At 72.0% G+C, this 55704-nt stretch carries 58 protein-coding genes, 2 pseudogenes and 1 riboswitch (2 of these 61 running past the window's edge); of the genes and pseudogenes, 31 read left to right on the top strand and 29 right to left on the bottom strand.

The features are described 5' to 3' along the window. The 5 genes from N912_RS61470 to N912_RS48720 form a co-directional block, all read right to left on the bottom strand. Window positions 1-813, bottom strand: the 5' portion of a protein-coding gene (locus N912_RS61470; RefSeq protein WP_064745126.1) for an ABC transporter ATP-binding protein. The gene continues 324 nt to the left of window position 1, outside the view; only the first 813 of its 1137 coding nucleotides appear in the window; it begins with the start codon at window positions 811-813; its stop codon lies off the left edge, out of view. Further along, entirely contained in the window at window positions 813-1613 is an 801-nt protein-coding gene (locus N912_RS48725; RefSeq protein ID WP_051579903.1) for an ABC transporter ATP-binding protein, read from the bottom strand. Before N912_RS48725 ends, N912_RS61470 begins: the two co-directional genes overlap by 1 nt. Next, window positions 1610-3520: an ABC transporter permease gene (locus N912_RS0101115; RefSeq protein ID WP_028920971.1), complete on the bottom strand. Its 1911-nt coding sequence runs from the start codon at window positions 3518-3520 to the stop codon at window positions 1610-1612. The genes N912_RS48725 and N912_RS0101115 overlap by 4 nt, the downstream gene beginning before the upstream one ends. Window positions 3521-3535: 15 nt before the next feature. Next, entirely contained in the window at window positions 3536-4675 is a 1140-nt protein-coding gene (locus N912_RS0101110) for an ABC transporter substrate-binding protein (RefSeq protein WP_028920970.1), read from the bottom strand. A gap of 312 nt (window positions 4676-4987) precedes the next feature. Further along, window positions 4988-5560 carry a TetR/AcrR family transcriptional regulator gene (locus N912_RS48720; RefSeq protein ID WP_245645144.1) on the bottom strand — a complete coding sequence of 191 codons (573 nt, stop codon included), beginning with the start codon at window positions 5558-5560 and terminating at the stop codon, window positions 4988-4990. 80 nt (window positions 5561-5640) lie between these two features. Here N912_RS48720 and N912_RS48715 point away from each other — a divergent pair, with 80 nt between their 5' ends. The 6 genes from N912_RS48715 (at window position 5641) to N912_RS0101075 (ending at window position 11564) form a co-directional block, all read left to right on the top strand. Beyond that, entirely contained in the window at window positions 5641-6012 is a 372-nt protein-coding gene (locus tag N912_RS48715; RefSeq protein WP_037062603.1) for an ester cyclase, read from the top strand. Between the two features lie 93 nt (window positions 6013-6105). Continuing rightward, window positions 6106-6438: a metalloregulator ArsR/SmtB family transcription factor gene (locus N912_RS0101095; protein ID WP_028920969.1), complete on the top strand. Its 333-nt coding sequence runs from the start codon at window positions 6106-6108 to the stop codon at window positions 6436-6438. After that, window positions 6438-7865, top strand: coding sequence for an ABC transporter substrate-binding protein (locus N912_RS0101090; protein WP_028920968.1), 1428 nt, complete (start codon window positions 6438-6440; stop codon window positions 7863-7865). Before N912_RS0101095 ends, N912_RS0101090 begins: the two co-directional genes overlap by 1 nt. A gap of 102 nt (window positions 7866-7967) precedes the next feature. Further along, entirely contained in the window at window positions 7968-9518 is a 1551-nt protein-coding gene (locus tag N912_RS0101085) for an amidase (RefSeq protein ID WP_028920967.1), read from the top strand. A 392-nt stretch (window positions 9519-9910) separates the two neighbouring features. Beyond that, on the top strand, window positions 9911-10519 hold the full coding sequence (locus tag N912_RS0101080; RefSeq protein WP_028920966.1) for a superoxide dismutase family protein: 609 nt from the start codon (window positions 9911-9913) through the stop codon (window positions 10517-10519). A gap of 187 nt (window positions 10520-10706) precedes the next feature. Beyond that, window positions 10707-11564 (top strand): IniB N-terminal domain-containing protein, encoded by an 858-nt coding sequence (locus N912_RS0101075; protein ID WP_028920965.1) that lies wholly within the window; start codon window positions 10707-10709, stop codon window positions 11562-11564. A 6-nt stretch (window positions 11565-11570) separates the two neighbouring features. Here N912_RS0101075 and N912_RS0101070 read toward each other — a convergent pair whose 3' ends face one another. After that, window positions 11571-12440, bottom strand: coding sequence for an alpha/beta fold hydrolase (locus N912_RS0101070; RefSeq protein ID WP_028920964.1), 870 nt, complete (start codon window positions 12438-12440; stop codon window positions 11571-11573). 166 nt (window positions 12441-12606) lie between these two features. On the opposite strand from N912_RS0101070, the gene N912_RS48710 reads away from it, so the two are divergent. Then, entirely contained in the window at window positions 12607-14214 is a 1608-nt protein-coding gene (locus tag N912_RS48710; RefSeq protein ID WP_051579426.1) for an APC family permease, read from the top strand. A gap of 4 nt (window positions 14215-14218) precedes the next feature. Here N912_RS48710 and N912_RS0101060 read toward each other — a convergent pair whose 3' ends face one another. Next, the gene (locus tag N912_RS0101060; protein WP_028920963.1) at window positions 14219-14470 is read right to left on the bottom strand and encodes a CBU_0592 family membrane protein; all 252 of its coding nucleotides are present in this window, start codon (window positions 14468-14470) and stop codon (window positions 14219-14221) included. Between the two features lie 7 nt (window positions 14471-14477). After that, window positions 14478-14548, bottom strand: a riboswitch (guanidine-III (ykkC-III) riboswitch). A 43-nt stretch (window positions 14549-14591) separates the two neighbouring features. Here N912_RS0101060 and N912_RS0101055 point away from each other — a divergent pair. Then, entirely contained in the window at window positions 14592-15071 is a 480-nt protein-coding gene (locus N912_RS0101055; protein WP_028920962.1) for an NUDIX hydrolase, read from the top strand. On the opposite strand, the gene N912_RS0101050 is transcribed toward N912_RS0101055, so the two are convergent. Next, on the bottom strand, window positions 15059-16228 hold the full coding sequence (locus tag N912_RS0101050; protein ID WP_037062602.1) for an FAD-dependent oxidoreductase: 1170 nt from the start codon (window positions 16226-16228) through the stop codon (window positions 15059-15061). The two genes, N912_RS0101055 and N912_RS0101050, sit on opposite strands and share 13 nt — an antisense overlap. Beyond that, window positions 16229-17335, bottom strand: coding sequence for a cupin domain-containing protein (locus tag N912_RS0101045; protein WP_051579425.1), 1107 nt, complete (start codon window positions 17333-17335; stop codon window positions 16229-16231). A gap of 47 nt (window positions 17336-17382) precedes the next feature. On the opposite strand from N912_RS0101045, the gene N912_RS48705 reads away from it, so the two are divergent. Then, the gene (locus tag N912_RS48705) at window positions 17383-18195 is read left to right on the top strand and encodes an IclR family transcriptional regulator (protein WP_064745125.1); all 813 of its coding nucleotides are present in this window, start codon (window positions 17383-17385) and stop codon (window positions 18193-18195) included. Here the strand turns inward: N912_RS48705 and N912_RS0101035 are convergent. Beyond that, window positions 18117-19235 carry an alpha/beta hydrolase gene (locus tag N912_RS0101035; RefSeq protein WP_211261104.1) on the bottom strand — a complete coding sequence of 373 codons (1119 nt, stop codon included), beginning with the start codon at window positions 19233-19235 and terminating at the stop codon, window positions 18117-18119. The genes N912_RS48705 and N912_RS0101035 overlap by 79 nt on opposite strands. Before the next feature lie 6 nt (window positions 19236-19241). Continuing rightward, window positions 19242-19805 carry a VOC family protein gene (locus tag N912_RS0101030; protein WP_028920958.1) on the bottom strand — a complete coding sequence of 188 codons (564 nt, stop codon included), beginning with the start codon at window positions 19803-19805 and terminating at the stop codon, window positions 19242-19244. Window positions 19806-19906: 101 nt separating this feature from the next. Between N912_RS0101030 and N912_RS0101025 the strand changes: the two genes are divergently transcribed. From N912_RS0101025 to N912_RS0100970, 12 genes are all read left to right on the top strand, one after another. Beyond that, entirely contained in the window at window positions 19907-20707 is an 801-nt protein-coding gene (locus N912_RS0101025) for an IclR family transcriptional regulator (RefSeq protein WP_084210511.1), read from the top strand. 101 nt (window positions 20708-20808) lie between these two features. Further along, entirely contained in the window at window positions 20809-21984 is a 1176-nt protein-coding gene (locus N912_RS0101020) for an ABC transporter substrate-binding protein (protein ID WP_028920956.1), read from the top strand. Continuing rightward, window positions 21981-22856: a branched-chain amino acid ABC transporter permease gene (locus tag N912_RS48700; protein ID WP_037062601.1), complete on the top strand. Its 876-nt coding sequence runs from the start codon at window positions 21981-21983 to the stop codon at window positions 22854-22856. The genes N912_RS0101020 and N912_RS48700 overlap by 4 nt, the downstream gene beginning before the upstream one ends. Next, window positions 22853-23773 (top strand): branched-chain amino acid ABC transporter permease, encoded by a 921-nt coding sequence (locus N912_RS0101010; protein ID WP_028920955.1) that lies wholly within the window; start codon window positions 22853-22855, stop codon window positions 23771-23773. Before N912_RS48700 ends, N912_RS0101010 begins: the two co-directional genes overlap by 4 nt. After that, window positions 23770-24552 (top strand): ABC transporter ATP-binding protein, encoded by a 783-nt coding sequence (locus tag N912_RS0101005; protein WP_028920954.1) that lies wholly within the window; start codon window positions 23770-23772, stop codon window positions 24550-24552. Before N912_RS0101010 ends, N912_RS0101005 begins: the two co-directional genes overlap by 4 nt. After that, window positions 24549-25325, top strand: coding sequence for an ABC transporter ATP-binding protein (locus N912_RS48695; protein WP_051579424.1), 777 nt, complete (start codon window positions 24549-24551; stop codon window positions 25323-25325). The genes N912_RS0101005 and N912_RS48695 overlap by 4 nt, the downstream gene beginning before the upstream one ends. A 14-nt stretch (window positions 25326-25339) precedes the next feature. After that, a complete protein-coding gene (locus N912_RS0100995) occupies window positions 25340-26704 on the top strand; it encodes a Rieske 2Fe-2S domain-containing protein (protein WP_028920953.1) in 1365 nt (454 codons plus the stop codon). Beyond that, window positions 26701-27240 (top strand): 3-phenylpropionate/cinnamic acid dioxygenase subunit beta, encoded by a 540-nt coding sequence (locus N912_RS0100990; RefSeq protein ID WP_028920952.1) that lies wholly within the window; start codon window positions 26701-26703, stop codon window positions 27238-27240. Before N912_RS0100995 ends, N912_RS0100990 begins: the two co-directional genes overlap by 4 nt. After that, window positions 27237-27461 carry a hypothetical protein gene (locus N912_RS48690; protein ID WP_037062600.1) on the top strand — a complete coding sequence of 75 codons (225 nt, stop codon included), beginning with the start codon at window positions 27237-27239 and terminating at the stop codon, window positions 27459-27461. The genes N912_RS0100990 and N912_RS48690 overlap by 4 nt, the downstream gene beginning before the upstream one ends. After that, the gene (gene hcaB, locus N912_RS0100980) at window positions 27454-28239 is read left to right on the top strand and encodes a 3-(cis-5,6-dihydroxycyclohexa-1,3-dien-1-yl)propanoate dehydrogenase (protein WP_028920951.1); all 786 of its coding nucleotides are present in this window, start codon (window positions 27454-27456) and stop codon (window positions 28237-28239) included. Before N912_RS48690 ends, hcaB begins: the two co-directional genes overlap by 8 nt. Beyond that, a complete protein-coding gene (gene phtC / locus N912_RS0100975; RefSeq protein ID WP_028920950.1) occupies window positions 28236-28955 on the top strand; it encodes a 3,4-dihydroxyphthalate decarboxylase in 720 nt (239 codons plus the stop codon). The genes hcaB and phtC overlap by 4 nt, the downstream gene beginning before the upstream one ends. A gap of 48 nt (window positions 28956-29003) precedes the next feature. Then, complete coding sequence (locus tag N912_RS0100970; protein WP_028920949.1) at window positions 29004-29522, top strand: AAA family ATPase; 519 nt, start codon at window positions 29004-29006, stop codon at window positions 29520-29522. Here N912_RS0100970 and N912_RS0100965 read toward each other — a convergent pair. Further along, window positions 29500-30618, bottom strand: coding sequence for an NDMA-dependent alcohol dehydrogenase (locus tag N912_RS0100965; RefSeq protein WP_028920948.1), 1119 nt, complete (start codon window positions 30616-30618; stop codon window positions 29500-29502). The two genes, N912_RS0100970 and N912_RS0100965, sit on opposite strands and share 23 nt — an antisense overlap. A 116-nt stretch (window positions 30619-30734) precedes the next feature. Here N912_RS0100965 and N912_RS66380 point away from each other — a divergent pair, with 116 nt between their 5' ends. The 3 genes from N912_RS66380 to N912_RS48685 all read left to right on the top strand — a co-directional run bounded on the left by N912_RS66380 (window position 30735) and on the right by N912_RS48685 (window position 33314). Next, window positions 30735-31823, top strand: coding sequence for a sensor histidine kinase (locus N912_RS66380; RefSeq protein ID WP_037062596.1), 1089 nt, complete (start codon window positions 30735-30737; stop codon window positions 31821-31823). Further along, window positions 31820-32497, top strand: a complete 678-nt coding sequence (locus tag N912_RS0100955; RefSeq protein WP_028920946.1) for a response regulator — start codon at window positions 31820-31822, stop codon at window positions 32495-32497. Before N912_RS66380 ends, N912_RS0100955 begins: the two co-directional genes overlap by 4 nt. Window positions 32498-32627: 130 nt before the next feature. Next, window positions 32628-33314 (top strand): DUF2306 domain-containing protein, encoded by a 687-nt coding sequence (locus N912_RS48685; protein ID WP_064745124.1) that lies wholly within the window; start codon window positions 32628-32630, stop codon window positions 33312-33314. Here N912_RS48685 and N912_RS48680 read toward each other — a convergent pair. After that, entirely contained in the window at window positions 33311-34531 is a 1221-nt protein-coding gene (locus N912_RS48680) for a sensor histidine kinase (protein WP_064745123.1), read from the bottom strand. The genes N912_RS48685 and N912_RS48680 overlap by 4 nt on opposite strands. Continuing rightward, entirely contained in the window at window positions 34516-35184 is a 669-nt protein-coding gene (locus N912_RS0100940) for a response regulator transcription factor (protein WP_028920945.1), read from the bottom strand. The genes N912_RS48680 and N912_RS0100940 overlap by 16 nt, the downstream gene beginning before the upstream one ends. A gap of 117 nt (window positions 35185-35301) precedes the next feature. On the opposite strand from N912_RS0100940, the gene N912_RS0100935 reads away from it, so the two are divergent. Next, a complete protein-coding gene (locus tag N912_RS0100935) occupies window positions 35302-36504 on the top strand; it encodes a serine hydrolase domain-containing protein (protein WP_028920944.1) in 1203 nt (400 codons plus the stop codon). Between the two features lie 3 nt (window positions 36505-36507). Here N912_RS0100935 and N912_RS0100930 read toward each other — a convergent pair whose 3' ends face one another. Continuing rightward, window positions 36508-38340, bottom strand: coding sequence for an AMP-dependent synthetase/ligase (locus N912_RS0100930; RefSeq protein WP_028920943.1), 1833 nt, complete (start codon window positions 38338-38340; stop codon window positions 36508-36510). 5 nt (window positions 38341-38345) lie between these two features. Then, complete coding sequence (locus N912_RS0100925; RefSeq protein ID WP_028920942.1) at window positions 38346-39215, bottom strand: haloalkane dehalogenase; 870 nt, start codon at window positions 39213-39215, stop codon at window positions 38346-38348. 305 nt (window positions 39216-39520) lie between these two features. Here N912_RS0100925 and N912_RS48675 point away from each other — a divergent pair, with 305 nt between their 5' ends. Then, on the top strand, window positions 39521-40168 hold the full coding sequence (locus N912_RS48675) for a TetR/AcrR family transcriptional regulator (protein ID WP_084210508.1): 648 nt from the start codon (window positions 39521-39523) through the stop codon (window positions 40166-40168). Between the two features lie 368 nt (window positions 40169-40536). Here N912_RS48675 and N912_RS0100915 read toward each other — a convergent pair whose 3' ends face one another. The 3 genes from N912_RS0100915 to N912_RS48670 all read right to left on the bottom strand — a co-directional run bounded on the left by N912_RS0100915 (window position 40537) and on the right by N912_RS48670 (window position 44454). After that, a complete protein-coding gene (locus tag N912_RS0100915; RefSeq protein WP_028920941.1) occupies window positions 40537-41760 on the bottom strand; it encodes an acyl-CoA dehydrogenase family protein in 1224 nt (407 codons plus the stop codon). A gap of 6 nt (window positions 41761-41766) precedes the next feature. Continuing rightward, the gene (locus N912_RS0100910) at window positions 41767-42966 is read right to left on the bottom strand and encodes a lipid-transfer protein (protein ID WP_211261103.1); all 1200 of its coding nucleotides are present in this window, start codon (window positions 42964-42966) and stop codon (window positions 41767-41769) included. Window positions 42967-43227: 261 nt separating this feature from the next. Further along, window positions 43228-44454 carry an MFS transporter gene (locus N912_RS48670; protein WP_037062594.1) on the bottom strand — a complete coding sequence of 409 codons (1227 nt, stop codon included), beginning with the start codon at window positions 44452-44454 and terminating at the stop codon, window positions 43228-43230. A 70-nt stretch (window positions 44455-44524) separates the two neighbouring features. Here N912_RS48670 and N912_RS61725 point away from each other — a divergent pair. After that, a pseudogene (locus tag N912_RS61725) lies at window positions 44525-45301 on the top strand (GlxA family transcriptional regulator); the annotation flags it as partial. Between the two features lie 111 nt (window positions 45302-45412). Here the strand turns inward: N912_RS61725 and N912_RS66920 are convergent. The 7 genes and pseudogenes from N912_RS66920 to N912_RS59850 all read right to left on the bottom strand — a co-directional run. Beyond that, window positions 45413-45898: pseudogene (locus tag N912_RS66920) on the bottom strand (ABC transporter permease); the annotation flags it as partial. Window positions 45899-46179: 281 nt separating this feature from the next. Further along, complete coding sequence (locus tag N912_RS0100885) at window positions 46180-47232, bottom strand: ABC transporter ATP-binding protein (protein ID WP_037062591.1); 1053 nt, start codon at window positions 47230-47232, stop codon at window positions 46180-46182. Window positions 47233-47243: 11 nt separating this feature from the next. Continuing rightward, the gene (locus N912_RS0100880) at window positions 47244-48323 is read right to left on the bottom strand and encodes an ABC transporter substrate-binding protein (RefSeq protein WP_028920935.1); all 1080 of its coding nucleotides are present in this window, start codon (window positions 48321-48323) and stop codon (window positions 47244-47246) included. Next, window positions 48320-49297, bottom strand: coding sequence for an Lrp/AsnC family transcriptional regulator (locus tag N912_RS0100875; RefSeq protein WP_028920934.1), 978 nt, complete (start codon window positions 49295-49297; stop codon window positions 48320-48322). Before N912_RS0100875 ends, N912_RS0100880 begins: the two co-directional genes overlap by 4 nt. A 206-nt stretch (window positions 49298-49503) precedes the next feature. Further along, entirely contained in the window at window positions 49504-50679 is a 1176-nt protein-coding gene (locus N912_RS0100870; protein ID WP_051579420.1) for a glycosyltransferase, read from the bottom strand. A gap of 318 nt (window positions 50680-50997) precedes the next feature. Continuing rightward, window positions 50998-51705, bottom strand: coding sequence for a SigB/SigF/SigG family RNA polymerase sigma factor (locus tag N912_RS0100865; protein ID WP_084210709.1), 708 nt, complete (start codon window positions 51703-51705; stop codon window positions 50998-51000). 128 nt (window positions 51706-51833) lie between these two features. After that, entirely contained in the window at window positions 51834-52280 is a 447-nt protein-coding gene (locus tag N912_RS59850; RefSeq protein WP_245645143.1) for an ATP-binding protein, read from the bottom strand. A 284-nt stretch (window positions 52281-52564) separates the two neighbouring features. Here N912_RS59850 and N912_RS0100855 point away from each other — a divergent pair, with 284 nt between their 5' ends. Then, on the top strand, window positions 52565-53095 hold the full coding sequence (locus N912_RS0100855; protein ID WP_156993094.1) for a DUF6292 family protein: 531 nt from the start codon (window positions 52565-52567) through the stop codon (window positions 53093-53095). Here the strand turns inward: N912_RS0100855 and N912_RS65465 are convergent. Both N912_RS65465 and N912_RS48660 read right to left on the bottom strand, forming a co-directional pair. Continuing rightward, window positions 53092-53247: a DUF6131 family protein gene (locus N912_RS65465; protein WP_245645142.1), complete on the bottom strand. Its 156-nt coding sequence runs from the start codon at window positions 53245-53247 to the stop codon at window positions 53092-53094. The genes N912_RS0100855 and N912_RS65465 overlap by 4 nt on opposite strands. Before the next feature lie 46 nt (window positions 53248-53293). Continuing rightward, window positions 53294-54145 (bottom strand): DMT family transporter, encoded by an 852-nt coding sequence (locus N912_RS48660; protein ID WP_037062589.1) that lies wholly within the window; start codon window positions 54143-54145, stop codon window positions 53294-53296. Window positions 54146-54313: 168 nt separating this feature from the next. Between N912_RS48660 and N912_RS0100840 the strand changes: the two genes are divergently transcribed. The 3 genes from N912_RS0100840 to N912_RS0100830 are packed head-to-tail and all read left to right on the top strand — an operon-like array spanning window position 54314 to window position 55704. Beyond that, a complete protein-coding gene (locus N912_RS0100840; RefSeq protein WP_028920930.1) occupies window positions 54314-54709 on the top strand; it encodes an ArsR/SmtB family transcription factor in 396 nt (131 codons plus the stop codon). Continuing rightward, on the top strand, window positions 54642-55124 hold the full coding sequence (locus tag N912_RS0100835; protein WP_028920929.1) for an SRPBCC domain-containing protein: 483 nt from the start codon (window positions 54642-54644) through the stop codon (window positions 55122-55124). The genes N912_RS0100840 and N912_RS0100835 overlap by 68 nt, the downstream gene beginning before the upstream one ends. Next, entirely contained in the window at window positions 55111-55704 is a 594-nt protein-coding gene (locus N912_RS0100830; protein WP_028920928.1) for a TIGR03086 family metal-binding protein, read from the top strand. Before N912_RS0100835 ends, N912_RS0100830 begins: the two co-directional genes overlap by 14 nt. Continuing rightward, window positions 55649-55704, bottom strand: the final stretch of a protein-coding gene (locus tag N912_RS48655; RefSeq protein WP_051579418.1) for an AAA family ATPase. The gene runs 2542 nt beyond the window's last position; the window shows 56 of its 2598 coding nt (coding positions 2543-2598); the start codon falls outside the window, past its right edge; its stop codon occupies window positions 55649-55651. The genes N912_RS0100830 and N912_RS48655 overlap by 56 nt on opposite strands.

The following is a 55704-nucleotide window of genomic DNA, read 5'->3' as shown; positions in this document are numbered from 1 at the left end:
CTCGGCGTACTCCTCGAGGTCGGCGAACCCCGGCGGCAGCGAGAGGGCCGATGTGCTCATGTCGTCACGCTCCTTCCCGTGTGTGGTGTGTTCGTCGGAGCCGATGCCCAGCAGCGCCTTGGCCCGCACCGGGTCCCGGCGGAACTCCGCCACCGAGGACTCGTGCACGACGGCGCCCTTCTCCAGCACGCAGATCCGGCTCGCGGCGCCGAAGGCGGTACGCAGGTCCTGCTCGACCAGCAACGCCGACAGTCCGGTGGCGCTCAAGGCGGTCAGCGTGTCCGCGATGTGGGCGGTGACCGTCGGCGCCAGGCCGTCCGAGGGTTCGTCCATCAGGATCAGCCGGGGGTTCCCCAGCAGCGCCCGCCCGATCGCGAGCATCTGCTGCTCGCCCCCGGACAGCTGGTCGCCGCGGTTGCCGGCGCGCTCCTTCAGGCGAGGGAGCAGGTCGTAGACCTTGTCGACGGTCCACCGCTCGACGCCCGGCCACTGCCGGCGCCGCACCGAGATGCGCAGGCACTCCTCGACGGTGAGGTCCGGGAAGATCCGCCTGCCCTGCGGCACCAGCCCGACGCCCGCGCCGGCGATCTTCTCGACGGGCAGCCGGTCGATCCGCGTCCCGCCCAGCACGATCTCGCCGGCGGACGGCCGGATGAACCCCATGATCGTGCTGATCAGCGTGGTCTTCCCGACCCCGTTGCGGCCGAGCAGCGCGACGACCTCGCCCCGGTTCACGGTGAGCTCGGCCCCGTTGAGCACGGTGGACCCGTCATAGCCCGAGGACACGTCCCGGACCTGCAGCAAGGGTTCCATCAGGCGGCTCCGGCGCGGCTGGTCGACGGCTCGGTGAACAGGTCCTCGCCGGCGCCGTCGCCCAGGTAGGCGGCCTGCACGTCCCGCCGCTGCCGGATCTCCTCGGGCCGGCCGTCCGCGAGCAGCGAGCCCAGGTGCAGCACCGTGAGGTGGGTGGCGAGCCGGAAGACGACGTTCATGTCGTGCTCCACGATCAGGATCGTCATGTCCTCGGGCAGCGACCCGATCAACGCGACGAACCGGTCGCTCTCCGAGGGCGACATCCCCGCGGTGGGCTCGTCCAGCAGGAGCAGCCGAGGCCGGGTGGCCAGCGCGAGCGCGACCTCCAGCTGGCGGCGTTCACCGTGCGAGAGGCTGTGCACCGGGGTGTCCCGCCGGCGGTCCAGGCCGACGGCCCGCAGCTGCTCGCCGACCGCCGTGTCGATGTCGGCGAACCGGTCGGCGGGGCGCGCGAGCCGGGCGCTCAGGCCGAGCCGGCGCTGGACCGCGAGCGCGACGTTGTCGGCCGCGGTCCCGGACGCGAACAGGCTGGAGTGCTGGAAGGTGGCGGTGAGCCCCCGGGCCACCCGCGCGTGCCTGGGCAGCCGCGTGATGTCCTCGCCGAGGAACGAGATGGCGCCCGCCGTCACCGGCAGCGAGCCGGCCACCATGGCGAACAGCGTCGACTTGCCCGCCCCGTTGGGACCGATCAGGGCGTGCCGGGCGCCGGCCCGCACGGCCAGCGAGACGCCGGCGTTGGCGGTGATGGCGCCGTAGCGTTTGGTCAGCCCGTGGAGCTCCAGGACGGGTGCCGCGCTCACGCCGGCACCTCCACCCTCGGCCGGGCAGGGGCCGACGGGCTCGGCCCGCGCCGGCGCAGCCGGTCCGCCAGCGAGGCGCACCCGCCCGGCAGCACGTAGACCAGGGCCACGAAGGTGAGCCCGAGCAGCAGCTGGGAGTAGCCCTGCAGCTGGTTCGCCAGCACGCTGTTCACGTAGACCACCACCGCCGCGCCCAGGAAACCGCCCCAGACCGATCCGGCGCCACCGATGACCACCGCGATCAGCAGGTAGGTCATCGTGTTGAAACCGAGCAGCTCCGGTGACGCGAACGGGAACTGCACCACCGCCAGCGACCCGGCCATCCCGGCGATCCCGGCGGCCAGGACGAAGGCGCCGTAGCGGTAGCGCATGACCGGGTAGCCGAGCGCGGCCATCCGGTCCTCGTTGTCGCGCAGGCCGCGCAGCGCCCGGCCGAACGGCGAGACCGAGATCCGCCAGACCGCGAGGAACAGCACCGCCGCGATGACGACGACGTACCAGTAGCTGACGACCACGGGCGGCAGGCCGTCGAGCAACCCGAGGTCGGGAACGTCGATGGGGGTGCCGACCAACCCGTTGGTCGCCCCGGTGAGCCCGCCGCCGTTCGCCGCGACCTCCTCGAAGAGCTGCCCGATCGCCAGCGTGATCATGACGAAGTAGACGGCACGGCTGCGCACGGCTATCCAGCCCGTGGCGGCGGCCGCGGCGGCGGCGCCGAGCCCGGCGAACAGCAGCAGCGGCAGCGCCTTGTCCGTCAGCTCGGCCCCGAGCTTCACCGAGAGGTACGCGCCGACCCCGTAGAACGCGGCGTGGCCGAGCGAGCCCATGCCACCCAGGCCGACCAGCAGGTCCAGGCTGACCGCCAGCAGGCCGAAGCTGATGATCTCGCTGGCCCGCAGCAGGGCGAACGTGGAACCGATGAACGGGAACAGCAGCAGGGCCACCGCCACCGCCACCAGCGCGGCGCCGCCCGCGCGACCGTGACCGCCGCTCCACGGCAGGTTCAACCGAGCCTTCGAGGTCGGCTCGGTGCGCATCTCGCTGACCGGCACGCCGAAGATCCCCCTCGGCCGCACGGCGAGGACGACCAGCATCAGCCCGAACAGCAGGTACGGCGACACCACGGGGCCGAGCAGGGTCCCCACCGACTGCACCTCGCCCACCAGCAGGGCGCCCACCGCGGCGCCGCGAATGGAGCCGAGCCCGCCGATCACCACCACCGCCAGCGCCTGGAGCAACACCTGGTTGTCGACGCCGGGGGCGGTCGCGAAGAACGGAAAGCTGATCGCCCCGGCGAACCCCGCGAGCGCGGCGCCTGCGGCGAACGTGACGTAGGTGATGCGGCGGGCGTTGATCCCCATCGCCCGCACCATGCCCCGATCCGACACGGTCGAGCGGACCAGCGCGCCCAGCTTGGTTCGCTCGATGACCACGTACGTCCCGACCGCGATGCACAGGCCGACCACGATCAGGCCCAGGTTGTACACCGGGTAGGACCCGCCGGGGAGCGAGACGCTGCCGCTCCAGGCGGCCGGTGGGTAGATCGTGTTGGTGTACTTGCCGAAGGTCTCCTGCAGCGTGAACGCCACCAGCAGGGCGATCCCCAGCGTGAGCAGGGCCTGGTCGAAGAACCCCCGGCCGAGCAGCGGTTCGATCAACCGCATGAGCAGCGTTCCGAGCAGGGCCGTCAACGCCGTGGCGGCCACGACCGCGAGCAGGAAGCGACCCACCGTGCCGTTCTCGAGCTGGCTGCTGGTCAGCCCGTAGGTGACGTACGAACCTATGAGGAACAGCGCCCCGTGAGCCAGGTTCACGATTCGCATCAGGCCGAAAATCAGCGAGAACCCGACCGCCAGGCTGAACAGGAGCCCGGCCAGCGCCAGGCCGTTCAGAAAGGTGATGAACATTTCACCGACTCCCGTTCAGACGTCCGATTCCACGTTGACGAAACCGACCTTGCCCAGGTCCCCGACGACCTTGTTGACAAAGCGGCCGCCCTCCTTGACGACCCTGAGCAAATAGATCGTCTGATAGGGATCGTGATGGTTCGGGTCGAACGTCCAGGGGCCACGAACACTGTTTCTCACCTCGCCGAGGTTCTTGAGCGCGTCGATGAGGGCCTTGTCGGTGACCGGCCCCCTGATCCCGCTCACCGCCTGGTCGAGCACCACCATCGCGTCGTACTGGTTCATCGAGGCGATGCTCGGCACCGCGTGGTAGGCGTCCTCGTACGCCGTGACGAACGCCCTGTTGGCCGGCGTGTCCAGCTCGGCGGACCAGGTCTGAGCCACCTGCACACCCTCGGCGGCCGCTCCCGCGGAGGCCAGCACGTGTGGGTCGGACAGGTCGCCCGCCCCGTACAGGCCGAGCCGGTCGGCGAAGCCGAAGCGCCTGTACTGCTGGATGAAACCGAGGGCTTCCGAGCCGGCGTAGAAGGCGAACACGTCATCGGCGCCCGCCTGGACCGCGGCCTGCAGGGCGGGCTGGAAGTTCGAGGTCTCGCCCAGCACCGTGAAGTGCCGGCCGACGACCTTTCCGCCGCCCTCGACGAAGCCCCGCCGGAAGCCTTCGACGGTCTCGGCGCCACCGGCGAATCCGGGCGCGATCAGGAAGAACTTCTTGTCCACCAGGTCGGGTTTCGCGGCGAGCGACCTCCCGAGCGCGTAGCTGGGCTGCGCATTCCCGAAGCCGACCCGCCAGACGTAGTCCGAACCCCGCGAACCCGTGAGCGCCCCGGCGCCGGCGACGGTGATCACCGTGGGGGTCCTGGTGACCTCGGCCATGGGGCGGACCGCCAGCCCCGAGGCCGAGCTGACGATGCCGGTCAGCACGCTGATCCGGTCCGCCTGCAGCACCTTCTGGGCCGCGGTGACCGCCGTCTGCGGCGTGGCACCCTCGTCGGCCAGCACCGTCTCGACCTCCCGGCCGCCGAGCCTGCCGCCGTGCCGGCTCAGGTACAGGTCGTAGGAGCGCTTCATGTCCTGGCCGAAGGAGGCAAAGACCCCGGACTGGGGGGCGAACAGCCCGATCTTGACCTTGCCGTCATCCACGCCGGACCGCACGAGCGCGCCACAGCCGGAAACGACCAACGCAAGCGCACCCGCCAGCAGAATTCCCAGCACACGCCGCGAAAAAGGTCGACAAGTGGTGGGAAAACCAAACACTGCCTGCTCCTTTGCGGCGAGAACCGGATTACCAAAACCCGGCGACCTCTCACACCGTGCGATGTGACCTGGCGCTCATCGCAGCAGTATCCCCAGCGTCCGCATGCAGATCCAATGCCTGTTCACATGGCCGCCATACCTGTTCGGACATGCCATTAGCGGCTACCGGTTCGCGCCCACGTTATCGGTGGGCATTCGCTACAGGCGCACTCAACATTCACCACCGGTGGCGAGCAGCCTGGCCGCCTCGGCGCGCAGCTCCGCCTCGGCCCGGGGACGGACCTGCTGCTGGACGATGCTGCCCAGCAGCCAGGACAGCAGGGCGCGCGCGGCGGCCTCGCGGTCGGCCACCTGGCCGGCGAGCAGCTCGGCCAGCAGCGCGCGCATCTTGTCGAGCTGCGCCTCGGCGGCCCCGGTGGAGCCGCGCCGGCCGGCGGCCACCCAGTACTCGAACCACAGGTACGCCGCGTGTGGCCGCTCGGCGAAGGTGGCCAGGTACGCCCACAGCACCGCCCAGAGCCGCTCGCCGGGATCCTCGTGCCGGCCCGCGACCTCGCGCAGCGAGACCAGCATGGCGTCCACGTGCGCGGCCATGGCCCGGTCGATGATCTCGTCGATGTCCTCGAAGTAGTAGTGGATCGCGCTCTTGGTCAGCGGGCTGGCGTCCGCGACCGCGCGCGCCGTGCACCCGGCCAGCCCGTCGCGCGCGAGCACCTCCCGGGCCGCCTCGATGATCCGCCGGCGCTTGTCCCGCTGCTTCGGAGAGGGCTCGTCGATCGCCACCGCTCCCACCCTAGTGCGATCAGGACATCTGTCCTAATATTTCAGGACACGTGTCCTAGCAAGCACCCCGAGGAGGCGCCATGTCCACCGAGGCCAACAAGACCCTGGTCCGCGAGATGATCGAGCAGGTGTGGAACGCCGGGAGCATCGAGCGGCTGCCCGAGTTCTGGGTCGACGACACCCGCCCCGAGGCCGAGGGGCTGCACAGCATGCTCACCGGAGCCTTCCCCGACCTGCGGATCACCATCGACGACCTGATCGCGGAGGCCGACCGGGTGGTCGCCCGGCTCAGCTTCGCCGGCACCCACCTCGGGGCCTTCCGGGACATCCCGCCGACCGGGCGGCCGGTGCGCTTCGGAGCGATCCGCATCTACCGGATCGCCGGCGGCAAGGTCGCCGAGACCTGGGCGCACCAGGACTCGCTCGGCCTGCTCGGACAGCTGCGTTCCTGACCCGATCATCAGCGGGACCCGCGACCCCTTGACACATGGGGTGGAATACCCTCTGAAGAGATCGAATCCGGTGGCCGGAAGGAGCTCGGCGAAGTGGACGTTGACCACGCATTCGACGCCCTCGCGGACCCGGTCCGGCGCGAGATCCTGGCGTTGCTCTCGCACCGCGAGGAGCTCAGCGCGGGCGAGCTCTCCGAGCAGGTCAGCCGGGTCGGCCGCACGGCGGTGTCCAGCCACCTGCGCAAGCTGCTCAACGCCGGCCTGATCACCGAGCGCCGCACCGGCCGGTTCCGGTACTACTCGCTGAACCCGAACGGGACGGCCCGCGACGTGCTCACCCTGCTCCAGGCGTTGTTCCAGGACTCGCTGGCCCAGGCGAAACGGACGGCGGAGGCCGGGGCGGCCGCGCGCAGCCACGCCGGGTAATGGGCACGCTGGCGTTGACCGCGGAGGAGCGGATCAACGTTCCACCGGCCGCGGTCTTCGACCTGTTCGGTACCGGCAACGCCGGCTGGGTGTTCGACGCCGCCTGCGACCGGGTCGAGGTCGGCGCGGTGATCACGCTGCGCGCCCCGCTCGACGGTGCCGCCGCGGCGCCGGTGGACATCCTCGGGCGCATCTCCAAGGTCCGCCGCCCCGGCCGCATCGAGATCACCCACGACCAGCCGTGGCGGGGCCGGCTGCGGCTGCGGTTCGACCCGGACGGCGCCGGCACCAGGGTCCGGCTCAACGCCGAGATCGACGAGCGCGGGCTGGAGTGGCTGATCCGCCGCCGGGGCCACGTGCTGGCCGACCGGGCGGATCAGGCGGGGCCCCGGATCGGCCTGCTGACCAGCAAGTCGGGCCCGGGCAGCGTGTTCGCCGCGGCCACCGACAACGTCGCCACCATGACCGTCGACGAGATCAACGCCGACGGCGGCATCCTCGGCAAGCCCGCCACGCTGATGGTCGGCGACGACGGCACCAACCCCGACACCGGCGTCGCCGAGGCGTGGCGGCTGGTCCGGGGCGGCTGCCGGACGATCTTCGCCACGACCACGTCCGCGACCTTCGCCGAGGTGTCGGAGGCATTGCGCGGGGCGGACGTGCTGTTGGTGCACGCGGTGATGAACGAGGGCGGCCTCGCGGACCGGCTGCGCATCCAGCTCGGCGAGCGGCCCGGCCACCAGCTCGCGGCGGCCGCCAAGCCGCTGATGCGCGAGGCCGGCGGGAACCGCTGGTTCCTGGCCGGCAACGACTACAACTGGCCGCGACACGCGCACACCGCCGCCCGCTCGGTGCTGCCGCACCAGGGCGCCAAGCTGGTCGGCGAGCGGTTCGCGCCGCTGGGCTCGCAGGACTTCAGCCCGGTGATCGACGCGATCCTCGCCTCGGGGGCGGACGTGGTGCTGTCCACCTTCGTCGGCGCCGACGCGGCGGCCTTCGAGCGGCAGTGCCACGCGATGGGCGTGCGGGAGCGCTGCCGCACGCTGGCGCTGGCCATCGACGAGTCCACCATGGAGCGGATCGGCCCGGCCGCCTCGACCGGCATCTACGGCGCGTCCGCCTACTTCCAGCGGCTGCCCAGCGACCAGAACAAGGCGCTGGTCCGCCGCTACCGCGACGGCTACGGGCCGTGGGCGCCGCCGCTGTCCACGCTGAGCGAGACGGTGCACGAGGCGCTGCACATGTGGGTGGCCGCGGTGCACAGCGCCCGCACCACCGAACCGGACGCGGTGGCCCGGCAGATGCGCTCGGGCGCCTTCGACTTCCCGCGCGGCAACGTCGCGATGGACGGCCCCGGCAAGCCCCACCAGCGCCTGTACCTCGCGGAGGCGGTGCACGGCGAGCTGGAGCCGAAGTTCGCTTTGTAAGGTGCACAAAATACCGTGTCGACCCGTCGAGACTCGTTGACATGTAACGCCGACCACTCCTAGGTTTCGGCACACCACCCGACCTATCCACGGAGGACAGGCGTGCCCATCCCACCCCCCACTCCGGCTCAGCTGGCCGCCCTGAACGACCACTACGGCCTCGGCCTTTCCGAGTCCGAGCTCGCCGAGTACGCGCCGTTCGTCGAGGGCGGCCTGGGCGACTGGGCCACCGTCGAGCGCCGCTACGCCGAGATCGCGCCGGCCCCGCCCGAGCGCGCCTGGACCCGGCCGACCGAGGCGGAGAACCCGCTGGGCGCCTGGTACGTGACGACCTCGATCACCGAGACCGACTCCGGCCCGCTGGCCGGCCGCACCGTCGCGATCAAGGACAACACGGCCGTCGCGGGCGTGCCGATGATGAACGGTTCGAGCACCCTGGAGGGGTTCGTCCCGTCCAGGGACGCCACGGTGGTCAGCCGGCTGCTCGCCGCCGGCGCCACCGTCACCGGCAAGGCGGTCTGCGAGGACCTCTGCTTCTCCGGCGGGAGCTTCACCTCGCGGCCGGGGCCGGTGCGCAACCCGTGGGACCCGACCCGCAACGCCGGCGGCTCCTCCAGCGGCAGCGCGGCGCTGGTCGCGTCCGGCGCCGTGGACCTGTCCACCGGCGGCGACCAGGGCGGCTCGGTGCGCATCCCGAGCTCGTTCAGCGGCACCGTCGGCCACAAGCCGACCCACGGGCTGGTGCCGTACACCGGGGCGTTCCCCATCGAGCAGACCGTCGACCACATCGGCCCGATCACCCGCACCGTGGCCGACGCCGCGCTGATGCTCCAGGTGCTCGCCGGCGTGGACGGCCTGGACCCGCGCCAGCCGACCACGCTGCCCGAGGTGGACTACCTGGCCGAGCTGCAGCGGCCGGTGGACGGGCTGCGCATCGGGATCCTCACCGAGGGCTTCGGTACCGCCGAGGCGGACCCGGCCGTGGACGAGGCGGTCCGGGCCGCGATCGAGGTGCTCCGGTCGGCGGGCCTGGCCGCCGAGCCGGTCTCGGTCCCCTGGCACCGCGACGCGCAGGCCGTCTGGGACGTCGTGATCACCGAGGGCGCCGCCTTCCAGATGATCGACGGCAACGGGTACGGCATGAACCACCAGGGCCTCTACGACCCGGAGCTGATCGCCTACTACGGCCGCCAGCGCCGCGAACGGGCCGCCGAGATGTCCAAGACGCTCAAGTTCGTCGCCATGACCGGCCGGCACGCGTTCGAGCAGGGCCGGGGCCGGTACTACGCGATGGCGCGCAACCTGGTCCTGGAGGTGCGCAAGGCCTACGACGCGGCGCTGGCCGACTACGACGTGCTGGCCATGCCCACCCTGCCCTACACCGCCAAGGAGCTGCTCGGCCTGGACGCGCCGGTGGCGGACTACCTGCCGCGCGCGCTGTCCATGCTCGCCAACACCTCCCCGTTCGACGTGACCGGGCACCCGGCGATCAGCGTGCCGACCGAGCTGGTCAACGGCCTGCCGGCCGGGCTCATGCTGGTCGGCAAGCACTTCGACGACGCCACCGTGCTACGGATCGCGCACGCCTACGAGCTGGCCGTCGGCGGCTTCCCCGCCCCGCCGGCAACCGTGGGCGCGTCGGCGGCGACATGACGATGACGACCTGAGGCGGCGCCGGCGCCCCGCCGAGGCACCCACTCCCTGGCCTCGGCGGGCGCCGCCTCATCCCCGTCCAGTGTCGTGCAAACGAGGTTCCTTGCCCGGATTCGGTGATCCAGGTGCTGTGTCCCCGCGGGACACCCGCACCCGGGCAACCGCAAGGCTGTGTCTGATTCGGAGCCCCCGATACCGGGTTTGTATCGGGGGCGACGACCTTCGGTCGACGACGCTGTGCCTTGCGGGGACACCCCGCACCCCGGGGGCGGGCGCCGCCTGGGCGCCGAAGACGGGTAAGACGACCTCGTTTGCACGGCACTTGCTACCCGATCCGGTGGCTTTGTCCCCCGGTAGGGGCTAGACACGGCCGGTAGTCAGATGATGGCTTCATGCGTTCGCTTTCCCCTCCCCTCTTAGTCTTCGCCGGCGCGCTGCTCGCCGCCGGGCTCGCTGCCGGGTGCGCGACCCAGGCGCCTTCCTCGCAGCCGTCGCAGCCGCCCACGCACCAGCACTCCTCGGCGACCAACCCCGGGCAGACCGCCGTCGGCGCCACCTTCGGCACGGACGACGCCGCGAGCAACTACGACAAGACCCTGGTCCCGAACGGCGCCAAGATGGTCGTCGCGGAGTACATCTACGACGGCTCCACCACCGTCACCCTCAACGTGCGTGGCCTGGTGCCCAACCGGGCCTACGGGGCGCACGCGCACGCCATGCCGTGCGGCCCGAAGGGCGACGACGCCGGGCCGCACTTCCAGCACGAGACCGACCCGGTGAAGCCCTCGGTCGACCCCAACTACGCCAACCCGCGCAACGAGATCTGGCTGGACTTCACCACCGACGCGCAGGGCAACGCCACCGCCGCGACGACCGTGCCCTGGGTGTTCAGCAACGCCCGCGCGGCATCGGTGGTCATCCACGCCGACTCCACCCAGACCGGCCCGGGAAAGGCGGGAACGGCGGGCGCACGGGCCGGCTGCCTGAGCGTCGGATTCTGACAAATCATCTGCCTTAATCACACGACCGGGGCCGCTTCACCCTAAGGGCTGCGTTTCCGGCGAGCCATCCACGACGACCGTCGCGGGCCGCTTTACGCTTTTTGTCACGAAAGTCACCGGCAATCGAGAAATGTGACAGAACGGCGACGAGCGGCCCGCGACAAGTCTTCTGGAGGTTCGACCGACCATGGCCACCCCGCTGATGAGCTGGATCGAAGGCCTACTCCGTGACCCGGACGCCCGCGAGGCGTTTCTGGCCGATCCGGACGGTTACGCCGAAGACCACGGATTCCGTAACGTATCCAGCGCGGACGTTCAGGACGCGTTATCACTGATCGCGGACGATAACCATTCGAACTTCTCCCAGAGCGCGCACTTCCCACCGCCACGCCACTCGAACCACCACAGCGATGACGGCGGCGCGCATTACCTTCGCGGTTACTTCGAGGAGAACCAGAAGGCGATCGAACGACACGAGACCGAGTTGGACAACTCGGTCGACCAGGACATCGACACCGGCCGCGGCCACCACGACCACTATTACGACCACGACGGGAACTTCGACCAGGTCGTGGACAACGACCCGGTGCTGGCCACCGGCGACGGCTCGGTGGGCACCGGCGGCACCATCGCCGACGACACCGTCACCTCGGGCGACGCGAACCTGGTCGGCCAGGGCGACCAGGCGGTGACCGGCAACCACAACTCGACGGCCTTCGGCACGGGCGAGGCCCTCGGCACCGGCTTCCAGGGCGTCCGCTTCGATGACGGCGGGGCACTGGGCGTCCGGGGCGACACCTACACCGACCGCGACGCCAACGACACCGACACGGCGGTGCGCAACTCCGGCTCCGGCGACAACGCCGTCAACTCGGCCGGCGACCACGGGTACGCCGACCAGCAGACCGACCAGACCTACAACGACACCAGCGTCCGCTCCGAGTACGAGGACGCCACCCGCACCGACACCCACGAGCAGACCAACTCGCACAACGACACCAGCTACCGGGACAGCCACGACACCATCGAGGTGCACCACCCCTGAGCGGCGTTACGACCCCAGGATGGCCTCGGTGACCGCCGCCGGGGCCTCCCGGGGCGGGAAGTGGCCGACCCCGTCGAGCAGCACCCGCCGGTAGCCGGCGCGGAACAGGTGCTCCTTGCCCTCGGTGGTCTCCGGGAGGTTGTCCGCGTCGTCGGCCCCGTGCACGACCAGCGTGGGGCGCAGCACCGGGGCCGGCTCGGCCAGCCGCCGCTCGATCTCGTCGTACGCGGGGTCCCCGGCGGCCTCGCCCCAGCGGTGCAGGTAGGCGTGGACGGTGATCGCGGGCCAGTCCTCGTTGTCCCAGGCCCGCGCGGCCCGTTCGAATTGCGAGGATTCGAACGTCCAGGTCGGCGACCAGGTTTTCCACAGGTAGTGACAGAACGCGCGCCGGTCGTCGTGCATGGCGTTACGGCCACGCTCGGTGGCGACGAACCACTCGTACCAGTAGGCGTGCGTGAGCGTCCAACTGAGCGCGGCGTCGGGCCGGTTCGTGGCGTGTCCGGCGGAGATGGCGACAATGCGCCGTACCCGTTCCGGAAACAGCGCGCCGACCACATAGGAGGCCCGCGCCCCCCAATCGTGACCGACAAGGACGACGTCTCGCAGGTCGAGCGCGTCGAGCAGGTCGGCGAGGTCTTTGCCCAGCGCCCCGATCTGGCCGCTGCGCACCTTGTCCGGATCGCGGAAACGGGTGGCGCCGAAGCCTCTCAGGTAGGGCCGGAACACCCGGTACCCGGCGGCGTGCAACCCCGGTAGCACCGCATCCCAACAGTGCGGGTCATCCGGCCAGCCGTGCACCGCGACCAGCGGGTTCCCGTCCTCCGGTCCGCTGGTCTCGCAGGCAATCTCCAGGTCCGGTGTGACGACCGTGCTCACTCGTCAAATCTCCTGTCCATTCCGGAGTGCGCTCTGTCCGGTGGTTGTGAATAATGCCCCGGTTGGGTCCGAGGGGGGCTCAGCCGGATCACGTCACCACTCTGACAGGTGACGGAGGCGGGATCAACGACGTGCCGCGGCCCGGCCGCGCGCGAGGAGCAGCCTGATGACGGACTCGAGTCCCGAGTTTTCCACCCAGCACACGGCCACCGACGGGCCGTCCCAGCGGCAGGAGATGCCCCGCAGCATCGGGCTGTTCAGCCTGGTGTTCGCCGCCATGGCCTCGATCATCGGCTCCGGCTGGCTGTTCGGGCCGCTGGCCGCGGCAAAGCTGGCCGGCCCGGCCGCGATCCTGGCCTGGCCGCTGGCCGCCGTGCTGTTCGGCCTGCTCGCGCTGTGCTACGCCGAGCTGGGCGCGATGTTCCCGGTGTCCGGTGGGGTGGTGCGTTTCCCGCACTACGCCTTCGGGACGGTGGCCGGCGCGATGGTCGGCTGGATCATCTACCTGGGCGCCGTCACGTTCCCGGCCATCGAGGTCGAGGCGGCGCTGGAGTACGCCACGAACTACCTGCCGTTCCTGACCCACAAGGTCAACGGTGTCACGGTGCTGACCGGCCCGGGGTACGTGATCGCGGCGCTGATGCTCATCCTGTTCGCCGTGATCAACCTGGTCGGCGTGCGGTGGTTCATGCGCGCCAACAACGGGATCATGGTGTTCAAGCTGTTCGTCATGCTGGCGGTGGCCGTGTCGTTCTTCGCAACCGCGTTCCACCCGGACCGGCTGACCGCGTTCGGTGGGTTCGCCCCGAGCGGGCTGAGCGGGCTGCTCACCGCGATCGCCTCCGGGGGCGTGGCGTTCGCCTACACCGGCTTCCAGCAGCCGGTCGCGGTGGCCGGTGAGGTCCGCAACCCTGGCCGCAACGTGCCCAGGGCGATGCTGCTCGGCCTGGGCATCACCTCGTTGCTGTACTTTCTGCTGGAGCTGGCCTTCCTGTGCGGGCTGCCGGCCGAGGCGCTGGCGAACGGTTGGTCGAAGCTCGGCTTCCCGAACGACTTCGGGCCGCTGGCCGGGCTGGCCACCCTGCTCGGCCTGGGTTGGGTGGCCGCGCTGCTCTACATCGACGCGATCGTCTCCCCCGCCGACTGCGGGCTGAGCTGGGCCATGATGACCTCACGGATCTCCTACGGCATGGCCGAGAACGGCGCGCTGCCCAGCCCGATGGCCCGGCTCAACCGCCACGGCGTGCCGTGGATCGGCATCCTGGTCGCGACCGCGATCGGCCTGCTGCTGTTCATGCCGTTCCCCGGCTGGCAGACCTTCGTCTCGTTCATCACCTCGGCGGCCGTGCTGTCCTACGGCACCGGGCCCATCGCGCACGCCGCGCTGCGCCGCCAGCTCCCCGACCAGCCCCGCCCGTTCCGCACCTGGGGCGGGGACCTGATCCCGTTCCTGGCGTTCTACGCGGCCAACCTGATCGTGATCTGGAGCGGCTGGAAGACCGTGGAGAAGCTGCTGCTCGCCACGGTGGTCGGGGTGGTGCTGCTGCTCATCCAGCAGGCCCGGGGCGCCATCCGGGCCCGGCGCGAGCACTGGATGGCCGCCGCCTGGCTGCTGCCATGGCTGGTGGGGCTGGGCATCGTGAGCGCGCTGACCACCTTCGAGGGCGGCAGCGGGGTGATCTCGTTCGACTGGTCGTTCCTGGCCGTGCTGGCGCTGTCCGCGCTGATCTACGCGCTCGCGGTGCGGATGCGGCCGGCCCGCCCGGTGATCTGACGCCTCACCCCGGTCCGTGCCCGCCGCGTCGCCCGGTGACCAGCGACGCGGCGGACACGATCGCCCAACTGCCCTCCAGCAGCAGGAACCCCCACGAATGCTGCGCCAGCGCGATCACCGCGAGGGTCGCCGAACCGACCAGGTTCAGCACGAGGTAGGTCAGCGAGTGCATGTCCAGCCGGCGCAGCTGGGCGGCCCCGAACGCGAGCAGGATCAGCAGCGAACCGCCGATCTCGATGATGTCTACAAGATCCATGATGACGGGCGCGCCGTCTTGTCTGGGCCGGGTACGGCACGCGCTCGTCCGGGGCCGTCGCGGAGATGCGACGCCTGAACCTCAGGATAGCTCGGCCGGACCGGCGAAGTAGGCTCTGGTGATGCCCGTCTCCAGCGCCGGTGCGTTGCTGTTCAGGTCCGACGCCGACGGGCGGTTCGAGGTGCTGCTCGGGCATCCCGGCGGGCCGTTCTTCGCGCGCCGCGACGACGGGGCGTGGTCGATCCCGAAGGGCGAGTACGACCCCGACGAGGACCCCCGCGCGGCGGCGGCCAGGGAGTTCGCCGAGGAGCTTGGCGCACCGCTGCCGGACGGACGGGAGTTCGAACTGGGCACGATCCGGCTGCCCAGCGGGAAGCGGCTCACTGTGTACGCCGTCGAGGCGGACTTCGACGCCGCGAGCGCGCACAGCAACACCTTCGAGATGGAGTGGCCACCGCGCTCGGGCCGGACCCAGAGCTTCCCGGAGATCGACAGGGCCGAGTGGTTCGACCTGGCCACCGCGCGGGTCAAGCTGTCGAAGGGCCAGGCGGAGTTCCTGGATCGGCTGCTCGCGGCCGCGGGCGTGGATCAGCGCGCGTAGAGCCAGTCCACCCACCGGTAGTCGGCCGGGTCACGCTCGCGCAGCAGCTCGTTGCGCACCGCCCGGAACAGCCCGTCGGCGTGCCACAGCTCGCCCCAGGCCCGCGCCCGCCGCTGCACCTGGCCGGTGCGGCGCGGGCGGGCGTCGTTGTATCCGGCCAGCACGGCCTCCCAGTCGGCGTCCTTCCCCGCGTCTTTGGCGGCCAGCGCGCCCAGGCAGTCGGCGTCCTCGATGGCCTGGCAGGCGCCCTGCGCGAGGTACTGCAGCATCGGGTGCGCGGCGTCGCCGGTGAGCGCGAGCCGCCCGCGCACCCAGTTCGGGATCGGCTCCCTGTCGTACATCCGCCAGCAGCGGTCCCGCCAGAGGAACGGCAGCGCCGCCCGCACCGCGTCGCAGGCCGGCGCGAACGCGGCATCCAGCTCCTCCGGACCGCCCCACTCCGGCTGCCCGGCCACGGCCGCCGGCGACTCGAACACCGCGACCTGGTTGAACATCTCGCCGCCGCGCAGCGCGTACTGCACCAGGTGGCAGCGCGGACCGATGTACACCACCACGTCGTGCACCGCCAGGTCCGCGAGCCCGCTCACGTCCGTGATCGGAATCGCCCCCCGGTAGGCCACGTAGTTCGAGCTCACCGGCTCGTCCGCGCTGATCTGGGCCCGCAGCGTGGAGGTCAGCCCGTCGGCGGCGATCACCAGCTCGGCGCGGTCCCGACGCCGCTCGCCCACCGCCTCCGCCCAGCCGGCGCCGTTCTCGACCGCGCGCACCTCGGCGTCCGTGACCAGGTCCACGCCCGCGTCCCGGCAGGCGGCGAGCAGGATCTCGTGCAGGTCGCCGCGATGCATCACCACGTACGGCGCGCCGTAGCGGCGCCGCACGTCGGCCAGGTCCAGGTGGCTGAGCGGGCGGCCGTCCAGCGCGTCCCGCATGGCGATCCGCTCCGGCAGCACGCCCCGGGCGATCACCTGGTCCAGCAGGCCCCACTCGCGCAGCGCCCCGGTGGCGTTGGGCGCGAGCTGCAGCCCGGCCCCGACCTCCCCGAAGCTCGCGGACCGCTCCAGCACCCGCACCGACCGGCCGGCCCTGGACAGCGCGAGCGCGCAGGACAGCCCGCCGATGCCGCCGCCGACCACCACTACGTCGACGTCCGGCACCATTCACTCGCTCCGCGCGGCGTTCAGGCGCTCGATCACCGGGGCGTCGCTGAACCGGAACAGGTCCAGCTCGGACCCCGCGGTCAGCGCCAACGGCTGCCAGGACGGCACCACGAACAGGTCACCCTGGCCGACCGTCCACTCCGCCTCGCCCACGCGCACCGCACCCTCCCCGGCGAACACCAGGTAGACCGACGACCCCACCTCGCGGGCCGGCTCGGTGGCGGTGCCGGCGCGCAGCCGGTGGAACTCCGCGCGGATGGTCGGCATGACGTCCCCGCCGGTGGTCGGGTTCGTGAACCGCACCGCCGCGTGCCCGGGCGCCAGCACGCCGGGATGCCCCTCGGCCTCCAGCGCGAGCTGGTCGGCGAGCGCCGCGTCGGTGTGCTCCCAGCGGTACGCCGCGATCGGCGAGCTGGCCGCCGCCTCCTTCTGGGAGACCGGCCGCAGCCCGGGATGCGCCCAGAGCCGCTCGGACCGCGACCGCTCCGGGGTGGAGGTGTCCTCCACGTGGTCCGGCCCGGGCTCGAAGAACCCGGTGTCCAGGTAGCGCGCGAGCGGGATGTCCAGCCCGTCCAGCCAGGCCATCGGCTCGGTGGTGGCGTTGTGGTGGCCGTGGAAGGCCCACCCCGGCGTGAGCAGGAAGTCGCCCCGCCGCATCGCCACCGGGTCGCCGTCCACCGCCGTCCACACGCCCTCGCCCTCGACGACGAACCGGAACGCGTTCTGGGTGTGCCGATGAACCGGCGCGTCCTCGCCGGGGTTGAGGTACTGGATGGCCGCCCACAGCGTCGGCGTGGCGTACGGCGCCCCGCCCAGCCCCGGGTTGGCCAGCGCGATCGCCCGCCGCTCCCCGCCGCGACCGACCGGGACCAGGTCACCGGCGCGGCGCGCCAGCGGCAGCAGCTCCGACCAGCGCCACCGATGCGCCACCGCGTTGGACCGCGGCGAGAGCGGCATCAGGTCGCCGATCTCGGTCCACAGCGGCACCAGCAGCTCGTTCTCGAACCCCCGGTACAGCTCCTCCAACGCGGGCGTCGGTTCCGGCTGACCCGGCCCCGCCACGGCTTTCAGAGTCACGGGAGACCGCGCCGGCTGCGTCGTCGTCATGGCTCGACGGTAGAACCGTTCTTGACAGCAGCACATAGCATTCTGTTGTGAAGAACCGACCGGCCTACGCCATCGACTCGGTGGACAACGCACTGCGGCTCGCGGTGCTGCTGCGCGACGAGGGGCCGATGCGGGTGTCCGAGGCCGCCCAACGGCTCGGCGTGGCCCGCTCCACCGCGCACCGGCTGCTCACCATGCTCAGCTACCGGGACTTCGCCGAGCAAGCCGAGGACCGCCGCTACGTCGCCGGCCCCGTCCTGCGCGGCACCACCGCGACCGAGCCGACCGCCCTGCTGCGCGCGCTGGCCCTGCCGCACCTGCACGCCCTGGTCGAGCACACCGGCGAGACCGCGAACCTGATGGTCCGGGTCGGCGCCCAGATCCGGTTCCTGGCCACCGTGCAGTGCGAGCAGGTGCTGCGGGTGGGCGACCGCGAGGGCCGGCTGCTGCCCGCGCACCTGACCTCCGGCGGGCGGACGTTGCTGGCCGCGCTGCCCGAGGCCCACCTCGCGGCGCTCTACCCCGCGCCGGAGTTCGACCTGCCCGCGCTGGCCCGGCTGCTGCGGCGGGTCCGCCGGCAGGGCTTCGCCGTCAACGACCAGGAGACCGAGATCGGCGTCACCGCCGTCGGCCTGCCGGTCCGGGGCACCGACGGCCAGCCCGTGGGCGCGCTCTCGCTCGCGGTCCCGACCGCCCGCTACTCCCGCGACCACCTCACCGACTGGGTCACCGCCCTGCGCGCCGCCGCTGGCCGGCTGGAGCGCGACCTGGAGGTGGCCGGTCAACCGCCCCGGGACGCCACCCAGCCGGCGAGCAGGTCGGCCACCACGTCGCGGGCTCCCGGCGGGTCCCGGAAGTAGTGCTCGCCGGCGAGCAGGTGCAGCTCCCGGTCGGCCGCGGCGAGCGCATCGAAGATCGCCCGCGCGTCGCTCTCGTACACCCCGGCGTCCGCCCTGGCGTGCACCACCAGCGCCGGCACCGTGACCCTGCCCAGGTGCGGCGCGCCCCGGCACTGCGAGGTCCGCAGGCTCCACATGGACAGCCAGGTGCGCAGTGTGGACTGCACGCCGGCGCCGAACACGCCGTAGTTCGCCGCCATCGGGTCGCCCAGGTAGCAGTGGCGGGGCCGCCGGTCGGAGGGTTCGATGGCCGGGTCGATCATGCGCAGGTCGGCCCAGGTGCGCCGGGTGTGGAACAGCCGGTCGGCGGCCCGGGTGCCGCGCAGCGCGTCCAGCTGGTGCAACGCCCAGTCGGTGATCCGCTCGTTGCGGGCTCGCTGCGCGTCCCGGTAGCGGCGCTGGAAGTCCGCGTCGAACGGCGGTCCGTTCGCCGGGTCGTAGGGGTCGAGCGCCGGGTCGACGGACAGCGGGTCGCACTCGTCGGTGACCGACGGATCCATCCACGCGGTGAGCACCTCGGGCCGGCCGGGATGCGCGGCCAGCGAGACGTACAGGTCGCCGGCGGGCAGTCCCGCGATGGCCTCGGCCGCCCGGTCACCGGACGGCGTGACGGTGGGCTCGACGGCCTGAGACTGGTACGCCGCCATCAGCGAACCGCCGCCGGAGTTGCCCAGCAGCACCACCCGCTCCACCCCGGCCCGCTCGCGCAGCCAGCGCACCCCGACGCCGATCTCCGCCAGCGCGTGATCGAGCAGGAAGTACGCCTCGTTGCCCCGGAACCGCGTGTTCCAGCCCAGGAAGCCGTACCCGCGCGCCGCCAGGTACCCGGCCAGGTAGTGCTCGGAGAAGTCCACGTTGTAGTGGGTCGCGATGAACGCGGTGGTGGGCCTGCGTCCGGCCGGCCGGTGGTAGACGCCCTGGCACGGGTGCCCGCCCGCGCCGGCCCTGGGTACGAGCGGTGAGTCGAGCCCGACGAACTCCCGGTCCAGCCCGTCCGCCACGCCCGCTCAGACCGCGGCCGGCGCGGTGCGCTCGCTGCCCCGGCGCGGCTGGTGCTTGACGTCCGCCTCGGTGAACCCCCGCAGCCAGCAGGCGAACTCGAGCAGCTCGCCGTCCGGCCCGGTGAAGTAGAACGATCTCACAAATACTCCGTCGTGCAGCTCGCCGGTCACCCCCGCCGGGCTGTCATCGTGGTTGATCACCGGGCTGACCTCGACACCCTTGCCGCTCAGCTTCGCGTAGTACTCGTCGAACCGCTCCGGCGGCACCGAGAACGCCACATGGTTCATCGACCCGACCGCGCTGACGATCTCCCCCGCCCCCGGCATGGCCGCCGGCGCGGACACCCCCGGCACCCCGTCCGGCGCCGTCGGGAACCAGAAGAACGCCAGGCAGTCCCCGTTCCCACAGTCGAAGAAGAAGTGCTGCCCGAGCCCGCGCGGCAGCTCGATCGTCTTGATCAACGGCATGCCCAGCACCCCCGAGTAGAACTCGACGGTCCGTTCCATGTCCGAACACACCAGGGCCAGGTGGTTCACCCCGCCCAGCTGAAACTCCTGGTTGCCTGCCACGTCAACCTCCGCTGGTCATCGAGCCCGGAGAGCCGAGCCTAACCCCGCTCACCACTGTGCGGAACACCTCTCTGCCAGGCGGCCGACTACTGTTTTCTGCTGTGAAGAGAGCGACCGTGTCGACGCACCCCGGCGGCGGCGGACCCGTGCCCCAGTACCCGATCGAGTCGGTGGACAACGCGCTGAAGGTGCTGCTCCTGCTCGGCGAGCGCGACGAGCTCCGCCTCACCGACGTCAGCGAGTACCTCGGGGTGGCATCGTCCACCGCGCACCGGCTGCTCGCCATGCTCCAGTACCGAGGCTTCGTCCGTCAGAACGAGCACACCAAGGCCTACGGCCCCGGCACCGCGCTGACCGGCGTCGCGTTCGCCATCCTGCGCCGCAACGACTTCCGCCGCATCCTGCGCCCGCACCTGGAACGCCTCAACCTCGAGCTCGAGGAAACCGTCCACCTCGCCCTCCTGGACGGCAACATGGTGCGCTTCATCGACGCGATCGAGAGCCCGAAGGCCGTCCGCGTCGCCTCTCGCCTGGGCCGCTCGATGCCCGCGCACTGCACCTCGACCGGCAAGTCCATGCTCGCCCAACTCTCCGCCGACGAACTGCACCGCCTCTACCCCGACGAACACCTGGAGCCCCTCACCGACAAGAGCATCGCCTCCCGCACCGCCCTGGAACGCGACCTCGCCACCGTCCGCTCCCTCGGCTACGCGACCAGCAACGAGGAGAGCGAGGCCGGCGTCGCCTCGGTGTCGGTCGCATTCCCGACCCGGTTCACGCCGGCCCGAATCTCCCTCAACGTCTCGGTCCCCACCAGCCGAATGTCCGCCCCCGTCCAGCGCGCCATCGCGACAGCGCTCCAGGCCGCGGTGGCGCTGGCCGAACCCCAACTGCACGGCTGACCGCCGGCGCCACGAGGAACGGCACCCCCTCGCTTGACCTACGGTGCGAGTACTCCTACTGTGCAGACCGATTATCTGCATAGCAGAGACCAGGGGCAACGATGCCGCTCTCCTCCGCCGCCGGTCCGCCTCGGATCACCCGCCGGGCGCTGGGCGGTCTCGCGCTGGCCGCGGGGCTGTCGGCGGCCGGGTGCGCGGCCGGTTCCTCCGGCTCCACCTACCGGTTCGGAGTGATCACCAGCCAGACCGGATCGGGAAGCCAACTGGGAGTCGGCGAGCTGCAGGGCGCACAACTCGCCGCGGACACGCTCAACGCCGGCGGCGGCATCCGCGGCCGGACCATCGAGCTGATCACCGCCGACGACCAGAGCACACCCGTCCAAGCCGTCCTCCAGGCCCGCCGCATGATCGGCAATGTCGACGCCCTCATCGGCCCCACCCTCGCCGCGAGCTGCAACGCGGTCACCCCGCTGGCCGAGAGCAGCCGAACGGTGACCTACTGCCTCTCCCCCGGCATCAAACCAAAACCGGGCGGCTACGTCTGGTCGGCCAGCGTGTCCACCAGAGACCTCAGCGAGCGGATCCTGCGGCACTGGCGATCCGGCGGCATGACCCGGATCGGACTCCTGCACAGCACCGACGCCAGCGGCGAGGAGGGCGGCGCCTCGGTCCACGCCGCGGCGAGCGCCCTACCCGGCACCGAGGTCGTGGCGGAAGGGAGCTTCGAACCCGGCGCCGTCTCCGTCACCGCCCAACTCCAGGCCGTCCTCGCGGCCCGCCCACAAGCCCTGGTGGTCTGGAGCACCGGCGCGGCGGCGGCCGTGGCGATCAAGGCGATCGCCCAGCTCGGGCTCGACCTGCCGGTGGCCACCACGAACGGCAACCTGACCTACGCCTTCCTGCGCCGCATCGCGGACTACACGCCGAAGACCCTGCTCATCCCGGCCACCCAGGACTTCTGGTGGCGGCAGTCGGACCGCCCGGCCCCCGCGCCCGAGCTGGAGGAGCGCTACCACCGCGACTTCCAGGCCCGCCACGGCGCCCAGCCGGACTTCGGGCCGGGGGTGGCCTACGACGCCGTGCTGCTGCTCGCGGACGCGCTCACCCACGGCACCGGCGACCGGGGCACGCTGAAGGAGGACCTGGAGCGACGCGAGGTGGTCGGCGTGGCCGGCACCTACCGGTTCCGGCCCGACGAGCGGCGCGGGCTGGGCGTGGCCGACGTGGCCATGGTGCGGGTGGCGAACGGCGGCTTCGTCCCGGTGGAGGAACGGTGAGCGCGGCGCTGCAGGTGCTGTTCGGCGGCGTGGTGGACGGCTGCGTGTACGCGCTGGTCGCGGTCGGGATGTCGCTGGTGTACTCGATGACCAGGGTGATCAACCTGGCGCAGGGCGGGTTCGTGGTGCTGGCCGCGCTGGTCACCGTCTCGCTGCAGCAGGCCGGGCTGGCGCCGCTGGTCGCGCTGGTCGTGGCGCTGGTCGGGTTCGGGGCGGGGATGGCCGGGGTGGACCGGCTGGTGATCAGGCCGGCGGCTCGGCGGTCCGGCAACCAGCGGATGCTGCTGGTCACCGTCGGGCTGCTGCAGGCGGTCGGCGGACTGCTGCTGGTGATCTGGGGGAACCTGCCCTACACCGGCCGGCCGTTCACCGGCGGGAGCCCGATCGTCATCGCCGGAGTGAGCGTGCAGCCACAGCAGCTGTGGATCCTGGCGCTGCTGGCGGTGGCGGTGCTGGCGTTGACGCTGCTGCTCACCCGCACCGAGCTCGGGCTGACCATGCGGGCCACCGCGTCGCGCCCGGAGGCGGCCGAGCTGGTCGGGGTGGACACCGACCGGGTGCGGTTGATCGCGTTCGCGCTGTCCGGGGTGATGGCGGCGCTGGCCGGGGCCTCGGTGGTGCCGATCACGTTCCTGCAGTTCGACACTACGACCACGTATGCGGTGGCCGGGTTCATCGCCGCCGTGCTCGGCGGGCTGGGCAGCGTCGGCGGGGCGGTGCTCGGCGGCCTGGCGCTCGGGGTGGTGCAGGCCGCCTTCAGCCGCTACACCGGAGCGTCGCTGGCGCAGGTGGTGACGATCGTGCTGCTCATCGCGCTGCTGCTGGTCCGCCCGGCCGGCCTGCTCGGGCGGGTGGAGGAGGTGCGGCGGTGAGGAGGTGGCTGGTCGTCGGCGCCGGCGCGGCGCTCCTGATCGCGCTGCCGTGGCTGACGCCTGGGTGGACCGAGCTGTTGGTCATCGTGGAGATCTTCCTGCTGGTGGTGCTCGGGCTGGACGTGCTGACCGGGCAGGCCGGCCAGGTCTCGCTGGGGCAGACGCTGTTCATGGCGGTCGGGGGGTACGGAGCCGGGCTGCTCACCGTCCGGGCGAACTGGCCGACCTGGCTGGCGGTGCTGGCGCCGGCGGTGGCCTCGGCCGGGCTGGCGGCGCTGTTGGGCTGGGCGTTTTTGCGGCTGCGCGGGTACTACCTGGCGCTGGCCACGCTGGGCCTTGCCGTGGTCACGCAGGCCACCGCCACCGGGCTCGGAAAGGTCACCGGCGGGCCGTCCGGGCTGGTCGGCGTCCCGAGCCTGACGCTGGGTGGCTGGCAGGTGTTCTCCGATACCGCGAACTACCTGGTGTTGCTGGTGCTGTGCGTGCTGGGCGCGTGGTTCACCACGAACCTGCGGCGCGGGCAGACCGGGCGGGCGCTGGCCGCCGTCGAGCACGACCCGCAGGCGGCCGCCATGCTCGGCATCAACCCGGCGCGCTACCGCACCGGCGCGTTCGTCGTGGCCGCCGTGTTCGCCTCGGTCGCCGGCAGCCTGTACGCCTACTACCTGCGGTTCATCTCCCCCGACCTGGTCAGCGTGACGGTGGCTCTGAGCATCGTGGTGATGCTCGCGCTGGGCGGGCCGCGCACGGTGGCCGGGCCGCTGCTCGGGGTGTTGCTGCTGCAGGGGCTGCCGCTGGTCGGGCAGGCGTTCGCGCTGTGGCAGCCGCTGGTCGCCGGCGTGGTGCTGGTGCTGGTATTGACTTACCTGCCGGCCGGCCTCTGGGGCGGGCTGCGCGGCCTGGCGGGGAAGTCATGACAGACCCGGTCCTGCACGCCAGCGGCCTGACCAAGCGGTTCGGCGGCCTGACCGCGGTGGACGGGGTGGACCTGACGGTCCGCCCGGACACCATCCGCGCGGTGATCGGCCCGAACGGCGCCGGCAAGACCACCCTGCTCGACCTGATCACCGGCTTCACCCGCCCGGACGCCGGCGCCGTCACGTTCGACGGGCACGACGTGCTCCGGCTGCCGCCGCACCGGCTGCCCGGCCTCGGGCTGATGCGCACCTTCCAGTCCGCCCGGCTGGTGCCCCGGCTGACGGCCAGGGAGAACGTGATGCTCGGCGCGCACCACCTCACCAGGGCGCGGTTCCTGGCCGACGGGCTGCGGCTGCCGCTGGCCCGCCGCGAGCAGCGGGCGCTGGCCGAGCGGGCCGACGCCGTGCTCGACCACCTGGGCCTGCGCGGCTACGCCGAGCACAAGGGCTCCGAGCTGCCCACCGGCGTGGCCCGGCTGCTGGAGGTCGGGCGCGCGCTGGCCGGGGCGCCGAAGCTGCTGCTGCTCGACGAACCGGCCGCCGGGCTGGACGGCGCCGAGACCGCGGAGCTGGCCGGCGTGCTGCGCGGGGTGGCCGCCGCCGGCACCGCGATCGTGCTGATCGAGCACGACGTGGACCTGGTGATGTCGATCAGCGACGAGGTGCTGGTGCTGGACGCCGGGGCGGTGGTGGCCGACGGCCCGCCCGCCGAGGTCCGTGCGGACCCGGCCGTGCTCGCCGCGTACCTCGGAACCGTGGAACAGGACACGACCCCATGAGCACGCTGGCCGTGGACGGCCTGGAGGTCCGCTACGCCGCCGTCCGCGCACTGCGCGACGTGTCACTGACCGCCGCACCCGGCAGCGTGACGGCGCTGCTCGGCGCGAACGGGGCCGGCAAGACCAGCCTGCTGCGGACCGTCGCCGGCCTCAACAGACCGACCGTCGGTCGGGTTCTGCTGGACGGCGACGACATCACCGGCCTGCCGGCGCACCGGCTCGCCAGGATGGGCATCTGCCTGGTCCCGGAGGGCCGGCAGCTGTTCGCCGAGCTGACCGTCGCGGAGAACCTCCGGCTGGGCCTGCACGGCACCGGCATCCGTTCCGAGCGCGACGTCACGGAACGCATCGACACGGTCTGCGCGACCTTCCCCGCGCTGCGCGAGGCCCTCCCACGCCGGGCCGGGCTGCTCTCCGGCGGGCAGCAGCAGATGGTGGCCATCGGCAGGGCGCTGGTCCGCCGACCCCGGGTGCTGCTGCTCGACGAGCCCTCGCTCGGCCTGGCCCCACGGCTGGTCACCGAGATCCTGGCCACCGTCGGCCGGCTGAGCGCGGACGGCGTCACCGTGCTGCTGGCCGAGCAGAACGCGGCGGCCGCGCTGCGCTGCGCACATCGGGGCGTGGTGCTGCGCGGCGGCGCTGTGGTCCGCGACGAGGCCGCCGCCGCACTCCTGCACGACGACGAGGTGAGCCACCACTACCTGGGCGCCGCCACACCGTCCGCGCCCGCGCCACCTCGAGGGCTCCCTTCAATACTTCGAGAAGAACTATGACGGCGGAGCGGCAGATGACCGACCAGAGCCAGGTGCTTGCCGACGTGCGGCGCGGGATGATCCCGGCGCACATCTACCACGACGAGGAGATCTTCCGGCTGGAGCGCGAGCGGGTGTTCGGCCGGTCCTGGATGTTCCTCGCGCACGAGTCCGAGGTGCCGCACCCCGGCGACTACGTGGTGCGCCGGGTGCTGGACGACTCGTTCATCGTGGCCAGGGGCGAGGACGGCACCGTCCGCGCCATGTTCAACATGTGCCTGCACCGGGGCATGCAGGTGTGCCGGGCCGAGCTGGGCAACGCCTCGCACTTCCGCTGTCCGTACCACGGCTGGTCCTACCGCAACGACGGGCGGCTGATCGGGCTGCCGTTCCACCGGGAGGCGTACGGCGGCGAGGCCGGCTTCCGCAGGGCGGACCAGGCGCTGCTGCCCGCGCCCGCGCTGGACAGCTACCGGGGCCTGATCTTCATCAGCCTGGATCCGGACGCCCCGCCGCTGCTCGACTACCTCGGCGACTTCGCCTTCTACCTGGACTTCTACGCGAACCAGAGCCCGGGCGGGATCGAGCTGGCCGGCCCGCAGCGGTGGCGGATCAAGGCGAACTGGAAGATCGGCGCGGAGAACTTCGCCGGGGACAGCTACCACACCCCGCAGACGCACAGCAGCGTCGTGGAGATCGGGCTGTTCCGCGAGCCCAAGGCGTCCAAGCGCAAGGAAGGGGCGCTGTACTGGGCGGGCCGGGGCGGCGGCACGACGTACAAGCTCCCGCCGGGCGGCTTCGCCGAGCGCATGCGCTACGTCGGCTACCCGGACGAGATGATCACCCGAGCCCGAGAGACCTGGACCGACGCCCAGCAACGGATGATCGCCGAGGACGGCTTCATGATCTCCGCCGCGTCGCTGTTCCCCAACCTCAGCCTGGTGCACAACTGGCCGAAGGTGGCCGACGGGTCCGACGACGAGGTGCTGCCGTTCATCTCGCTGCGGCAGTGGCAACCGGTCGGCGCCGGCGAGACCGAGGTGCTGTCCTGGTTCGCGGTGGACGCGGGCGCCCCCGAGGAGTTCAAGCGGCTGTCGTACAAGGCGTACCTGATGTGCTTCGGCAGCACCGGCATGTTCGAGCAGGACGATGTGGAGAACTGGGTGTCGATCACCTCCACGGCGGCCGGGTCGATGGCGCGGCGGCTGCTGCTCAACAGCCGGATGGGCCTGCTGCATGACGACAAGCCCGTCACCCCGCCGCTGGCGCACTTCTCCGGCCCCGGCACCGCGTACGTCGGCTACGGCGAGTACAACCAGCGGGCGCTGCTGCGGCTGTGGGCGGACTGCCTGGAACGGCCGTTGAACCGGGCCGCGCGCGTCGAGCTGGGGTCGTCATGACCAGACCGCTACCGTTCTCCGACGAGCGACACCTGCAGGCGCACCAGTTCCTGGTGGACGAGGCGTACCTGCTCGACGCGCAGGACTTCGACACCTGGCTGTCCCTGCTGACCGACGACGTCCGCTACCTGATGCCGGTGCGGGCCACCACCGCGCGCGGCGCCGGCTTCGACACCTCCCCCGGCATGGCGCACTTCGACGAGGACAGGTACTCGCTGGGCCGGCGGGTGGCCAGGTTCGCCACCGAGCACGCCTGGACGGAGGACCCGCCGTCGCGGCTGCGGCACTTCGTGACGAACGTGCGCGCGTTCGCCACCGACGACCCCGACGAGCTGGCCGTCCAGTCCGCCGTGCTGCTGTTCCGCAGCCGCGGCGACGTGCGCGAGCCGGCGCTGGTCTCGGCCGCCCGCGACGACCTGCTGCGCCGCGACCCGAGCGGGAAGGCCGAGTCCGCCGGGCACTGGATGCTGGCCGCGCGCACCATCACCGTGGACGAGTCGGTGCTCCGCATGCAGAACCTGGCGGTTTTCCTATGACTGAGCCCGTGATCGAGCTGGCCAACGAGTTCGCCGAGATCCGGGTGCGCAAGGTGCACACCCGCAACGGCGCGCGGCTGCTCGTCGAGTCCCCGCGCTCCGGGCGGCGGGTGTCGCTGTGCCCGCTGGAGCTGGAGGCGCTCACCTGGCAGGACGACGACGTGTTCTCCGCGATGATCGCCAACCCGTACGGCCCGCTGGAGGTGGACGGCGGTGGCTGACTGGCTGGCCGGCAAGCGCGCGCTGGTGGTCGGCGCCGGGTCGGGCATCGGGCGGGCGGTGCTGGACGCCTTCCGCGCCGAGGGCGCCACCGTGGCCGTGCTCGAACGCGACCCGGCCAAGTGCGCGGCGCTGGCCGACCAGTTCGACGACGTCCCGGTGGTCGTCGGGGACGCCACCACCCGAGACGCCAACGAGCGCGCCGTCGCGGCCGCGGTCGACGCGTTCGGCGGGCTGGACGTCCTGGTCAGCTGCGTGGGGATCTTCGACTTCTACCGCGGCCTCGGCGAGCTGGACGCCGACGTGATCGACAGGGCGTTCGACGAGATGTTCGCCGTCAACGTCAAGAGCCACCTGCACTCGGTGAAGGCGGCGCTGCCCGCGCTGCGCGCGTCCCGAGGCGCGGTGGTGCTCACCGAGTCCACCTCGGCCTACCACCCCGGCCGGGGCGGCGTGCTGTACGTGTCGTCCAAGTTCGCGGTCCGGGGGCTGGTCACCGCGCTGGCCCACGAGCTGGCCCCGGAGGTTCGGGTGAACGCGGTGGCCCCGGGCGGCACCCTGCACACCGACCTGCGCGGGCTGGACGCCCTGGACATGTCCGAACGCCGGCTGGCCGACACCCCCGGCCGGGAACGCGAACTCGCCGCCCGTGTCCCGCTGAACGTCGCGCTGACCGGCGCCGACCACGCCTGGAGCTACGTCTTCCTGGCCTCCGACAGGTCCCGGGGCATCACCGGCGGCGTCACCCATCCCGACGGCGGCATCGGGGTGAAAACATGAACGGGGAACTGGCTGCCCGGCGCGCCGAGCTGGCGGCCGCCTGCCGCGTACTGGCCGCCCGCGACCTCGCGCCCGGCTTCCTCGGCCACGTCAGCCTGCGCGTCGACGAGCACCGGCTGCTGGTCCGCTGCCGGGGCGCCGAGGAACGCGGCCTGGCCTACACCGTCCCGGAGGACATCCGCCTGGTCGACCTGGACGGCAACCCGGGAGCCGCCGGCGAGCTGGACGGCTACGCCGCGCCCAACGAGCTGCCCCTGCACACCGAGGTGCTGCGCCGCCGCCCCGACGTGGACGCCGTCGTGCACGCCCACCCCGCCGCCGTGGTCGCCGCCGACCTGGCCGGCCTGGGCATCCGCCCGATCGTCGGCGCCTACGACATCCCCGGCGCCCACCTGGCCGCCGGCGGCGTGCCCGTCTACCCCCGAGGCGTCCTGATCCGCAACCGCCGCCTGGCCGCCGAGATGGTCGCCGCGATGGCCGACCGCCCCGTGGTGCTCCTCCGCGCCCACGGCCTGACCAGCACCGGCCCCACCGTCCCCCATGCAGTCCTGCGCGCCCTCGCCGTCCAGACCATCGCCGCGATGGCACTGTCCGTGTCCCAGGCCGGCGCCACCCCGACCGACCTGCCCGCCGAGGACCTCGCCGAGCTGCCCGACCTCGGCGGCGGCTTCAACATCGACACCGCCTGGCGCCACGAACTGGCCCGCCTGCCCTGAGCTAAACCCGGCTGCCGTGACACGGCCGGCGACGTAGCCTCGCCAGGCGTGGAACGCGTAGTGATCATCGGGCCGGGTGGGTCCGGCAAGAGCACGCTGGCCCGGGCGATCGCCGCGCGGACCGGGCTGCCCGTCGTGCACCTGGACGTGTTGTTCTGGCGCGCCGACTGGGAGCCGGCGCCTGTCGAGCAGGCCGTGCGCGACCTGGCCGCCGCTGTGGCGGACGACCGGTGGATCGTCGACGGGAACTTCCTCCAGCGGGTCGGCGAGGACGGACGGCTCGACCGCGCGGACACGGTGATCTTCCTCGACCTGCCGAGAAGGGTATGCCTCTGGCGGGTGATCGTGCGGCTGGTCCGCGACCGCCGGCGCACCCGCCCGGACCTGCCGGAAGGCTGCCGCGAGGGCTTCGACCCCGACGGCCTGCGCTGGATCTGGAACTACCCGGCCACCGAGCGGCCGAGCGTCCTGAAGCTCCTCGCCGGCGCCGCTGAGCGCGGTGCCGTGGTGCACCACCTTCGGTGCCGCGCCGACGTACGGCGTTTCATCGCCGGTCGTGGACGATGAGGCCGCGGATGATCTTTCCGTCGCGCAGGTCCTGGTAACCCTCGTTGATCTGGTCCAGGGTGTACCGCTTGGTGATCAGCTCGTCGAGCTTGAGGCGGCCGGCGTCGTACAGGCGCAACAGCTTGACGATGTCGTACTGCGGGTTGGACGAGCCGAACTGCGAGCCTCGGATGACCTTCTCGCCCCGGGTGAGCAGGGCGCCGGGAATCTGGATGGTCAGCTTGTCCGGGTGCGCCTGGCCGGTCACCACCAGCGTGCCGGTCTTGCCGATGACGTCGAAGGCGTTCGCGACCACCTTCTCGTCCACCACCCCGACGGTGATAAGGGCCTGGTCGGCGCCCTGCCCCCAGGTCAGCTCCGTCACCTTCGCGGCGGCCTCCTCCGCCGTGGCGTAGGCGTGGCTCGCGCCGAACTCGATGGCGGTCCGCCGCTTGAACTCGACCGGGTCGACGACCACCACGTACTTCGCCCCGGCGTAGACGGCGCCCTGCACCGCGTTGATCCCGACGCCGCCGATCCCGTAGATGACCACGGTGTCACCGGCGCTCACGCCACCGGAGTTCACCGCGGTGCCCCACCCGGTCGGCACCCCGCAGCCGACCAGGGCCGCGGGCTCCAGCGGGAGCCACTGGTCGACCTTCACCACGGAGTGCTGCGACACCGTGGCCCGCTCGGAGAACGTGCCCAGCAGGCACATGCTGCCGTAGTCCCTGCCCTGCCCGTGGTACCGGAACGTGCCGTCGGGGAATCCGGCCGGGTTGATGAGGTACGCGCTGAGGTCGCAGAGGTTCGAGTGGCCCGTCGCGCAGTAGCGGCACGTTCCGCAGTTGGGCGTGAAGGTGCAGACCACGTGGTCCCCCGGCTCGACCTTCGTGACCCCCGGACCGACGGACTCGACGATCGCCGAACCCTCGTGGCCGGCCACGATCGGGAACCGCGGCACGATGTCCCCGTCGATGAGATGCAGGTCGGAGTGGCACAACCCGGACGCCACGTACCTGATGTGGACCTCGCCGACGCCCGGATCGTCGACGTCGAGCTCGCGGATCTCGAACGCCTTGCTGCCCTCTTCGAGGATGGCCGCCCTCGTCTTCATCGCCCACCCCCGCCGAGTGAAGGAAACATCGAACCTCTCCTAGGTTCCCCCATCCGGACGCTCGTTGCGACACCTCGGGGTCATGAGAGGCCTGGACACACGCTTACGATCGGGCCGTGGCGTTGCCGCGTTGGGCGCATGCGGCCGGGTTGGGGCTGGTCGTGCTGCTGGTGGTTGCGGCGTGGGCGCAGGGCGGGGCATGCCGGTGCGGGCTGGACGGCTGGGCGGCCGCGGGTGGGGTCGCGGTGGTCGTTCTCGCCGTGGCGGTTGGCTTCCTGGCCCCCTCGTGGACGGCGGTCGTGCCCTCGGTGTTGCTGTTCGGCGCGGTGGTCGTGCTGTCCGGCACCTGGCCGGGGAACGTGGGATGGTTCGTGCCGCTGGTCGTCGTGGCGTACCTGGCGCTTCGGTTGGGGCTGGTGGCGGGGGTCGTCGGCTGGTCGGCATCGCTTGCCGTGATCGCGGTCATGGCGTGGGTGAGCCCGGACGCGGGCTGGGCGAACTTCGCGCTCGGCTCGTCGGGGTTCTTCTGGGGCTGCTGGGTTGCGCGCAACCGGATCGGGCTGGTGGAGCGGCTGCGTCGGGCGGAGGCGGTGGCCGAGCGGCAGCATCTGGCCAGGGAGCTGCACGACATCGCCGCGCACACCCTGGCGGTGACGGTGCTGCACCTGGGCGGTGCGCGCCTGGCGGTGGCCCGAGGGTCCGACGAGGCGGAGGCGGGCATCGTCGAGGCCGAGCGGCTGGCCCGCCGGGGCATGAACGAGTTGCGGCAGGTCGCACGCATTCTCGCCGAGCCGGACGACGGCCGGGTCAGGCCCCCGCAACCGGGAGTCAAGGACCTCGCGATCATGTTCGAGGAGTACCGGACGGCCGGTGTCGAGTTGGTGGCCCGGGTCGTGGGCGACCTGTCATCGGTAGGCGACACCACCGGCCTGGTGCTCCACCGGTTGACGCGGGAGGCCCTGGCCAACGCGAGCCGTCATGCGCCCGGCCAACGCGTCGAGGTCCGGTTCGAGGTCGAGGCGGGCACGGTGCGAGCGACGGTGTCCAACGCGGTGCCCGACGCTGGGCCGGACGCGGGGCCCTCGGCGCGCCGCGGCGGGGTGGGAGTGCGGGCGATGCGAGAGCGGGTCGAGGCGGTGGGCGGGCGGCTGTCGGTCGGCACGGAAGGACAGCGGTGGGTGGTACGGGCGGAGCTGCCGGCGTGATCACGGTCGTGCTCGTCGACGACCATCACCTGGCCAGGGTCGGGCTTCGATCCATCCTGCTCCCGAGCTACGGCTTCGAGGTCGTCGGCGAGGCTGCGGACGGCGACGAGGCGCTCGCGGTGGTCGCCTCGGCCGAACCCGACGTGGTCGTGATGGACGTCCGGATGCCCCGGATGGACGGCGTGGTGGCCAGCCGCGCGCTGCTCGCGCGGGACGCCACCGCCCGGATCCTGGTGCTGACCACGTTCGGCGAGGACAGCGTGCTGGCCACGGCACTGCGTGCCGGCGCGTCCGGGTTCTGTGTGAAGGACGCGCCGGCCGAGGACATCCAGCGTGCCGTGCGGGCGGTTGCGGCCGGTGACGGGTGGCTCGACCCGACGGTGTGCGGCCGGGTCCTGCGCCGCTACCGCGACGACCCCGCGACCGATCCCGAGGCCCGGCGCCGGCTGGAGAGCCTGACCGTTCGCGAGCTGGAGGTCCTGCGGCTGATCGGGCGGGGGCTGACCAACATCGAGATCGCGGGCCGCCTGTTCGTCGGCGAGGGCACGGTCAAGACGCATGTCGGACGAATCTTCGCCAAGCTGGACGTCCGGGACCGGGCGGCGGCGGTGGTCCTCGCGTTCGACCACGGTGTGGTACGCCCCGGTCACCCCCTCACTCCCCCCACGGTCTGACCGCGTCGTCGGTCCTGGGCCAGACGACACCGAGCCGCTGCCCGGCCAGGCTGGACCCGTGACCAGATCCCTCGCACGTCCAGCGGCTGCACGTACCCGGGCAGGCTGGGCGTGGGTCGCACTGTCCTCGATGGCGGTCGCCGCCTACTTCGTCGGGCAGTACACCGACGGCACCCTGGTCGAGCTCGCCGGGCGCCACGTCGGCCTGGCCCCGACCTACGCACACCGGCCGTGGCCGGTACGGGCCGCGTTCTACGCCCATATCGGCTGTTCCGGACTCGCCCTGTGCCTCGGCCCGCTCCAGTTCTCCCGCCGGCTGCGCACCCGCCGCCCCTCGGTTCATCGCTGGGTCGGCCGGGTCTACCTGTGCGGCGTCGCCCTCGGAGCGCTCGGCGCATTCGTCATCTCGATGTTCTCCTCGATCGCGTTCAACGGCTTCTTCGGCTTCGGCACCCTCGCCGTGCTGTGGGCATGGACCGCATGGCGGGCCTACCGGGCCGTCGCCTTCTCCCGCGACTTCCCCTCGCACCAGGCCTGGATGATCCGCAACTTCTCCCTCACCTACGCCGCGGTCACCCTGCGGCTGTGGCAGAACGGCCTGATCCTGCTCCAACTGCCGTTCAGCGACGCGAACCTCGGGACCATCTCCGACACGGCCTACCAGGCGCTGCCGTTCTGGTGCTGGCTACCGAACATCGCCGTCGCAGAGCTCATGATCCGCCGTCGCGGCCTGCCCGCGCTACGGCTCAGCCCCCCGACGCCGGCGGCCCTGTCCGGCTCGCCCGGCCGCCCGGCCGTGCACCGGGATCGGGTCTAGCGGTCCGCCCCTGCTTGATCGGGTCCAGGGTGAGCAGCGCGACCAGGTGGGGCTTCTCGAACAGGGCTCACCGGGAGCGGGAAACGCACGGTGATGTCGAGGCCACCGGTGGGGCGGGCGATGACCTCGATCTCCCCTCGGTGGGCGGTGACGATGGCCTGCACGATGGACAGGCCGAGCCCGGCGCCGCCGTCGGTGCGGGTGTGGGTGCGGGCGCCTTCACCTCGGACGAACGGTTCCAGCAGCGCGGCCGCCTCGCCGGGTGGGACGGCCGCGCCGGTGTTGCGGATGCGCAGGGACGCGTGGGTGGCGGCGGCCTCGGTGCTGAGCGTGACGTGACCGCCGGGGTGGTTGTACCGGACGGCGTTGTCGACCAGGTTGCCGATCATGCGTTCGAGCAGGACCGGTTCGCCGTCGACGGGGGCCGGGCGCAGGTCGGTTCGCAGCGTGACGTCCCTGGTCGCGGCGCCCTCGGTGGCGCGGTCGAGGACGCCCGCCGCGGCGGCGGCGAGGTCGACGGTGCGGGGTTCGGCGGGGCCGACGTGGCTGCGGGCCAGCGTGAGGAGCCCGTCCAGGGTGCGTTGGCTCTGCTCGACCGCGGTCCTGATGTCGGCGGCCATGGTGAGCAGCTCGGACCTGCTGGGCTGGCCGTCCAGGGTCACGTCGATGGCGGTGCGCACGGTGGTCAGCGGCGTGCGCAGCTCGTGGGCCGCGTTCGCGGTGAACATCCGCTGGCTGTGCAGCACCCGGTCGCGCTCGGTGACGCCCTGCTGGATGCGGTCCAGCATCCCGTTGACCGTGTCGGCGAGGGCGGCCAGCTCATCCCGAGGCGTGGTCACCGGCACCCGTTCCCGGAGGTTCTCCGCCGAGAGCCGTTGGGCGGTGGCCGAGATCGCGCGGATCGGCCGCAGCACCCGCCCGGCCACCAGCCAGACCAGCGCGGCGGCCAGCACGGTGACCACCCCGAGGGCGACCCCGGCCTGGGTCAGCAGCTCGGCGAGGGTCTCGGACCGCAGGTGCTCCGCGAGATCCGGCGGTGCGGGCGGCTCCGGCGGCGGGCCGCCGTTGGAGGGGTCGATGTGGACGAGGGTCAGCCGATGCGCGAGGTTGCGCCGCATCAGCAGGTAGGTCAGGGCGGTCAGGGCGATGCCGGCGGCCAGCACCAGCGCGGTGAACAGAACGCTGAGCCGGGCGCGGGCGCTCAGTCGGACGGACACGGGCGGATCCGGTATCCGGCGCCGATCACGGTCTCGATCACGGACGGGTCGCCGAGCTTGCGGCGCAGCGTGCCGACGGTGATCCGGACGGCGTTGGTGAACGGGTCGGCGTGCTCGTCCCACACCTTGTCCAGCAGCGCCTCCGCAGCCACCACGTCACCGCCGGCGGCCAGCAGCTGCTCCAGGACGCCGAACTCCTTGGGCGCCAGGTGCAGCGCCCGGCCCGCGCGCTCCGCCGTGCGCCGCGCCGGATCGAGCACCACATCGCCGGCGCGCAGCACGGGTGGCCGGGCCGGCGCGCTGCGCCGGGCGAGCGCATGCACCCGCGCGACCAGCTCGGAGAACGCGAACGGCTTGCCCAGGTAGTCGTCCGCGCCCAGGTTGAGCCCCTCGACCCGGTCCTCGACCGAGCCGGATGCGGTGAGCATCAGGACCCGTGTCGTACCGCGCCGCGCGAGCCGCCGGCACACGGTATCGCCGTGCACCCCCGGAAGGTCGCGGTCCAGCACCACCACGTCGTACGGCGTGAGCTCGCAGTTGTCCAGCGCGGTCCGGCCGTCGAAGGCGACGTCGACGGCGAACCCGTGCCTGCGCAACCCCACCGCGATGTAGCCGGCCAGCGCCTGCTCGTCCTCCACCAGCAACACCCGCATCGGCGGCCATGGTCCCAGCGCCGGCATATGGACGCCGTATGCGGCCGTCATCGGCCCTCGATCGGTGCCCCTCGGTAGACGTGGTGCCCCATCGACAGCGAAAGGAACCCAACCTCGATGCTCCCCCGCAGGGCCTTCGTCGGCGGCCTGCTCCTGGCGCCCGTGGCCGCCGCCGCGTGCGGCCGTGCCCCGAGCCGGCCCGATGTCCCCGCGCCGGTCCCGAACGCCTGGACCGGCTACGACGATCACCTCACACAGCTCAGCAAGGACGGAAAGTTCTCCGGCGCGGTCCTGGTCGCCAAGGGTGACCAGCGGCTCCTGGAGACCGGGTACGGCATGGCCGACCGAAGAACGGGTGAGGCGAACGCGCGGGACACCCTGTTCTGTATCGGCTCGATGGGCAAGATGTTCACCGGCGTGGCCGTGGCCCAGCTCGTCGCCCAGCGCAAGCTGTCGTTCGACGACCCGATCGGCAGGTACGTGACGGGCTTTCCGCCGGCGACCGCCAACGGCGTGACGGTCCACCACCTGCTCACCCACACGTCCGGGATTCCCGACTGGATCCCGGAGGAGGCGGACGGCGAGTCGAAGTATCCGATCGGCGTGCTGATGGAACGCATCTCGCGCGAACCCCTCGAGTTCGCGCCGGGCGCGAAGTTCAACTACAGCAGCGCCGGTTTCGTCACCCTCGGAGCGGTCATCGAGCGCGTCGCGGACCAGCCCTATGACGAGTACGTGCGCGAGCACGTCCTGGCACCCGCCGGCATGGTCCACACCGCGATCCGGGACTTCAAACCCGCCGAGATCCCGCACATGGCCCACCCGTACGCCCTGGTCGGCCCCGACGGGAAACCCGCCGTGGACGGGCCCGTGTCCGACGCCGCCCTGGCCGGAACGCACCTGGAGGACATCGGCACCACGGTGAAGCTCGCCAGCCCCGCCGGTGGAGCGTGGTCCACCGTGGGGGACCTGCTCAGGTTCTCCCAGGCGCTGCTCGCCCATCGACTTCTCGACCCGACGCTCACCAACACGGTGCTGGCGGGCAAGGTGCCGATCCCCGGTCCCCCGCCGCCAAAGACGCCCCCCACCGAGAACGGCGGACCGGCCGGCCCGAAGAGGACGCCGCCCAAGTACGCCTATGGCTTTCTCGACAGGCGACCCAACGGGGTGCGCATCGTCGGCCACAACGGGGGCACGCCCGGCTACGAGGGAGAGATCGACATCTACCCCGACACCGGGTACACCGTGGTCATCCTCACCAACCAGGACCGGGTCGAACGACCGGCGATGCAGGAGTCGGAGAAGCTGCTGACCTCGTAACGGCTAACCGGGCGCCGCGTACAGGCCCTCGATCTGCTCGCGGTAGCGCTCGTTGATCACTGGGCGTTTGAGCTTGAGGGTTGGGGTCAGCTCGCCGGTGCCGGTGTCCCAGAGGTGGTCCAGCAGCGTCCAGCGCTTGATCTGTTCGACCCGGGACAGGCGAGCGTTGGCCGCCTCGACGGCGCGCGCGACCTCGGCCTGTATCCGATCGTCGGCGACGGCTTCGGCCACGGTGGCCACCGAGATTCCGCGCGCGGCGCACCAGGCCTGCCAGTCGATCGGGTCCAGGGTGAGCAGCGCGACCAGGTAGGGCTTGGCGTCGCCGTACACGCACACCGGCCCGACCAGGCCGGACTCCCCGGTGACGGCCAGCTCGACGGTGCCGGGCGCGATGTTCTTGCCGGCCGCGTTGATGATCAGCTCTTTCTTCCGGCCGGTGATGGTCAGGTAGCCGTCCGCGTCCAGCGTGCCCAGGTCGCCGGTGTGCAGCCAGCCGTCGGCGTCGATGGCCTCGGCGGTCGCCTCCGGGCGGTTGAGGTAGCCGGGCGTGATGTTCGGGCCCCTGGCCAGGATCTCGCAGTCCTCGGCCAGCCGCAGCTCCACGCCGGGCAGCGGCTTGCCCACGGTTCCCGGGCGCGGCGCGTCCGGCGGCGTGACGGTGAGCGCGACGCTCGACTCGGTCATGCCGTACGCCTCCAGGATGGTGATGCCGATGCCCTCGAAGAACGCCATCACCTCCACGGACAGCGGGGCGGCGCCGCTGGCCGCGATCTCCACCCGGTCCATCCCGATCGCGGCCCGGATCCGGGAGTAGACCAGCCGGTCGAACAACGGGTGCAGCAGCCGGGCCGCGAGGTCGGGGGTGCGGCGGTCGAACCGGGCCTGGCCGACGCGGCGGGCCACCGAGAACGCGGCGCCGGCCAGCGCGCGGCGCACCGGGCTGGGCGCGGTGGCCGCCCGTTCCCGGATCGCGCCGTGGATCTTCTCCCAGATCCGGGGCACGCCGAAGAAGATGTGCGGGCGGACGGTCGGCAGCGCCTCGGCCACCCGGCGCGGGTCCCGGACGTAGGTCACCGTGATGGCCTGGTGGCAGGCCATGTAGTGGCTGAAGGTGCGCTCCGCCAGGTGCGCGAGCGGCAGGTACGACACGGCGGACCAGCCCTCCGGCGGCGGACCGGTGTCGTCCGTGCGCTGTGCGTCGACGCCTTCCAGCACAAACCGGATGCCGACGTGGGTGATCACGGTGCCCTTGGGGTTCCCGGTAGTGCCGGAGGTGTAGACGATGGTCAGGGTGTTGTCCGGGCGGACCAGGGCGCTGGCCTTGTCGACCTCGTCGCCGCGCGCGTCCAGCCGTTCCTCGGCGGCCGCCACCAGGTCCTCGAAACGCCGTACCCCCTCCGGCGCCGGCTCGGCCGGGTCCAGGTCCACCGCGACCAGGTGGCGCAGCCGGGGCAGCCGGTCTCGGATGGTGCGCCACAGCTCCAGCTTGTCGGCGTCCACGATGGCCACCGTGGCCCCGCAGTCGTCCGCCACGTAGGCAAGCTGGTCGGCGGCCAGCGTGTTATAGAAGCTGGTCGGGATCGCGCCGGCGTACAGCGCGCCGATGTCGGCCAGCGGGTGCTCCGCCCGGTTCACCATGTGCAGGCCGACCACCTCGCCGGGGCGCACGCCGAGGTCGAGCAGCGCCAGCGCGACCGCCCGAGCCCGGCGCCGGTACTGCGACCAGGTCAGCCGCGTCTGGCCGTCCACGATGGCGGCCCGGTCCGGGTGTTCGGTGGCGTTGTGGTCGACCAGGTCCAGGATCGTGCCCCGGTCGGTGGCGGCCGGCTCGGTCATCTCCGTCACCGCCGGATCTCCCTGACGAACTCGGCCACCGCCGCGCCGATGGCGTCCGCGCTGTCCTCCTGCACGAAGTGGCTGCCGGGCACCGTCACCTCCCGCTGGTTGGGCCAGGTGCGGCAGAGCTCGCGGGCGCGCCCGGTCAGGATCGAGCCGGGCTCGGCGTTGACGAACAGCTTCGGGACGTCCGAGCCGGCCAGCCACGAGGCGTAGTCCTCGACGATCTTGACGACGTCGGCCGGCTCGCCGTCGATGGGGATCTGCCTCGGCCAGCTCAGCGTGGGCCGCCGGCCCTCCCCCGGCTCGGCGAACGGCCGCCGGTACTCCGCCATGACCTCCTCGGAGAGCCCGCCCAGGGTGGCCGCCGGCAGCACGCCCTCCACGAACAGGTTCTTGGCCAGCACCATCTCCTCGCCGGCCGGCGAGCGGAAGCCCTGGAACACCTTCCGCGCGTCCGCCGGCCAGTCGTCCCAGCTCACCGGCGTCACGATGGCTTCCATGTAGGCGATGCCGGCCACCCGGTCCGGGTGCTGGCTGGCCCAGTCGAAGCCGAGCGCGGAGCCCCAGTCGTGCACCACCAGCACCACGTTGCGCCTCAGCCCGAGGCGTTCCCACAGCGCGAACAGGAACTCCCGCTGCTCGCGGTAGCCGTAGCGGTCCGGGCCGGACGGCTCCAGCTTGTCCGAGTCGCCCATCCCGATCAGGTCGCAGGCGATCAGCCGGCCCAGGCCCTCCAGGTGCGGCATGACGTTGCGCCACAGGTAGGACGACGTCGGGTTGCCGTGCTGGAAGACGATCGGGTCGCCCTCGCCCGTCTCCACGTAGGCCATCGAACGGCCGTTGACCAGAGCTGTCTTCTTCGCGGGAGGCATCGTCGCCCACCTCTCTTCCCCGACGGTTCCACCGGGCCGTTGGTGACCGTCCGACGGCACCGCGCTAGCCTACTGACGGTAGCTACCCCTCGCGAGGGTCCAGGCCACCCGAAGACACGTCCATCCGGCAGCCGAGAAGGTCGCTTCGCGGGCCCGAGCCACGTCGAGGATGGGCCTTCTTAACCGGTCCTACCTGGGCAGACAATCACCATGGCGCGCCCGGGCCGGCGACCGCTCGACGATTATCACACCTCGCCGTGTTAAACTTACCGGCACTTCTGCCGGTTCTTAGGTACGGTGGTGACGTGGCACAGGTCAAGGAGGTCCAGGCGGCACGCCGGACCCAGGAACAGCGCAGCACAGAGACTCGCCGGCGCATCCTGGACGCCACCGTGTCGTGCCTGCAGGAGTACGGATACGCGGGCACGACCACGGTGCGGGTCGTCGAGCATGCCGGGGTGACCAGGGGCGCGCTGGCGCACCACTTCGCGTCCAAGGCCGACATGGTCGCCGCGGCGGTCGGTCACATAGCGGCCACCCGCTCCCAGGACGCGTTCCCCCAGATCGAGAAGGCGCTCGCGTCCAAGGACCCGATCGACGCCGGCCTCGACCTGCTCTGGGCGATGCACCAGGGCACCGCCTTCGTCGCGCTGGTCGAGCTGTGGGTGGCCGCCCGCACCGACCCCGACCTGCAGCGGCGGATCAAGTTCCTGGAGCACTCGACCAACTCGATGCTCATGGAGTTCGCGCTGGAGCTGTTCCACGCGACCGAGAACGTCGCGGTCCGGCACGCCATCTACACCGCGATGGACACCGCGCGGGGCATCCAGCTGATGAAGATGGTCACCACCGACTCCGACGCCGAGCACGAGGCCCGCTGGCGCCGGGCGAAGGCGAACCTGCGGATCATGTTCGAGCACGCGCTGGCGCACAACCCGGCCCAGATGAACTGAGCCCGAGAGCCCGGCCACAACGAGATCGCGGTGGCGCGACAAGTCCCCGGCACGGCGACCATGGATCTGCGTTGGTCACCCGTGCGTGGACGTTCGTGGTGACCCTCGGAGCCGCTGTCGCTGGCGCGGCGGGCTGGTGATCGGGTTCCGGGTTCCGGCCGAATAGAACGATCTATCAAGGCATAGAACGATCTATCAAGGCGTGGTTGGTGCGGCCTCACCACGGCAGTGCTGGGCGTGCCGTGTGCCGTCTCCAAGTCTTGGGCCGCGTCGAAACGTTGGCCTCGTCGAGTGGCAACCCAGGCCGTTTTCGATCATGAAAACGGACTGGCTTACCACTCGACGCGCACCAACCGCCCCAACCAGCCTCAGCGCAGCAGCCCGCGCGCGATCTGGCCGACCTGCAGCTCGTTGCTCCCCGCGTAGATCATCAACGACCGGGCGTCCCTGGCCAGCTGCTCGACGCGGTACTCGACCAGGTAACCGTGCCCGCCGAACAGCTGGACCGCCTCGTTCGCCACCTCGGTGGCGGCCTGCGAGGAGTAGAGCTTGATCGCGGACGCCTCCGCGAGGCTGACCCGCTGGCCGGCCCGCTTGAGCTCGATGGCGCGGAACAGCAGGTTCCGGACGTTCAGCCGGGCGACCTCCATGGTGGCCAGCTTGAGCTGGACGAGCTGCAGCGCGGAGATCTTCTGGCCCCACAGCTCGCGGGCCTTGGCGTGCTCCAGGCTCAGCCGCAGGCACTCCTCGATGATCCCGAGTGCCATCGCCGCGACCGCCACCCGCTCGAACGTGTAGCTGACGCGCGCGCTGTCCCTGCCGTCCGACCCCGGCGGCCCGGCGAGCAGCCGGTCCGCCTCCAGGTAGACGTCGGTGAAGCGCAGCTCGCCGGTCGGCGAGGAGTGCATGCCCATCATGCGCATCGGCGCCGACCGGGTGAACCCGGGCATGTCGGCATCGAGCACGAACGTGAGCACCGGCCGGTCCCTCGGGTTGGCGACGGAGCCGTCGTCCAGCTTGGCGTACACCACGACGGTGTCCGCGTACGGACCGTTGGTGATCAGCGTCTTGCGGCCGTTGAGCACATAGCCGCCGTCGACAGGGCGCGCCGAGGTGCTCATGCCGCCGAACGCGTCCGACCCGGCGTCCGGCTCGGTGAGCGCCCAGGCGCCGATCTTCTCGAACGTGAGCAGGTCCAGCGCCCAGCGCCGCCGCTGCTCGACGGTGCCCCTGCACATGATCGTCTGTGCGGTCAGCCCGATGCTCACCCCGATCGCGGCGGTCATGCCCATGCTCACCTTGCTGATCTCGCTGAAGGCGAGCATGGCCATGGCCTCCTGATCGAACAGGCCACCGCCGCAGCGCGACCGGCCCCCCAGCGGCTGCGCGCCGTCCGGGTAGCTCTCGATCGCCTTCCCGAAGCTGTCCCTGGCCATCGCGTCCAGGCCGAACGTGGAGAACAGCTTGCGGATAATCTCGTACGGCGGCAGCTCACCGCGCTCCAGCTCGTCTATTCGCGGGCGTATCTGCTCGTTCACGAACTCCCGGACGCTGTCCCTGACCAGGAGCTCGGTCCCCGACCATTCGATCATCGCGGCTCAGGCCCCCGACTCGTTGCGGGTCACGGCCCGGTACGCGGTGACCACCGCTGCGCCGCCGAGCCCGATGTTGTGCTGCAGGGCGGCGCTCGCCCCGGTCACCTGCCGGCGCCCGGCGGCGCCACGAAGCTGCCAGGCGAGCTCGGCGCACTGGGCCAGCCCGGTCGCGCCGAGCGGATGCCCCCTGCCGATCAGCCCGCCGGACGGGTTGACCACCCACCGGCCGCCGTAGGTGGTATCGCCGGCGTCGACCAGCGAGCCCGCCTCACCCTCCCGACACAGCCCCAGCGACTCGTAGAGCAACAGCTCGCTGGCCGAGAAACAGTCGTGCAGCTCGATGACCTGGAAGTCCTCCGGCCCGAGGCCGGACTGCGCGTACACCCGCCGCGCGGCCCGCCAGTTCATGTCGTAGCCGATGATGTTCTTCGCGCTGCCGTCGAAGGTGCTGTCGAAGTCGGTGGTCATGGCCTGCCCGACGATCTCCACCGCCCGGTCGGCGAGGCCGTGCACGTCCACGAACGCCTCGCTGGCCAGGATCGCCGCCGCCGACCCGTCCGAGGCCGGCGCGCACTGCAACGCCGTCAGCGGGTGGTAGACGGTCCGCGCGGACATCACCTCCTCCAGCGTGTAGTCCCGCTGGCACCGGGCGTACGGGTTGTGCGCGGAGTGCCGGTGGTTCTTCTCGCCGATCTTGGCGAAGTGCTCAGGCGTGCTGCCGTGGCGCTCCATGTGCTCGCGGCCCGCGGCGCCGAACATCCACGGCGCGGGCGGGCACAGCGCCTCGGGAGGCAGCGCGCGCACGTGGGTCGCGATCGGCCCCGTCCTGTCCTCGCCCCTGTCCGGGACGGCCGGGCCCGGCCGGGTCATCTCGAAGCCCAGCGCCAGCACGCACCGCACCCGGCCGCCCCGGATCGCCTCCGCCGCGAGGTAGAGGGCCGTCGACCCGGTGGCGCAGTTGTTGTTCACGTTGATGACCGGGATGCCGGTCATGCCCAGCTCGTAGACGGCGCGCTGGCCGGACGTCGACTCGCCGTGCACGTACCCGACGTAGGCCTGGTCGACCTCGCCGTAGTTGATGCCGGCGTCCGCGAGCGCCCTGCAACCCGCTTCCCGGGCCATCTCCGGGTGGCCCCGGCCTTCCCGCCTGCCCGGTTTCTCGAACTTGGTCATGCCTACCCCGACCACGTACACCCGATTCACCGTCGAGTCCCCTCGCTCGCTCCAACTTCCGTACAGGCTTGCCTGTATGTAAGCAGCGCTCGCGAGAGTACACCAGAGTGATGCTCGTCACCGAAACGTTTCTGATGTGACAGACGATATGCAGGTGATGTGGTCGAACTGCGCTATCACAGTCGGCCCGGCAGCGGCGTCTTGCGCCAGCCGGTGACTACCTTCGAACAGGCAGTCCTGTATGTAGCTGAAGTCTACGGGCAGGATGCGCGCTGCCGGGTGAGATCGGGGTCACCGCCGCACCGGCTCCGGCGCCGGGTCGACGCTGGGCGAGCGCACCGCCCAGCCCAGGCTGAGCGCGGCCAGCACCGCGACGCCGAGCAGCAGCACCGGCGGCGAAGCAAGGGCGCCGGCGGCCGCCAGCAGGTATGGCACTGTCATGCCGAGGTAGGCGCTGGCCTGGAACATGGCGGTCGCGCTGCCCAGGTCCTCCGGGGCCGCGAGCCGCTGCACCTCCAGCAGGCCGCTCACCAGGCACAGCCCGTACGCCCCGCCGAGCACGATCGCGGCGGCCAGCACCAGCACCGGGTCACCCAGCCAGGCGGCGGCCGAAGCCACCAGCACGCCGACCAGCACCGCGAGCAGGCTGGCGCCCATCAGCCGCGAGCCGCCCACCCGGTCCAGCCCGCGCGCCACCGGCTGGGCGAACACCCCGGCGAACGCGCAGGCCAGCGTGACGAACCCGCTGAACGCGATCGCGTACCCGTGCAGCCGCGCGCCGACCAGCCCGGGCAGGTAGGCGAACCCGATGGCCGCCGAGCCGAACACCCACGGCGCCAGCGGGAACACCACCCGGCGCAGCCTGGGATGGCGGCGCCCACGACGCTGCCCAGCCTGCCGTCCAGCAAACCGCCCACCCACCGAGGCGGCGGCGTCCCGGGTCTCCGGCGCGCGCCACGCCAGCGGCAGAGCCCCGAACGCCAGCACCAGGTGCGGCAGGTACGGCACCACCCCGGCGGCCGGCACCCACTGCGCGAGCACGCCGGCCACCAGCGGCCCGACCCCGAACCCGATGCTCATCGCGGCGGTCACCCGCCGGGCGCCGGCGCCGCGCTCGGCGTCCTCGTACGGCGGCGAGGACAGCTCCTTCACCCACGCCCCGCCCGCGCTGAACGCGGCCCCGCTGGCCAGCCCGGCGACGAACCGCCCGGCGAACAGCCAGCCCACCCCGTACTGGCCGGCGATGAGCACCGCCGTGGCCAGTACCGAGACCAGCAGCGCCGGCAGCACCACCACCTTGCGCCCGCGCCGGTCGGACAGCGGCCCGCCGAGCAGCAGCCCCGGCACCAGGCCGAGGCTGTACAGACCGAAGGTGGCCTGCACCGTCGCCATGCTCAGCTGCAGCTCCGCGCGGTACCACAGCAGCATCGGGGCGAACTGGTTCGCGCCCCAGCCCACCGCGCACAGCGCGAACGCCACCCCAACCCAGGACCGCCGGTTCGAGACATTGTTGGTCACCGAGCCAGCCTCGCCGGGCCGCCGACCGCGCCCAAGTGGCAGCATTGACAACTATCGCTAAATTAGTGACATGACCGCCCCGGAATCGCCCGCCCGCGCCCACCGGGTCGCCGTCGCGGCCACCAACGGCGTGCCGATCTTCGAGCTGGCCATCCCGTGCGAGGTGTTCAGCGACACCCGCCAGGACCTGGCCAGTCCCTGGTACGACCTGCGGGTGTGCGCGCCCAGCGGGGTCCGCACCCAGGCCGGCTTCGCGCCGAGCGGTCGCCACGGACTGGACGCGCTGGTCGCCGCGGACACCGTCGTGGTGCCGGCCTGCGCCAACGTGCTCGACGACCAGCCACCGGACCTGGTAGACGCGGTGCGCGCGGCGTACGACAACGGCGCCCGGATCGTCTCGCTGTGTTCCGGGGCGTTCGTGCTGGCCGCCGCCGGCATCCTGGACGGGCGGCCCGCGACCACGCACTGGCGCTTCGCCGACCTGCTGGCCACCCGTTTCCCCAAGGTCCAGGTCGACGCCTCGGTGCTCTACACCGACGACGGCACCATCCTGACCAGCGCGGGCACCGCCGCCGGCCTGGACCTCTGCCTGCACCTGGTGCGCCTGGACCACGGCGCGGCGGTGGCCAACGCGCTGGCCAAGCGGCTGGTGATGCCCGCGCACCGGCCCGGCGGCCAGGCGCAGTACATCGACACCGCCGTGCCGCCCGCCGACCCGGAGCGGCTGGGCCTGCTGCTGGACTGGGCGCGCCAGCACCTCGACCAGCCGCTCACCGTGGCCACCCTCGCCGCCCAGGCCAACCTGAGCACCCGTACCCTGATCCGCCGGTTCCACGCCACCACCGGGACCACCCCGATGAACTGGTTGCTGAGAATGAGGATCAACCACGCCCGCGAACTGGAACAGCCACACCGCGACCAGCGACATCACCAGAAGCGCCAGGCCGCCCACGGCGGCAATCGGCCAGTTCACCGCGGCGGTGTCGTTGTAGATGGTCAGCGGCAGCATCGACACCCGGCCGCCGCCGAGCATCGCGGGCGTGACGAACGCGCCCAGCGCCAGCGTGAGGGTGATCTGCGCGCCGGCCACCACGCCGGGCAGCGACAGCGGGAACGTGACCCTGGCCAGCGCGGTGAACCAGCTCGCGCCGAGGTCGGCGGCGGCCTCGCGCACGCTCGGGTCGATCCCGGCCAGCGAGGTGAAGATCGGGAACACCGCGAACGGCAGGAAGATGTGCACCATCGCGATCACCACGCCGGTGGTGTTGAACACCAGCGGCACCCCGTCGGCGGTCAGGCCCAGCCGGATGAGCAGCCAGTTGACCGGGCCGCTGTCCGCGAGCAGCGTCTGCCAGCCGTAGCTGCGGACCACCGCGCTGACCGTGACCGGCAGGAACACCAGCACCGCCAGCACCACCCGCACTCCGGGGCGGGCGCGCCACATCGCGTAGCCGAGCGGGTAGCCCACCAGGACGGTCAACGCCATGGTGAGCAGGCCGACCCAGAGCGTCTGCCCGACCACCTCGTAATAGAACGATCTATCAAGGAAGAACTGCCGGTAGGCGTCCAGCGTGTAGATCTCGTACAGCTTGCCCTCGGCGAACGTGAAGAAGCTGAAACGCAGGAACACCGCCATCGGCCCGACGAACGCGAACGCCATCAGGGCCAGCGCGGGCACCAGCAGCAGGTACGCCGCCCAGTCCGGCCGGCGGCTCACGGCCGGGCTCATGTCGCCACCACAACGGCCGCGTCCGGGTCCCAGCCGACCTCGACCGCCTCGCCCCTGACGAATGCGGGCTCACCCCCGTCGTGCGCCACGTCGGCGAACAGCGTGAGCTCGCCGCCGTCCAGGGCGACCAGGTACCGCACCGACGCCCCCGAGAAGATCGCCTCGCGGACCCGACCGGCGAACCGGTTGCCGGCCCGCACCTCGCGTCCCACCCTGACCCGCTCGTACCGCAGCGACACCGCGCACCCGGCGCCGGCCGGGGCCGGCATGGACGGCGGTACGAAGCTCACCCCGCCCGCGCGCAGCGTCGTACCGTCCGGCGTGACGTCGAACAGGTTGGTGTCGCCGATGAAGTTCGCGACGAACCCGCTGGCCGGCCGGTCGTAGATCTCCCGGGGGGTGCCGAGCTGCTCCAGCCGGCCGTCGTTGACCACCGCGATGGCGTCGGACATGGTCAGCGCCTCGCCCTGGTCGTGCGTGACGTAGAGGAACGTGGTGCCGACCTCGCGCTGCAGGCGCTTGAGCTCCAGTTGCATCTGCAGCCGCAGCTTGAGGTCCAGCGAGCTGAGCGGCTCGTCGAGCAGCAGCACCTTCGGCGAGATCGCCAGCGCCCGGGCCAGCGCCACCCGCTGCTGCTGGCCGCCGGAGAGCTGTGCGGGCCTGCGGTCGCCGAGCCCGGCCAGCCCGACCAGCTCCAGCAGCTCACCGACCCGGGCGTCGCGCTCGCGCCGCCCCAGCCGCTTCAGGCGAGGTCCGAACCCGATGTTGTCCGCCGCGCTCATGTGCGGGAACAGCGCCCACCGCTGGAACACCAGCGCCGTCGGCCGCCGGTTGGGCGCCACGCCGGTGACGTCCCTGCCGTGGATCGCGATCCGCCCGGCGTCCGGCCGCTCGAAGCCGCCAATCAGTCGCAGCAGCGTCGACTTCCCGCAGCCGCTCGGCCCGAGCAGGGAGAAGAACTGCCCCGGCGCGACGGTGAGGCTGACCTCGCGCAGCGCGCGCACCCGGCCGAACGACTTGCTGACGCTGGTGATCTCGACGTCGCTCACTCGTGGCCTCCTCAGCGCATTTGTGACTTGACGTCCCGGTCCCACCGCTGCCGCCATGCGGCGTCGTTCTTGGCGATGCTCACCCAGTCGAACCGCATGGCCCGCTCGGCGACCTCGATCCGCTGGTTGGGGTCGTCGCTGGCGAAGCGGGCGTCCCTGACCAGCGGGATGCTGCCGGTCAGCTCGCCGTAGCGGCCGGCGTTGCCGGCGTCGAGCAGCAGGTTGATCACCTCCTGCGCGACCTTCTTCCGCTCCGGCGAGAGGTTCGTGACCACCGCGAGGTAGGTGGGGAAGGCGATCCCGCCCTCGCGGGGCACGGTGAACCCGAGCGGCGCGCCCTCCCTGATCCAGTCGCGGGCGATGGCGGAGAACCACGGCGCGACCCAGGCGTCGCCGGTGACCAGCAGGTTCTTCAGCTGGTCGTTCGAGCTGACCAGCGCCTTGAACTGGTTCGCCCGCTGTGACCAGGTCCGGAAGCCCGGTTCGATGTTGTGCTCCCCGCCGCCGCCCAGGCGGGCCGCGAGCGTCAGCGCCTGCCACTGGTAGTCGAACGTGGTGACCCTGCCGGCGAACGCCGGGTCCCACAGTGCCGACCAGGACTCGGGCGGGGCGGGCACCTTGTCCTTGTTGTAGAGCAGGCCGAACACGGTGGCCTGGTAGCCGACGCCCCGGTCGCCGTCGGTGCGGTAGGCGGGCAGCACGGTGGCCATGTTGGGTATGGCGGACGGGTTCAGCGGGTCCCACATGCCGTCGACCTCGCCCTGCGCCAGCGTGGAGGCGTTGAAGAAGCCGAAGTCGACGTAGTTGTCGTTCGGGGTGGTGCGCTTGGCGGCCACCATCTTCGGATAGGTCACCGTGTTGTTCGACTCGACGAAGTCGATCGTCACGCCGGGGTGCGAGGCCAGGTACTGCTTGACGACCTGGCGCGGCACGTCACCCTGGTGCGACCCGGCCCAGATGAACATCGTCAGGTGCACGGCGCCGTCGTCGTCGCCCGAGCCGGGCGCGGTGTCGACCCGCTTGCCGCTGGCGCAGGCGGCCGTCAGCAGTAACGCCACGCCGCAGGCGGCCAGCCTCCTGAACCGGATCATCTCCCGGCCTCCTTCCCGAGGGGCAGGAACGCGCGCTTGAGCGTCTTGAGCTCCAGGGACGCCTCCGCCGAGCGGATGCCCTCGATCCGGCCGAGCACGTCCGCGCGAAACCGGTACAGGTCGTCCTGCGAACGCAGCGTGGCCTCCAGGATGAGGTCCGCCGACCCGCTGGACGCGGCGAGGAACCGCACCTCGGGGCGGCCGGCCAGGGCCCGCGCCACCTCGCCGATCCGGGCCAGGTCGACCGAGAGCCACATGAACGTCTCGATGCCGAACCCGAGCAGCCCGGGGTCCACCAGCGTGACCGGGGCCAGGCAGCCGCTGGCCACCATCCGCTCCACCCGCCGCCGGGCCGCCGACTCGCTCATGCCCAGCGCGAGCGCGAGCTGGGCGTAGCTGCGCCGGCCGTCCTCGCCGAGCCGCTCCAGCAGCGCCAGGTCGACGTCGTCCAGGCCGATGGGCTCGTTCTCCCGGTCCGGGTCGATCGGGTCGCGGACGGTGTCGCCGCCGCGCTCGGCGAACTGGTCCTGCCCCCACTGGGCGGTGGTCTTGAAGGTGCGCAGGATCGACACCGTGGTGATCCGCGCGATGCCCGGCACGCCGGCGATGCCCTCGGCGCCGTCGGTGAGCAGGTCGGCCAGGCTCGCCGAGGACGGCACCACCACCTCGACGACCAGGTCGAACGTGCCGGTCACGATCATCTCCGCGCGCACGTCCTGCCGGGTGGCGAGCGCGGCGGCCACCGTGCCCACCGCACCGGGTTGGCAGGCCACCTGCAGCACCACCGGATAGCCCAGCCCGCACCGGATCGGGTCGGCTAGCACGGTGGTCTGGATCAGCCGAGCGTCCTGCAGCGCCTTGACCCGCCGGGCCACCGTGGACTCCGACGTGCCGACCTCACGGGCCAGCTCGCGCCAGCTCCCCCTGCCGTTCACCAGCAGCGCGACGGCGATCCTCGCGTCGAGCGGGTGCACAGCGCGACCCGCGCCGGAGGGGAGCCAGCCCGCCGAAGAGCGCTGTTCGAGCCCCGCCGGCGAGTGAGGCGAAGACGCAGCCTCGGCCATGGCACCTCCTTGAGCCGGCGGGGACCATACTAAGTCTCGTTGATGACTTCTGTCATCAGCAACGGTCAAACTGATGTGATTGCGCTTGTTGATGCGTATTTCTGACGACTTCCGCATCAAGCGCGGTATTCGCGTCCCTTCCAACTCGCGCCGCGGCCGAACCGGTGCCGGCGCGCCGAGTCGAGGGTCATCAGCGTGTAGAGCAGGGCGGTCACCGGCAGCAGCGGCGCGAGGAGCACCGGCCGGCCGTAGTAGCGCAGCATCGGGACGTAGCTGGCGGCCATCCCCAGCCAGGCCAGGGCGCCGAGCAGCGCCGCCGTCAGGTCACCGGCCAGCGCGCCGGCCACCGTGACGGCCGGCGGCGCCAGGAACACCAGCGCGAGCCCGAGCACCGTCCCGGCCAGCAGCACCGGCGAGTAGCGGAGCTGGGTGTAGGCGCTGCGCGCGACCATCCGCCACAGGTCGGCCAGCCTCGGGTACGGCCGGACGCTGCGCACGTCGTCCGCGAGGCCCAGCCAGGTCCGCCCGCCGGCCCTTTTGACCAGCCGGGCGAGGGCGACGTCGTCGATCAGCGCGCCGCGGATGGCGGCGATCCCACCGGCGGCGGCCAACGCCTCGCGGCGCACCAGCACGCACCCGCCGGCGGCCGCCGCGGTCCGCGCCCCCGCCCGGTTGACCCACCGGAACGGGTAGAGCATCGCGAAGAAGTACACGAACGCGGGCACGACCAGCCGCTCCCAGGCCGTCTCGGTACGCAGCACGGCCATCAGCGAGACCAGGTCCCGCCCCTCGCTCGCGGCCGCCACCAGGCCGGCCAGTGAATCGGGGCCGTGCGCGATGTCCGCGTCGGTAAACAGCAGGTAGTCCACGTCGCCGGCCTCGTCCACCCCGTGCGCGAGCGCCCACAGCTTGCCGCTCCAGCCCGCCGGCGGCTCGCCCGGACGCGTCGTGACCAGCGGCAGCCCGCCGGCGGCCGCCAACCGCGCGGCCACCTCGGCGGTGCCGTCGCCGCTGTTGTCGTCCACCAGGATCACCCGCGCCCGGCCGGCGTACCGCTGGGCCAGCAGCGAGGGCAGGCTCGCCGGCAACACCTCGGCCTCGTCGCGCGCGGGCACCACCACCGCCACCGACGGCCACTCCCCCGGCTCCCGCGACGGCGGTAACCGCTGGTCGGTCCGCCAGAACCGGCCGTGGCACGCTAACAGCCACAGCCAGACCGCAACCGCCACCGCGCCCAGCGCCGCCCCACCGCTCACCCGGTGATCACAGCACGCCGGGCGGAGGAAGGTCATCAGGCCGTTATGCACGTTTATGAGCCGCTATAACAACCATGGTGACCTGATGATCTCCGTCTAGCGGGTAGGCACGCTCAGGTTCGCGGTCGGCCCCGACGCCGGTGACGGCGCGCACGAACACCAGCCCGCGCACCACCCCGGCCACAGGAGGCGCGCCACCCCAGCGAGACAGACCGACCGTCGGTCGGTCTCCGGCGGCGGCAGCGCGCACGAACACCAGACCGCGCGCCCCACCCCAGCCACAGGACACGCCCCACCCCCAGCCGAACAGACCGACCGTCGGTCGGTCTCCGGAAACGGCGGCGCGCGACCCCGCTAGTCGGCGAGCAGCCGATCGCGGAGCCCGTCCAGGGTCTTGCTCAGGATCCGGGACACGTGCATCTGGGAGACGCCCACCCGCTCGGCGATCTGCGTCTGCGTCATGTTGGCGTAGAACCGCATCATCACCACGGCGCGTTCGCGCTCGGGCAGCTCGGCCAACAGCGGCTGCAGAGACTGCTGGTAGTCGACCAGCTCAAGATCCCCATCCGGCTGGCCCAGTATGTCCCCCAGTGTCTCCGAGCGCCCCTCACCGTCCAACTCGGCGTCCAGCGAGTCGGCGCGGTACGCCTGGCCCGCTTCGAGCCCCTCCAGCACCTCCTCCACCGGGAGGTCGAGCGCGGCGGCGATCTCGCTGGGGCGCGGCGCCCTGCCCAGCCCCTGCGACAGCCGGGACACCGTGGCCGTGATCGAGACGTGCAGGTCCTTGAGCCGGCGGGGCACCCGCATCCCCCAGCCCTGGTCACGGAAGTAGCGGCGGATCTCGCCGGTGATGGTGGGCACCGCGAAGGACAGGAAGTCGCTGCCGTAGTCGGGCTGGAAGCGGTCCAGCGCCCTGATCAACCCGAGGGTGGCCACCTGGATCAGGTCGTCGACCGGCTCGCCCCGGTGGGCGAAGCGGTGGGCGATGCGCCGCGCGACCGGCAGGAAGCCGGCGACGAGCCGGTCACGCAGCCTCGCGCGCCGCGGGTCGTCCGGGCACATCGTGGCGAACTCGCCCAGCGCTTCGGAGAGGTAGCTCAGCTCCCCGCTGCCGGTGAGGTCACGATCACCGGCGACGGCCTCCGACGGCGGTGCACCGCGCGGGCGGGGCGTGGTCAGGGTGTGGGCGATCACGGACGGCTCCTGTCGGTGCGGGTGGTGAACCGGATCGCGAGCCCCCCGAACTCTCCTCGGACGTCGGTCTCCAGCCGAGGTTGCTCGGTGAGCGCGCGCAGCAGCTGCCAGCCGAACCCGGACGTGTCCACGCTCGCGCGGGGCACGGCCTCGGTGCCGACGACCACGTCCATGGTGTCCGGCCCGATGGTGAACACGCAGCGCATGGTGGCCGACGAGGTGGCGACCTGGATCAGGCAGTTGCACGCCTCGTCGACGGCGAGCCTCAGGTCGGCGATGGCGTCGATGTCGAAGTCCGCGCGCCCGGCCAGGTGTGCCGCGACCGCGCGGACCGTGTAGACCATCCCCTGCTGGGCCGCCACCCGCAGCTCGACCACGTCCGCCTCCCGCGCCGGGCTCGAGCGCCCGAAGAGGTCGACGGGCATCCCGTGGGACGGAGCCACCGGACAACACCTCCGGCTGTTCGACGAACACATGGGCAACAGACGCGATACCCGGACCCGCGCCCGACAAACATCGCCGGCCATCCATCCGGGCTATTCCGGCCGAGGACAGGTGCGCCCGCCCAGCCCGGGGTCTAGCTTGGTCGCGGGTGCGAATCGGCGACGATCGTCGCCATCCGAACGAGGGACCTGAGGCCTCCCGCCAGGACATCTCGGTCGTGGCGCACTCGCGGAGCTACCACGTCGTGCGGTGCGCCACGCACATGCGACGGGAGGACGAACCTATGTCGAAGTCAGTAATGGACACCGCGCGCGACACGCTGCCCCGGCCCAGGCCGGCGGCCGAGGCGGCGAGCGCGCCGTTGGACGAGCGGATGCTCGTCGGCGGCTACCTGGCCGCCGTGGCGAACCGCCTCACGCAGCGCGGCATCCTCGTCGGCGAGATACGAGCCGGAGCGGCCGAACCGGGCGTGCTGGCCGGCCTGCTCAGGCTCGTGCCGCTCGACGCCCACCCCGAGCGGTGGGCGCCCACCCAACTGGAGTGGGGCCAGGACAGCGGCTGGTCGGCGACGCTGCTGCCCGCCGGCGACCTGGGTGACCAGCGGCGAGCGGAGGGCGTCCAGCGGTACCTGCCCCGCCAGCTCGTGCCCGCGCCGGACACCGTCGCCCACTTCGCCGCCGCGCTCATCGCCGACGAACACACGATCTGGGCCAGCGCCATCTTCCGCCAGCCCCGGCGGGCCGACCGCCGCTGGCTGATCATGCAGCTGAGCCGCTTTGCCTCACCCCCGCCGTGGCGGGCGCCGGCGAACTAGAAATACCACCTGCGCCCGGCGACGGGACGTCCGACCGACCCGAGCAGCAGCAACACCAAGCCGACGACCAGGAGGATCCCTCCGACCGTGTAGAGAATGGAGATGCCGGTAAGCCAACCGATGACGAGTAAGATCACACCGAGAACAATCATGCTGAACGATTCCCCGGCGGACCCGAGCTAAACACCGGCGGCGCAATTATCGTTGACCGGACAACAAGGGCGACCGGGCCAGCAACAGCGTCCCGCCGGCGATCAGCACGGCCCCGGCCAGGGTGCCGACCGTCCACCAGCCGCCGCGCACCCGCTCCCCGAACACCAGCACGCCCCACCCCACCGACACCACCGGGTTGGCCAGGGTGAACCCCGGCTGCGAGGCGACCAGGCTGCCCGCCTGCAACGCGTTCTGCAGCAGGAAGAACGCCACCGGGGCGAGCACGAGCAGCAGGTAGGCCTGCCACGCGGTGAACACCCCGGCCGGCCCGCCGCGAGCGGCCGACGTGCCGATCGCGGTGGTGAGCGCGGCGTCCAGGCCGAACAGGCCGCCGGTGGCGATGCCCAGCAGCGCGGCGCGGCGGTGTCCGGACAGGGCGCGGCCGAGCACCACGGCGGCCCCGACGACCACCGCGCACACCCCGAGCCCGAGCGCCCAGGCCCACGCCGGCGCGCCCAGCGGGTCGCCGCCCTCCGGGGACAGGCAGGACAGGAACAGCGCCAGCCCGGCGGTGAGCGCGACGATCGACAGCCACTCGACGCGGCGCGGCCGGCCGCCGAACACCAACGAGCCCAGCAGCAGCGCGAACGGCAGCTCGGCCACCAGCAGCGACTGCACCCGGGCCACCCCGCCCGCCGTGAGCGCCACGGCCTGCGCCACGAAGCCCAGCACCAGCGTGGCGACCCCGGCCAGCCACGCCGGCCCGCGCACCAGCTCCCACAACAGCCGTGGGGAGAACGCGCGCTCGTCGGGCTGGGCCTGCCCTCCCTTGCGCTGCAGCACCGCCGCGACGGCGTTGAGCAGCGCGGCGAGCACCGCGAACGCGACGGACAGCACCGGCTCCCCCTCAACTCGGCCCGGCGCCCGTCTACCCGCTCGCGACGGCGACAAACGACCCGCGAGGGCCGCAGCCCGCTCATCAGCCCTTTCAACCACGCGGTTTGACGGAAACGACCGCGCGCCCTATCGTCCTTTCAACCATTGGGTTGCAACGGGAGGCGCGCGATGACCGTGGACCAGCTGTCCCGGGTCTTCGCCGCCCTCGCGGACCCGACCCGGCGCGACATGGTGGCCCGGCTCTCGGGCGGCGAGGCGACGGTGAGCGAGCTCGCCGAGCCGTACCGGATGTCGCTGCAGGCCGTCTACAAGCACCTTCGGGTGCTCGAGACCGCCGGGCTGGTCAGCCGCCCGCGAGGCCCGCAGCCCCGGCCGGTTCGCCTGGAGCCGAGGGCCTTCGACCTGATGGACACCTGGATCGAGCGCCACCGGGGCCGCCTCGAACGGCGCTACCGCCGCCTGGACGACGTCCTGGCGCAGATGAAGGGAGACGAGCATGAACACGACCTCGCAGACGGTCATCGAGGCCGATCCGAAGCTGCCGATCATCCGGACGACCCGTGAGTTCGCGGCCACGCCCGGGCAGCTGCTGCGCGCGCACACCGATCCCGAGCTGTTCGCCCGGTGGGTCGGCCCCGACGCGCTGACCACCCGGATCGACCACTGGGACGCGCGCACCGGCGGCAGCTGGCGCTACGTCTCGGAGCTCGACGGCACGCGGTACTGGTTCCACGGCTGCTTCCACGAGATCCGCCCGGACCGGATCGTCCAGACCTTCACCTACGAGGGCGAGCCCGACGGGGTCGCACTGGAGACGCTGTGGTTCGACGACCTGGGCGGGGGCCGCGCCCGGCTGCGGACGCAGGCGCTGGTCGACAGCCTGGAGGGCCGCGACGCGATCCTGCGCAGCGGCATGGAGGTCGGCGTCGACCAGGGTCACGCCAAGCTGGACAGGATGCTCGCCGATGGCACTCTCTGATCACCCGAGCGAGCGGCACCGGCAGGTCGCCGGGCCGTTCACCGACCGGGTCCTCGGAACTCAGGACTGGGACGCGCCCTCCCCCGTCGCCGGCTGGACCGCCCGCGACGTGGTGCGCCACCTCACCGAATGGTTCCCCGGGTTCCTGGCCGCCGGCGCCGGCATCGAGCTGCCCAGGGGGCCGTCCGTGGACGACGACCCGGTCGCCGCCTGGACGGTGCACAGCGACGGCGTGCAGGCGGTGCTGGACGACCCGGGCACGGCGGGCCGGGAGCTGACCAACCCGCACATCGGCAGCCTTCCGGTGGACGCCGCGATCGACAGGTTCTACGTGTCCGACGTGTTCATGCACACCTGGGACCTGGCCAGGGCCACCGGCCAGGACGACAGGCTCGACCCCGAGTTCTGCGCCCAGCTGCTCGGCGGGATGGAGCAGATCGAGGAGATCCTGCGCTCGTCCGGCCAGTACGGCCCCAGGGTCGACGTCCCCGACGGCTCGGACGCGCAGACCAGGCTGCTGGGCTTCATCGGCCGGGACCCGTTCTGGCGACCAGGTCGCGCAGCTGCGACCGGGCGGTGA

Source organism: Actinospineispora acaciae DSM 45401 (genome assembly GCF_000620785.1).
In the GTDB taxonomy this organism is placed as follows: Bacteria; Actinomycetota; Actinomycetes; order Mycobacteriales; family Pseudonocardiaceae; genus Pseudonocardia; species Pseudonocardia acaciae.
The sequence above is the reverse complement of the archived record's forward strand: the minus strand, read 5'-3'. Positions and strand labels throughout refer to the sequence as shown.

Coding starts and splice junctions, on each gene's coding strand:
- N912_RS0101060 (WP_028920963.1), bottom strand. CDS start 14,470: ATGGATCTTGTAGACATCATCGAGATCGGCGGTTCGCTGCTGATCCTG.
- N912_RS0101045 (WP_051579425.1), bottom strand. CDS start 17,335: ATGACGACGACGCAGCCGGCGCGGTCTCCCGTGACTCTGAAAGCCGTG.
- N912_RS0100990 (WP_028920952.1), top strand. CDS start 26,701: ATGACCAGACCGCTACCGTTCTCCGACGAGCGACACCTGCAGGCGCAC.
- N912_RS0100830 (WP_028920928.1), top strand. CDS start 55,111: ATGGCACTCTCTGATCACCCGAGCGAGCGGCACCGGCAGGTCGCCGGG.
- N912_RS0101115 (WP_028920971.1), bottom strand. CDS start 3,520: ATGTTCATCACCTTTCTGAACGGCCTGGCGCTGGCCGGGCTCCTGTTC.
- N912_RS0100880 (WP_028920935.1), bottom strand. CDS start 48,323: ATGATCCGGTTCAGGAGGCTGGCCGCCTGCGGCGTGGCGTTACTGCTG.
- N912_RS0101075 (WP_028920965.1), top strand. CDS start 10,707: ATGGCCACCCCGCTGATGAGCTGGATCGAAGGCCTACTCCGTGACCCG.
- N912_RS48690 (WP_037062600.1), top strand. CDS start 27,237: ATGACTGAGCCCGTGATCGAGCTGGCCAACGAGTTCGCCGAGATCCGG.
- N912_RS0101020 (WP_028920956.1), top strand. CDS start 20,809: ATGCCGCTCTCCTCCGCCGCCGGTCCGCCTCGGATCACCCGCCGGGCG.
- N912_RS0101080 (WP_028920966.1), top strand. CDS start 9,911: ATGCGTTCGCTTTCCCCTCCCCTCTTAGTCTTCGCCGGCGCGCTGCTC.
- N912_RS0100915 (WP_028920941.1), bottom strand. CDS start 41,760: ATGATCGAATGGTCGGGGACCGAGCTCCTGGTCAGGGACAGCGTCCGG.
- N912_RS0100870 (WP_051579420.1), bottom strand. CDS start 50,679: ATGACCTTCCTCCGCCCGGCGTGCTGTGATCACCGGGTGAGCGGTGGG.
- N912_RS0100995 (WP_028920953.1), top strand. CDS start 25,340: ATGACCGACCAGAGCCAGGTGCTTGCCGACGTGCGGCGCGGGATGATC.
- N912_RS48715 (WP_037062603.1), top strand. CDS start 5,641: ATGTCCACCGAGGCCAACAAGACCCTGGTCCGCGAGATGATCGAGCAG.
- N912_RS0100925 (WP_028920942.1), bottom strand. CDS start 39,215: ATGCCTCCCGCGAAGAAGACAGCTCTGGTCAACGGCCGTTCGATGGCC.
- N912_RS0100855 (WP_156993094.1), top strand. CDS start 52,565: ATGTCGAAGTCAGTAATGGACACCGCGCGCGACACGCTGCCCCGGCCC.
- N912_RS48710 (WP_051579426.1), top strand. CDS start 12,607: ATGACGGACTCGAGTCCCGAGTTTTCCACCCAGCACACGGCCACCGAC.
- N912_RS0101090 (WP_028920968.1), top strand. CDS start 6,438: ATGGGCACGCTGGCGTTGACCGCGGAGGAGCGGATCAACGTTCCACCG.
- N912_RS0101005 (WP_028920954.1), top strand. CDS start 23,770: ATGACAGACCCGGTCCTGCACGCCAGCGGCCTGACCAAGCGGTTCGGC.
- N912_RS65465 (WP_245645142.1), bottom strand. CDS start 53,247: ATGATTGTTCTCGGTGTGATCTTACTCGTCATCGGTTGGCTTACCGGC.
- N912_RS48695 (WP_051579424.1), top strand. CDS start 24,549: ATGAGCACGCTGGCCGTGGACGGCCTGGAGGTCCGCTACGCCGCCGTC.
- N912_RS0100865 (WP_084210709.1), bottom strand. CDS start 51,705: ATGTGCCCGGACGACCCGCGGCGCGCGAGGCTGCGTGACCGGCTCGTC.
- N912_RS0101055 (WP_028920962.1), top strand. CDS start 14,592: ATGCCCGTCTCCAGCGCCGGTGCGTTGCTGTTCAGGTCCGACGCCGAC.
- N912_RS0101050 (WP_037062602.1), bottom strand. CDS start 16,228: ATGGTGCCGGACGTCGACGTAGTGGTGGTCGGCGGCGGCATCGGCGGG.
- phtC (WP_028920950.1), top strand. CDS start 28,236: ATGAACGGGGAACTGGCTGCCCGGCGCGCCGAGCTGGCGGCCGCCTGC.
- N912_RS0100930 (WP_028920943.1), bottom strand. CDS start 38,340: ATGACCGAGCCGGCCGCCACCGACCGGGGCACGATCCTGGACCTGGTC.
- N912_RS48685 (WP_064745124.1), top strand. CDS start 32,628: ATGGCGGTCGCCGCCTACTTCGTCGGGCAGTACACCGACGGCACCCTG.
- N912_RS0100935 (WP_028920944.1), top strand. CDS start 35,302: ATGCTCCCCCGCAGGGCCTTCGTCGGCGGCCTGCTCCTGGCGCCCGTG.
- N912_RS0100940 (WP_028920945.1), bottom strand. CDS start 35,184: ATGCGGGTGTTGCTGGTGGAGGACGAGCAGGCGCTGGCCGGCTACATC.
- N912_RS0100965 (WP_028920948.1), bottom strand. CDS start 30,618: ATGAAGACGAGGGCGGCCATCCTCGAAGAGGGCAGCAAGGCGTTCGAG.
- N912_RS0100835 (WP_028920929.1), top strand. CDS start 54,642: ATGAACACGACCTCGCAGACGGTCATCGAGGCCGATCCGAAGCTGCCG.
- N912_RS0100840 (WP_028920930.1), top strand. CDS start 54,314: ATGACCGTGGACCAGCTGTCCCGGGTCTTCGCCGCCCTCGCGGACCCG.